Genomic DNA, 57,671 nt, shown 5'->3' on the forward strand with positions numbered 1-57,671 from the left:
CCCTTCCCCAGAGCGAGCGTGTCTCCCCCATCCCCGTGCGCCCCTCCATCCGGAGCAGCGCTCCCTCTGGCTCCGTGGAGGTCACCCTGGTGCTGCGCCACGGCGCGCCCCTCCCGACGGTGGAGCAGCTGTGCGCGGAGCCTCCGCGCCGCCCGCTCACGCACGAGGAGTTCGAGGAGAAGTACGGCACGTCGAAGAAGGACCTGGCCGCCGTGACGCGCTTCGCGAAGGCGCACGTGCTGCGCGTCACCTCCGTACAGCGCGACCGGGGCCACGTGCGGCTCGCGGGGACGGCCACCGCCATCCGGAAGGCCTTCGGCGTGGACCTGAAGCGCTACCAGCACGGCAAGGCGTCGTTTCTCAGCCACACGAAGCCCGTGTCGCTGCCGCGCTCCCTGCGCGACATCGTGGAGTGGGTGTTCGGCCTGGACACGCGCCCGCTCGTCACCCACAGCTCCGCGTCCCTGCCCGTGCCCGCGAAGCAGGCGGCGCGGGCGGGCCTGCGCTCGTACACGCCCGAGGAGGTGGCGCGCCTCTACCGCTACCCCGCGACGCAGGGCGAGGGCCAGTGCGTGGGCATCATCGAGCTGGCCGGGGGCTACAAGCCGTCGGACCTGGAGGCCTACCTCGCGAAGCTGGGCGTGAAGCGGGAGGCGCCTTTGAACGTGGGGCCCAACAAGCCGGGCTTCAGCGTCGCGTCCAACGCGGAGGTCACCATGGACGTGGAGCTGGTGTCCGCGACGGTTCCGAAGGCGCGCGTCGTCGTCTACAACGCGGGCTCGAAGGACTATTCGCTGAGCGACTACCACCGCGTCCTCGCCACGGCCATCAGCGACCGGGAGAACCGGCCGTCGGTGCTGACCACCAGCTGGTCCTTCTACGAGGGCTCGCTCATCCAGAAGGGCGAGGAGGCGGCCTTCGAGCGGCTCTTCCGCGAGGCGGCGCTCCTGGGCATCACCGTGTGCGCGGCCTCCGGGGACCTGGGCTCGCAGGTGCCCACCGAGGGCGGCTCACCCACCGGCGCCATCACGGTCGCGGCGACGAGCTATCCTGCCGCGAGCGCGCTGGTGCTGGGCTGCGGCGGCACGACGCTGGAAGGCGAGGGCGACACCCTCCGTCACGAGCGCGTGTGGAACCGCCTGGGCGAGGCCATGTCGATGAGCCCCCGGGGCCCGTCGGTGGCCGCCGGCGCGAGCAGCGGCGGGGTGAGCACCATGAACGCGCTGCCCCTGTACCAGCAGGGCATGAACGTGCCCGAGCAGGTGACGACGTCGTGGGAGGACGGCGTGTTCCAGGTGGTGTCGCGCACCCCCGGGCGCGGCGTGCCCGACGTCGCGGCCAACGCCGACCTGCACACCGGCTACCAGATCTACTTCGAGGGCCAGGACGGAGTCGCCGCGGGCACGAGCGCCGCCGCGCCCATGTGGGCCGCGCTCATCGTCCGCCTCAACGAGGCCCTGGGCCAGCGCGTGGGCTTCCTCCACCCCCGCCTCTACGCGCTGGTCAGCGAGGGCGCGCCCGTCGTCAACCGCATCACCCAGGGCGGCAACGGCGCGTGGTTCGCGAGCGAAGGCGCCCTGTGGAACGCGTGCACGGGCCTGGGCTCGCCGGACGGAGAGGCGCTGCTCGAGGGCCTGCGCCGGCTCCAGCGCCGCAAGCGCTGAAGCCGGCCCCAGCGCGCCTCAGAACGCGTCGTCGGTGATGCCCAGCTTCTGGCGCACGGTGTTGACCCGTGCGTCCAGCCGGGCCTGCTGCTCCGGCTTGAGGGCCTGCTTGCCCCGGCCCACGCCGCCCTTGAAGACGAAGCCCCGGCCCGGCGCCAGCGGCTCGTAGATGGTGAGCCGCGGGTCGAAGCGGAAGTCGTTCTGCTTCATGTGCTCGAAGCCCGTCTTCTCCATCAGGAGCGGCAGGTCCTCGTCCGCCACGGGGATGCCCAGGAACGCGCCGATGCGGCGCAGGCACGTCTCCCGGTCCGCGATGAGGTCCGCGTACCGGATGTGCAGCACGTTGGGGTCGTTGCGGTGCGGCCACCACGAGGCCAGGTGCTTGGCCCACTCGTTGTTGCCCACCTGCTCGCGGAAGAAGCCGTCGAAGTCCAGCTGCGAGCCGTGCATCAGGCAGTTGTGGTGGAAGCGGGACAGGATGCTGTCGGCGGCGGCGCGCGTGACGTAGATGATGCGGCTGTTCCTGGGCGGCCTGAGCGCGCCGTAGCGCAGGTGCGTCTTCAAGATGCGCGGCTCCGCAAGCCCGTCCAGCAGCCGCTCCCCATTGGGCATCAGCGCCAGCATGTCCACGAACGGCGCGACCTGGAGGATGTGCTCGTACTCCCCCCGGCCCCGCGTGAGCAGCTGGTAGACGATCTGCTGCATCCACGTCGTCCCCGCCTTGGGGAACGTGGAGATGTAGATGTCCGTCGGCCGGGGCTTCAGCCACACGTAGCGCAGCCGCAGCCAGCGGAACGTGTCGAGCAGCAGCAGCAGCAGACCTCGCTGCATGAGGAAGAACGCGACCGCGGCGTTCAGCACCGCTCTCAAGACGGGACGGGAGGTGGGGGGACGGGGAGCCATGGGGGCGCATCCATACCAAACCCCGACCTCCTGAATCACCGGTGCGCGGACGGCCCACCGGGTCACCCGCTACTCCAGGATGCGCTCCATCTGGAGGAAGGGCCGCGAGGCGGGAATGTTCCGGCCACGGCAGACCTCGATGAACTTGTTCGATTCGATCATCTGCGGCGCCGTCTCGTCGTACTGGAGCACCATGACGTGGCGCAGCCAGGGCTCCTGGCCCATCGCGTAGACGAAGGCCTCCTTCGGCTTCAGGTGGTTGAGGATCTCCGTGGCGCGCGCGGAGTCGGAGCCGTTGAGCCGCCGCGACTGGTCCATCTTGCGCGGCAGGGGCTGGCTGAGCAGCGGGCCGTACATCCAGCTCATCGGGCCGCCCTCGCACTCCATGCCCAGGTAGAGCGCGTCCAGGTTGCCCACGAGCTCCGTCAGGTGCTGGTACAGCCGGGGCTCCAGCGCGTTGGAGTCCGCGGCCATCAGCATGGCGCGGCCGCCCAGGCGCACGAGGTGCGCCGTCTTCGCCTGCACGCTCAGGTCGCTGTGCTCGCCGATGAAGGGGATGCCCATCAGCGACCCGCCGGGGATGCGGATCTCCTGCAGGTCGTCGATCTCCACCACGTTGCGGAAGCCCGTCTTCTCCAGCATCAGGCGCAGCGACGGATCCGCCAGCGAGAACGCGTTGGCGCGCGGCACGACGATGGTGCCGATGCGGTGACGCAGCTGCAGCAGCGTCTCCATCATCAGGTGGTCGGCGTGGCCGTGGGTGATGAGGACGTAGTCGATCTTCTCCGGCAGGTCGGCGTGCGTGAAGCGCGCCTGCTGCGTGGGGAACTCGTAGCTGATGACGGGGTCGGTGAGGATGGACACCTCGCGCGTCTCCATCAGCACGCACGCGTGGCCGAAGTAGCGCACGCGCACGCCCGGGCCGGTGTAGGGCTCCGGCTTGCGCGGGGCGACGTCCGTGAAGAGGTCCGCGAACGCGTCCGCCGCGGAGGCCGGCACGCCCAGCATCTCCGCCACCTGGCCGGGGCTGCCCGGCGTGTGGCGCATGCGGAAGAGCGCGTCCAGGCCCTCGTGGCGGAAGGGCACCTGGAGCCACAGGGGCGTGTCGCCTTCGAGCCGCGGGGTGCTGAAGACGTACTTGCGCGAGTCGCCGTTGACGCGCATCAGCGAGACGCTCTGCGACGACTCCTTGTAGAGGCTGCTGCGGTAGAGCAGGGGCTCCAGGATGCGGGCGTTGGCGCGGTGGGCCAGGTCGTACGTGAGCTCCACGTAGCCGCGCAGCATCTCCGGCACCTTCGCGTAGAGCGGCTCCAGGGACTCACCCTTGGAGCTGGCGAGCAGCTGCTCCAGGTCCGCCAGGGCCTTGGTGTAGGCCAGCATGTCCGCGTGGTCCCGGGTGGTGCGGTCGAGCAGCGCCTTCACGTCCGCCACGCGGGAGACGGGGTGGTTGATGAAGGGGCCGCCCATCAGCGCCGGGTTCTGGAGCGCGGCGACGTGCACGTCCGGGTTCGCGACGAACGACTGCATCAACTTCAGGTGCAGGCGCGAGACGAACAGGGGCGCCGTCGCGGGCGACAGCAGGTACCACCAGACGTACCACTGATTGAACAGCGGCTCGATGGCGACATCGGGCTTCAGGTACATGGGGCGCTCGAGCATGAGAGGGGGCGTGAATGCCAGCTGCCAATGTTGATGATTCGCCCGGTGACTTCAAGGCCGAATCAGAACTCGAGGCCTGGCAGGGGAGGGAGCGGGGCTCCGTCCAGTGCACGCTCCATCTCCCGGGCGTAGCGCCGCTGCGGCTCCAGCAGGGGCGAGTCCGCTTGCGCCCGCTCCGCTTCGGCGAGGATGCGCCGCAGGGTGGCGTGCGCGGCCTGCCGGTCCGCCGGATGCCGTGCGCACTGCCCCACCGCGCCCACCAGCCGCAGCAGCCGCAGCACCACCACGGGCTCCGCGGCGCCGTAGCGGGTGATCTGCTCCGTGGCGAGGTGCAGGTAGTCGCGCAGCTCGGGCGCGCGCAGGAAGACACGCGCCCGCCCGTCCCCATCCGCCAGCACGCGCGGGCCCAGCCGCAGGTGGGCCAGCCCGCACAGGACGAAGGTGAGCTGATCCAGGGACTCCACGGCCGTGTACGGATCGTTGATGCCCGGCGACAGCGCCTTGATCGCGATGTCCACGAGCTGCCGCAGGCCCAGGGCCACGTCCGCGTCCTGGTCCCTCCAGCGGTCCAGCGCGATCGCGCTCACGAGCGACTCGGGCTCGTCTGCCGGCCGCAGGAGCCCGACGCTCTCCGGCTCCACCCGCCCGATGGGGGCACCCCGCAGCACCGGCTCGCCAATGGCGACGTCCACGTGCACCACGAGCCTCCGCGCCTCCGCCCGCGCCAGCAGTGCCACCCCGTCCACGTCCACGACGAAGCCGTTCGCCGGGGCCCTCAACGGCAGGGCGTGCGTGGAGGGCGGCGGTGGCGCGACCGGGGGCGCGTCGGACATGCGGCGCCGGTGAAGCCCGCGCGCCGCGTGCAGCGTGATGTTCGCCACCGTCCGCACCAGGTTCTCCACGCGCATGAGCTGGAGCGTGTGCAGCACCTGGAACACCAGCGCCGCTCCACACGCGATGAGCAGGAAGATGGCCATGCTGGCCGCCGGGCGCGGCCGCTCCTGATCGCCGGGAACCAGGCCGAACCGCTGCACCGCCACCACGCAGTAGACGCAGGTGACGATGAACACCGGGATGACGATCCGGATGCCCGCGTCGCGCTGGTAGATGCGCAGCAGGCGTGGCGAGTACTGCGCACCCAGGTTCTGCGCCACCAGCATGGACAGCGACAGGATGATGCTCAGCGAGGTGATCGCGGTGCCCAGCACCGACGACAGGAGGGTCCGCGCCTCCCTGGGGGTGCCCCGCCACGCCAGGCCGCCGAGCGCCCACACCGAGCCGGGAGGCGGGTCCACCAGCATCACGCCCAGCACGCCCCCCAGCAGCGCCGCGAGCGCGGGCAGCAGCCAATCGCTCCTCACGACCCAGTCGCGGAGCCGGCGGGTCTCATGCCAACGCCTCGCCCGCTTCGGGGCGCCGCCTGGCCGCACCTGCTCGCGAGGCAGTGCCCCGGTGCCCGCCATCCGCCCCTCCCTCCACGGTTGAGTGCCTTCGCCAAGCGTGGCCATGGGCCCGGAGGGCTTCAACTCAACGCTCCCCCGGTCGCCGCGGCCGTGCGCAGGGAGCACGCCGCGGGCGCCATGCTCCCTGCTGGAGGCTCGCGCCGGTCCGCTAATGCATCATCGGGGGCTTGTATCCCTCGGCGAGGCTGTAGGCGCAGTTCACGAGCGCCAGGTGGCTGAACGCCTGGGGGAAGTTGCCGATCTGCCGGCGCTCCTTGGGCAGGTACTCCTCGGCGAGCAGGCCCACGTCGTTGCAGAGCCCCACCAGCTTGTCGAAGAGCCGCCGCGCGTCCTCCTGCCGCCCCATGAGCTGGTAGGTGTTCGCGAGCCAGAAGGAGCAGGCGAGGAAGGCGCCCTCTTCGCCGGAGAGCCCGTCGACGCTGTCCTCCGTCAGGTAGCGCAGCACCAGCCCCTCCGGCATCAGCTCCTGCTCGATGGCCCGCACCGTTCCGACGACGCGGGGATCATCCGCCGGGAGGAACCCGGAGAGCGGGATGAAGAGCAGGCTCGCATCCACGCCCTTCGAGCCGTAGTACTGCGTGAACGTGTTGCGTTTGGCGTCGAAGCCCTTGCTGCACACCTCGTCGAAGATGGCCTGCCGCAGCTTCACCCACGGCGCCTTGTCCTCCTTCAGGCCGTACAGCTCGATGGCTTGCACCCAGCGATCGATGGTGGTCCACGCCGCCACCTTGGAGGCGGTGAAGTCGTGCTTCGGACCCCGCATCTCCCAGATGCCATGGTCTTGCTGCGTCCAGACCTCGGACACCCGGGTCGCGAGGCGCTTGAGGACCTTCTGGCCGCGCTCTGGCAGCTTGCCAATCAGTTGCGCATGGATGAAGAGGACCGCGGCGAACTCGCCGAGGACGTCGAGCTGGAACTGCGTGTAGGCCCCGTTCCCGGTCCGCACGGGCCGAGCCCCTTCATAACCTTGCAGCCAGTCCAGCGTGATCTCGGTGAGGTGCCGCTTGCCCCGGATGCCATACATGATCTGCAGCTGGTCCGGGGCGCCTCCGACGGCGTTCTCCAGCCAGGTGCCGAACGCATCCGCCTCGTCCGTGAGGTCGGCGCGCATGAGCGCGTTCAACGTCAGGACCGAGTCGCGAATCCAGCAGAACCGGTAGTCCCAGTTGCGCTCCCCGCCCGGAGTCTCCGGGAGCCCGAAGGTGGGCGCGGCGACCAGCGCCCCCGACGGATGGAAGGTGCACGCCTTGAGGGTGAGCAGCGAGCGGAGGACCACGTCCTTGTACTCGGAGGGCAGGCGGAGCTTCGAGGCCCAGTCCTCCCAGAACGACTGCGTCTCACGCAGGGCGACCTCCGGGTCGAGCGGCTCGGGGATCTCCGCGTAGGGCCGGGCCCAGGAGAGCACGAAGGGAATCCGCTGGCCGGCTTGAACCTTGAACTCCGACTCGAACTCAGGTGGCGCCTCACCGACCGCGCCTCGCAGATAGAGGGCGTCCGGACCGGCGATGGCGGCGGAGGCATGGTCTGTCTTGCGCACCGCGGGGACGGTGGAGCCGTTGGCGAACCGGGGCCGCAGCTCGGAGCGCACCGTCACCGTGCCCTGGACTCCCTCCACCCACCGCACCAGGTGGGGGGTGCCCTTGCGAATGGGCATGAAGTCCACCAGGCGCACCGTGCCCTCGTCCGTCACGAACTCCGTTTCCACGATGAGGGTCTTGCCGCGGTAGCGCCGTTTCACGTCGCGCACGGTCGCCTTCGGAGCAATCTTCCACCGCCCGTTGTCGGCTGTTCCCAGCAGCGACGTGAAGCACGCGTCCGAGTCGAAATCCGGGAGGCAGAGAAAGTCGATGGACCCGTCCCGGGCCACGAGCGCTGCCGTATACAGATCTCCCAGGAGCGCGTGATCCTCGATGAGCACCCCCGGCTCCTTCCGGGTCTTGGTTCCCCAACCGGTCCTGGGTGATTCCTTCGTCTGCACGGTCTGTGTCGAAGCCATTCACCGCTCCTGGTTCGTAGGTCCCAGAAAACGTAGGCACCGCCATCCCTCCCGCAATTCGCGCGGGGGCGTACAAGCGGGCCCACCGCAACCCGGACGCACGGTGTCACCTGCCAGGCAGGACCCGGGGACGATCCAGAAATTCGTGGAAGGAACAATGAACTTCGGTACTCATAGGAGTGGCCGCCAACCCTCCCTTCACCGCAGGAGTCGCACATGGGTGTGCTCACCCGGAACAACGTCAAGGTGAAGGGGCAGGGCGCCCGGGCCATGGTCTTCTCCCATGGCTTCGGCTGCGATCAGAACATGTGGCGCTTCGTCGCCCCCGAGTTCGAGCGGGACTACCGCACCGTGCTCTTCGACCATGTGGGGGCTGGCGGGTCGGACATCACCGCCTATGATCGCACGAAGTACGCAACGCTGGCGGGCTACGCCCAGGACGTCCTGGAGCTCTGCCGCGAGCTGCGGCTGGAGAAGGTGGTCTTCGTCGGGCACTCCGTGAGCGCGATGGTCGGCGTGCTCGCGGCCATCCAGGAGCCGGAGCGCTTCGACAGGCTCGTGCTCGTTGGGCCGTCGCCCTGCTACATCGACGACGAGGGCTACGTCGGCGGCTTCTCGCGAGAGGACATCGAGCAGCTGCTGGAGTCGCTCGACGACAACTACCTGGGCTGGTCCAGCACGATGGCGCCCGTCATCATGGGCAACCCGGAGCGGCCGGAGCTGGGCTCGGAGCTCACGAACAGCTTCTGCCGCACGGACCCGGAGATCGCGAAGCACTTCGCGCACGTGACCTTCCTCTCCGACCACCGGGCCGACCTGCCGAAGGTCAAGACACCGTCCCTGGTGCTCCAGTGTTCGAATGACGTCATCGCGTCGGAGGTGGTGGGCGAGTACGTGTGCCGGCACCTGCCCGCCGCCGAGCTGGTGTACATGAAGGCCACCGGCCACTGCCCGAACCTGAGCGCTCCCGGGGAAACCGTCGCCGCCATGAAGGCCTATCTGAGTGCCTGAGCGCGACGATGCCGGATGACACGGAGGACACCGGATCCGCGGAGGCGCCGTTCGAGGAGTCGGCGGAGGACCTCTACGAGAACGCTCCGTGCGGCTACCTCTCGACGACCCCCGAGGGGATCATCGTCCGGGTCAACCAGACCTTCCTCACGTGGACGGGCCACTCGCGCGAGGCCCTCGTCGGCCACAAGCGGTTCCGGGATCTGCTCGCGGTCGCGGGCCGCATCTTCCATGAGACGCACTACGCGCCGCTCCTCCAGATGCAGGGGTTCGTCCGCGAGCTCTCCCTGGACCTGGTGTGCGCCAATGGCCGTCCGCTCCCGGCCCTGATCAACTCCGTGCAGATGCGGGATGCGCAGGGCAGGCCCCGCTCCGTCCGGACCACCGTCTTCAACATGACGGACCGCAAGCGCTACGAGCGGGAGCTGCTGCAGGCCCGCAGGCAGGCGGAGCAGCTGGCGCAGTCCAAGGCGAGCCTCCTGGCGACCCTCAGCCACGAGATCCGCAACCCGCTCAACGCCATCACCGCCGCCACCCGGCTGCTGGGGATGACGACGCTGACGGACAAGCAGGTGAAGTACCTGCGCATCCTCGGCTCGTCCTCCAGCAACCTGCTCGCGATGGTCAACGACATCCTCGACTGGAGCAAGATCGAGGCAGGCAAGCTCACCCTGGAGCAGCGCGAGTTCGATCCCCGCGAGCTCATCAGCGGCATCGTGAACGGCCAGGCCGCCCGGGCCGAGGAGAAGAAGCTCCTGCTCCAGGTGGAGCTCGACGAGCAGCTCCCCTCCTGTCTCGTGGGGGATCCGGTCAAGCTGGGGCAGATCCTCACGAACCTCGTGAGCAACGCCCTCAAGTTCACGGAGAAGGGCGGCGTCACGGTCTCCGTCGTCGTCCGCTCCCGGGACGGCGACGCGTGCGACCTGGGCTTCCAGGTGAGCGACACGGGGATTGGCATCTCCCAGGACCGCATCGCCGCCATCTTCGAGGAGTACACGCAGGCGAACTACGACATCGGGATGAAGTACGGAGGCACGGGCCTGGGCCTCTCCATCAGCCGCAAGTTGCTGGAGCTGCACGGCAGCAAGATGGTCGTCGCGAGCGAGGTGGGGAAGGGGACCCGCTTCTCCTTCGACCTGCGCCTGAAGGTCGGGGTGGAGGCCCCGGGCACGGCGTCTGGCCGCGCGTCGCCCGCGCAGGCGCTGCGGGGCCTGCGGGTGCTCGTGGTCGAGGACAGCGAGGTCAACACCTACGTCGTTGCCCGCTGGTTCGAGCTCTGGGGCGTCGTGTTCGACGCCGTCAAGAACGGGCAGCAGGCCGTGGAGCGCCTGCGCGAGCGCGTCTACGACCTCGTGCTGATGGACCTGCACATGCCGGAGCTGGGCGGCTTCGATGCGCTGAAGGTCATCCGGCAGTCCCCGGACGAGCGGCTGCGCAAGCTGCCCGTCATCGCCATCTCCGCCTCCGCGCGAGCCTGGCAGGAGAGCCGCATCCTGGAGTCTGGCTTCACCGACTTCATCGGCAAGCCCTTCGACGCGGAGGTCCTGTTCCAGAAGATGGCGCGGTGCACCTCGCGGGCGCCTGCCTAGGCCAGGCTGCCGCGCGCGCGCTCCTCCACCTGGGGGTGGCGCCCGGTGAGCGAGGCGAGGACGATGATCAGCTCCGCGGGCTCGATGGGCTTGGGCACGTGCATCTGGAAGCCCGCGAGCAGCGCGCGGGTGCGGTCCTCCATGCGCGCGAAGGCCGTGAGCGCGATGGCCGGCGTCTGCCCTCCCTGGTCCGGGGGCAGGGCGCGCAGCCTGCGGATGAGGGAGTAGCCGTCCTCGCCGGGCATCCCGATGTCGGAGAGGACGACCTGGGGACGGAAGAGGCGCAGCTTCTCCAGGCCCTCCCTGGCGCTGGCCGCGGTGAAGACCTGGGCGCCCCGGCTCTCCAGCACCACGGTGAGCAGCTCCCGGGCATCGGGTTCGTCGTCCACCACCAGCACTTGGAGCCCCTTGAGGACGGGCACCGGCAGCACGGGCGTCTCCAGGCGCGCCGTGGCCAGGAAGGGGGGCGGGCTCGCCTTGCCCTGCGCGTCCGTCGCCAGCGGCAGCTTCAGGCTGAAGCGCGTGCCGTGGCCCTCGCCCTCGCTGAAGGCCTCGATGGAGCCTCCGTGCAGCTCGGTGAGGTGCCGCACGATGGCCAGCCCCAGCCCCAGTCCCCCGTGCTTGCGGGTGGTGCTCCCGTCGACCTGCCAGAAGCGCTCGAAGATCTGCGACAGGTAGCTCCGGGCGATGCCCTGGCCGTTGTCCTCCACCTCGATGAGGACGCAGCCCTCCGCCCGCCGCAGGCGCACGACGACCTCTCCGCCCTTGGGCGTGAACTTGATGGCGTTGGAGAGCAGGTTCCAGACCATCTGCTGGAGCCGGTCCGCGTCGCCGTGGATGGGGTCCACGTCCGGGGCCAGCTCGGAGCGCAGCGTCACGCCCTTCGCGTCGGCCGCGTGGCGCACCGAGTCCAGCGCCGCCTCGATGCACTCGCCGGGATTCACCGAGCGGATCTCCAGCCGCAGCTTGCCGGTGATGATCCGCGACACGTCGAGCAGGTCCTCGATGAGCTGGGTCTGCACCTGGGTGTTGCGCTCCACCGCCTCCAGGGCGCGGGCGTGCTTCTCCGGGGGGAGCTGTCCCGAGCGCAGCATCCGCGTCCAGCCCAGCATGGCCATCAGCGGCGTGCGCAGCTCGTGCGACACCGCCGCGAGGAACTCGTCCTTGGCGCGGTTGGCCTGCTCCGCGACGAGGTGTTCGGCCTTGGCCATCTCGAACAGCCGCGCGTTGTCGATGGCGATCTCCGCCCGCCGCGCCAGCTCCTGCACGAGCTCCAGGTCGCGCGCGGTGTAGCGGCGGCCGGGCCGCAGGGTGCACACCTTCAGCGCCCCGAAGATTCGCCGCTGGGCCCACAGCGGAACGACGATCCACGACCCCGGCCGCAGCTGCGCGTCGCCCGGCTCCTCCAGGGGGCCCAGCGCCTCCTGCACCATCGCGTCGGTGAGCTCGGGCACCAGCTCCGCCTCGCCCGTGCGCAGCACGCGGGGGTAGCCGTGGAGGGCGGTGGAGGGCGGTGGGAAGGCGCGGTGCAGCTCGCGCAGCCGCGGCACCTGCGAGGGATCCGCGTGCGCGAACATCACCTGGCGGGCGGGCCCGTTGTCCTCCAGGAGGTAGACGGCGCACCAGTCTCCCAGCCGGGGGACGATGAGCGCGGAGAGCCGCTCCAGCGTGACGGACATCTCCAGCGAGGCGGTGAGCATGGTGCTCGCCTCCGACAGGAAGCTCAGCGTCTCCGACGCGCGCTTCTGATCATCGATGTCGGTGCACGTGCCCAGCCACTGGAGGATGCGGCCGTGCGCGTTGCGCAGCGGCAGCGCCTGGATGAGGTGCCAGCGGTACGCCCCGTCCGCGTGGCGCCGGATGCGGCCCTCGCACTCGAAGGGCGCACCCGCCTGGCGGCTCTCGCTCCAACGGCCGAGGCAGGCCGGGATGTCGTCGGAGTGGATCACGCCGCGCAGGAGCTGCTCCTCCCTCGCGCCTCCCTCCGGAGAGGGCCAGTGGGGCAGGCCGGTGTAGTCGTACCAGCGCCGGTTGAAGTAGTCGGGGCGTCCGTCGGGGCCGGCCGTCCAGACGATCTGGGGCAGGGCCTCGGCGAGCGCGCGGTGCTGCTGCTCCGCCAGGTGCAGCCGCAGGGCCTGACGCAGGCTCTGCTCCAGGCGCTCGGCGGACAGCTTCGCCTTGGAGATGTAGTCGGACGCGCCGGCCTTCATCAGCTCGACGGCCGTCTGCTCGCTCCCCTGGCCCGTGAGGACGATGATGGGGGAGCGCGGGGCCTTGGCTCCCAGCTCGCGCAGCACCTGGAACCCGTCCTCGCCCGGCAGCAGGAAGTCCAGGAGGATGGCGTCGAAGGACTGCGTCTCCAGGTGCCCCAGCGCCTCGCTGCCGCTGGTGGCCTCCACGACCTCCGCCGTGAGCCCGGCCGTGTGCAGCAGCCGCTGGACCCTGAGCCGGTCGACCTCGTCGTCATCGACGAGAAGCAGCTTGAGGGGCTCGTTCATGGTGGGGACTTCCCTGGGGGATGAAGGGACTGAAGGAACACTCACGCGAGGGAGGTCTCGGAGCGGGGCCACGTGAAATGGAAGGTCGCGCCCTCGTCCTCGGCGGACTCGACCCAGGCCTGGCCGCCCCGGCCTTCGACGAGCTTCTTCACCACGCACAGCCCCATGCCCGCGCCCTCCACCTTGTCGCGGGCGACGAGCGTCTGGAACGGGTTCCAGATCTTCTCGTGGTACCGGGCCGCGATGCCCGGGCCGTTGTCCGCGACGCGGAAGTGGTGGAAGCCCGGCGCGTCCTCCACCTCCACCCGCACCCGGACATCGTCGCGCTGCGCGTGCTTCAAGGCGTTGGACAGGAGGTTCACGAAGACCTGCTGGAGCGGGAGTCGCTCGGTGGTGAAGACCGGCATCCCGGAGGCGACCTCGATCCGCGCGGAGGCGCCGGGGGAGAGCTGCTCCAGCGCCTCGTGGATCAGCAGGTCGACCCGCACCTGTTCCGGCGTGTACCGGACGCGGCCCGCGCGGCTGTAGTCCAGGAGGCCGTCGAGCATGGCCTCCATCCGCTGCACGCGGCCGCGCAGCAGCACCAGCTGCCGGGCCGACTCCGGGCCCAGGTTCGGCCCCAGGTCCTCCTCCAGCCACTGCGACAGGTTGGAGATGCCGCGCAGGGGCGCCTTGAGGTCGTGGCTGGCCACATAGGCGAACTGATCCAGATCGGCGTGGTTCTGTTGCAGCGCCTTGCGCAGGCCCCGGACCTCATCGAGGAGCTCTTCCTTCGTCTTCTGGGCGTCGTCCATGGGAGGGGGCGGCGCGCCAGGGCGCCTCCATCGCCATACAGCCGCCATGCGAGGTGCCTCAAGACATTGGGTACGGCCGAGCGGCTGCCTGGAAGCGCGTGTCGGGAAGGAAACAGGCACGGGCAGGCCGATGCTATCAGCCCCAATGAGAACGCTAGAAGCGGGGGCGCTCGGGCTCCTTTCGAGACTCGATGCCACCCCGGCTCGAAAGGCTCCATGACCGCGGCCATGTCCGGCGACAAGTCATTGCACATCCTCCTCATCGAAGACGACGAGGTGGACGTGATGAACGTCCGCCGCGCCTTCCTGAAGAACCACATCGCCAACCCGCTCTATGTCGCCACCAACGGGCTGGAGGGGCTGGAGATGCTGCGCAACGGCGCGGTGCCCGAGGGGCGCCGGCTGGTGCTGCTGGACCTCAACCTGCCCAAGATGAACGGCATCGAGTTCCTGCGCGCGCTGCGCGCGGACCCCGAGCTGCGCACCATCTCCGTGGTGGTGCTCACGACATCCGCCAACGAGCGCGACAAGATCGACGCGTACAACCTGAACGTGGCGGGCTACCTGCTCAAGCCCGTGACCTTCATCAACTTCGTGGAGGTCATGGCCACCCTCAACAAGTATTGGACGCTCGTGGAGATGCCCTGACATGAGCATGAAACCCAACGCAATCGCTCGTCTCGGGACGACTTCCTCCGACGTGCCCTTCCTCGCGGGGGAAGGGGAGATGGCTCAGCGCATGCGGGAGTTCGACTGGGCCGGCTGCCCGGTGGGACCCGTGGAGCACTGGCCGCAGAGCCTGCGGACGGCGGTCAGCATCTGCCTGTCGTCGCGGCACCCCATCGAGATCTGGTGGGGGCCCGAATACGCGCGCCTCTACAACGACGCGTACCGGCCCATCCTCGGCGCGCACAAGCACCCGCAGTTCCTGGGACGTCCCGGGCGCGAGTGCTGGGGGGAGATCTGGGACGTCATCGGCCCGATGCTCGACAGCGTGCGCGACACGGGCAAGGCCACGTGGTCGGAGGACTTCCCGTTGATGCTGACGCGCAACGGCTACGTGGAGGAGACCTACTTCACGTTCTCGTATGCGCCGCTCTGGAGCGAGGATGGGAGCGTTGGGGGCATCTTCTGCGCCTGCGCGGAGACCACCGCGCGGTTGATCAGCGAGCGGAGGCTCCGGCTTCTGCGCGGCCTGGGGGCGCAGACGGCCGAGGCGCCCACGGCCACGGTGAAGGACGCGTGCGAGCAATCGCTGAAGACGCTCGCCGGGGGCCGCAAGGACGTGTCGTTCGCGCTGCTGTACCTGCTCTCGCCGGACGAACCGGAGGCTCACCTCGCGGCCACGCTGGGTCTCGATCCCGGGGGGCCGGCGAGCCCCGAGCGCATCAAGCTCCAGGAAGGGGGCGCGTGGCCCTTCGCCGAGGTCGCGCGGACGCACCAGCCCGCGCGCGTGCCCTGGTCCGAGCCGCTCGGCACCTGGCCCGGAGGGGAGTGGCCCGAGCCGTCGCGCGAGGCGGTCGTGCACCCGCTGTTCCGCTCGGGAGAGAACGCGCTCCAGGGGTTCCTGGTGATGGGGGTCAGCCCGCGCCGTGCGTTGGACGAGGCCTACCGGGACTTCTTCGACCTCGCGGCCGGCCACGTCGCGACGGCGATCTCCAGCGCGCGGGTCTACGAAGAGACCCGGTATGGCACCCGCCGCGCGCAGCTCGGGGCGGACGTGGGCGCGGCGCTGACCAGCTCCGCGTCGCTGCATGACCAGCTCCGGCGGTGCTGTGAGGCCATCGTGAGGCATCTGGACGCGGCGTTCGCGCGCATCTGGGTGCTGGACCCGACCCAGGACGTGCTCGAGCTGCGGGCGAGCGCCGGGCTGTACACCCACATCGACGGCGCGCACAGCCGGGTGCCCGTGGGGGCGCTGAAGATCGGCCTCATCGCCCAGACGCGCCAGCCGCACCTCACCAACGACGTGCTGAACGACTCACGCGTGGGGGACAAGGCCTGGGCGGCGCGCGAGGGGATGCGCTCGTTCGTGGGCTACCCGCTCATCGTGGACGGCAAGCTGTCGGGCGTGATGGCGCTGTTCTCCAGGAGTGTGCTCGACGCGGAGACGCTGCGCCTGCTGGCCTCCGTCGCCAACTCCATCGGGGTGGGCATCGAGCGCAAGCGCGTCGAGGACGAGCGGACGGAGCTGCTGGTGCGGGAGCAGGCGGCGCTCGCCGAGGCCGAGCGGCAGCGCTCCCGGCTGGAGACGCTCTTCCTGCAGGCCCCGGCGGGCATCTGCGTCCTGCGCGGGAGCGATCACGTCTTCGAGTTCGCGAACCCGCGCTACCTGCAGCTCATCGGGGATCGCGACGTCGTGGGCAAGCCCCTGCGGGAGGCGCTGCCGGAGCTGCAGGAGCTCATCGTGCCGCTGCTCGACCGGGTGTACTCCGGGGGCGAGCCGTTCTACGGGGATGAGCTCCGGGTGCCGCTCCTGCGCCAGGGCCGGTTGGAGGACTGCTACTTCAACTTCATCTACCAGCCCATCTACGACGCGACCCGGACGGTCGAGGGCATCGCGGTCATCGCCTTCGAGGTGAGCGAGCAGGTGCGTGCCCGCCAGCGCTCCGAGCGGCTCACGCAGGAGTTGGAGGCGACGAACCAGGACCTGGACCAGTTCGCCTACGTCGCGTCGCACGATCTCAAGGCGCCGCTGCGAGGCATCGCGAGCCTGTCGGAGTGGATCGAGGAGGGGCTCGCGGACAAGATGAACGACGAGACGCGCAACCAGATGCGGCTCCTGCGGGGGCGCGTGCACCGGCTGGAGGCGTTGATCAACGGCATCCTGAGCTACTCGCGGGCCAGCCGCATGCGGGAGAAGGTGGAGACGGTGGACGTGGGCGCGCTGCTCGCGGAGAGCCGGGACCTGCTCGCGCCGCCACCGGAGGCGAGCATCGTCATTGGAGGAGGCATGCCCACGCTCCAGGCGGAGCGGGTGCCGTTGCAGCAGGTGTTCCTGAACTTGATGAGCAACGCGCTCAAGCACGCGGGGAGGGCGGACGCGCGCATCGAGATTGCCTGCGCGGACGCGGGGGCGTTCCACGACTTCAGCCTGAAGGACAACGGGCCTGGAATCGACCCCAGGTTCCACGACCGCATCTGGGGCATCTTCCAGACGCTGGAGGCGCGCGACAAGGTGGAGGGGACGGGGATCGGCCTCTCCCTGGTGAAGAAGATCGTGGAGACCCGGGGAGGGCGCGTGGCCATCGAGTCCGAGCTGGGGGCCGGGGCGACCTTCCACGTCTTCTGGCCCAAGCAGCCCAAGGGGCCGGCGTAGCCCGGCGGACACCCCGCCGGCCGAGGAACCTCACGCGCGTTGCGCGCGTCCGGACGCCTGCTATAAAGCGCACCGTCCTGACCCCGTAGCTCAGTTGGATAGAGCGACGGTTTCCTAAACCGTAGGCCACAGGTTCGATTCCTGTCGGGGTCGCTGCCCTGTCTCCCAAGTCCGTGGAGACAGGGCATTTTTCTGTCCTCGGTGAGGGCGGAAGCCGGCCGCCGTTTCACGCATTCGCACCAGCGCGAGAAGAGCTCCACGCGGCCAGGATGCGCGGAGTGGACCCGAGGGGTGCGCTGCCCGCCTGGCGCGAGCGTCAGGCCGACCCGCTGCGCATGTTTCCTTCATCGGGCAGACCGACCCGCGACGCCGGAGGGAGGTGGCCGGAATGAAGGGTGACAGGGGTGCAGGGCCGGCGCCATGGGAGGGCCTTGCTCACTCGCGGGCCACGCCCACCTCCCGCCCTTCGCCGGTCGAGCTGCTGCTCCAGGTGGGGGCGAGCCTCCATGCCGCGCTGGTCGTGGACAGCCAGGAGCGGATTGTCTGGATGGACCCGGTGCTGGCCGGCGCCGCCGGGTGGCGGAGCGGCCCTCCCGTCGGCCACTCCGCGAAGGAGGTGCTCGGCGGCCTGCCCTGGCTCCGGCACGCGCTCGACGAGGCCCTCACCGGTAGGGATGGGGTGTGTGAGGACGGCGGGCAGGAGCAGCGGCTGAGCGCGGTGGTGGTGCCCGTCTTCGGCGAGGACGGGACGCAGCTCGGCGCCTGTGCCCGCCTCCGGAAGTCCGGGCAGCCCAGACCGGAGGCCGCGAGGGAGCCGCAGGCGTTCTGCCCGGGCGCCGCCGAGGAGCGCAGGGCGCGGGAGCACCTGGAGCACCAGACCTCGCTGCTGCGCGCCACGTTCGACTCGATCACCGACGGCGTCATCGTCGTGGACCTGGCCCGGCGAATCACCGCCTTCAACAAGCGTTTCCAGGAGATGTGGGGCCTCACGGACGCGATGATGGAGGAGCGGGACGCGGAGAAGGCACTCGCGAGCGTGGGGCCACGGCTGACGGCCCCCGAGCGGTTCATCGCCTTCATCCGCCAGGGCTTCGAGCCCTCCTTCGAGTACCGCAGCTACATCGTCGAGCTCACCGACGGCCGGGTGTTCGAGTGCAGGTCCATTCCGCAACTGCTGGGCGATGCCATCATCGGCCGCATCTGGAGCTACCGGGAGGTGACGGCCGAGCGCCAGGCACTGGCGGAACAGGGGCGGCTGTTCGCCGCCGAGCACGAAGCGCGTGAGCGGCTGGAGGAGTCCTTCGCCGTGCTCGACACCTTCCTCAATCACGCGCCCGTCGCCCTGGGCTTCATGGGGCGGGACCTGCGCTGCCTGCGCATCAACGACGCACTGGCCGCGCTCCACGGCCGGCGCCGCGAGGAGGAGCTTGGCAGGACGGTGTGGGAGATGACGCCCGATCTGGCGCCCATCATCGAGCCCCTGATGCGGCACGTCCTGGAAGAGGGAACCCCCGTCATCGGCTTCAACATGACGGGAGAGGTACCCTCCACCCCGGGCGAGCAGCGGCACTGGAACGTCAGCTACTACCCCGTGCGGACGGCAAGCGGCACCATCCTGGGCGTGGGTGCGGTGGTGGCCGAAATCACGGAGGAGTACCGCGCCCAGGCCGAGCGCGACCGCCTGCTGCGCGAGGCCGAGGAGGCCATCCGCATCCGGGATGACTTCATGTCCATCGCCGCCCACGAACTGAAGACGCCGCTGACCCCCCTCAAGCTGCATCTCCAGATGCTGAAGGGCCAGGCGGACGCCGGGCACGTCGTGGCCCCGCGCCACGTGGACAAGGCGCTCGCCCAGCTCGCGCGGCTGTCGTTGCTCGTCAATGATCTGCTCGACACCTCGCGAATCCAGGCCGGGAAGCTGGAGCTCACGACGGAGCCCATCCCGCTGCGGGAGTTCATCCGCGAGATCCTCTCGGACGTCCGCGGCACGAGCTCCCTCCACTCACTCCGGTTCGAGGCGCCCGACGAGCCGCTCGTCATCATGGGAGACCGCGCCCGGCTCGCGCAGGTGCTGATGAACCTGGTGGAGAACGCCTTCAAGTACAGCCCCACCGGCGGCACGGTCCGCGTCACGGCGCGGCGCATGGGTCCGGAGGCGTGCGTCTCCGTGAAGGACGAGGGCATCGGCATTCCGAAGGAGGAGCAGGCGCATCTCTTCGAGCGCTTCTTCCGCGCGAGGAACGCGCCCATCTCCGGCTTCGGAGGCCTGGGCCTGGGGCTCTACATCTGCCGCGACATCATCGAGCGCCACGGCGGCCGCATCTGGGTGGAGAGCGAAGTGGAGCACGGCTCGACGTTCCACTTCGCCCTGCCGTGCCTGTGACGACCGGTGATTCGGTCCGCTGCCCGTGCTTCAACGCCGCGCTCTGGCAGCGGCGACGATCCAGTTCCTGAACTCAACGGCGAGGTGCTGGCGGTGTTGCTCGAGGATGTGCTCTGGGCAGGCGGCAGGGAAGTAGCAGGTCAGGTTCGCGTTGAAGCCTTCATCGGTGTCGCCGAACTGGGTCAGCACCCGTCCAACCACCGTGCCGTCCGCCAGGTGCATGGCGCCGAGCCTGCGGAACGGATAGTCGGACTCGGGCAACAGTTCGTTGCGTACCTCCGTGGCCCAGCTCGGGGCCGTGTCGAAGCCTGGCAGCACGACACGGCAGACATGGGGGCCGAGATTCTCGACGATCGTCACCGTGGAATCCGGGTTGGGGGCGATCACGTAGTGTTCCGGTTCGCCCGCCAGGAGGACGTTCTCGTCACTGAAGCTGTTCTCGAGCCAATGCACGAACTGCGCTGCCTTGAGGCCTCGAACAGCCAGCACGGTGGTTCCGGAGGTGAACTTCCCGGCGGAGGCCTTGGCCCTTTCGCGGAGGAACGCGTTGCCTTCTTCGATGTCCTTGGCCAGGAGGTCCATCAGGCCCTGACGCCCGATGAGGGCCTTGAGCCGGGCGAGCGCCCGGCGAGCGAAGACGAGTTCGAAGTCATCGACCCCGCCCGCTGCGGTGGGCCCTGACACGAGTTCGACCGCAAAAGCCGTCGTCTCTCGTTGGGTCGCTTGTCCTTCGACTGCCATTGCTTGACGCCTCGCCTGGACGGGCAGCTGCAGGTAGGAGGCGTGCTTGCCGCCGGTGTGGACGACGTGCTGTCCGCTGTTGGCAGGGGTGTACTCGCGGATCGCGGGCATCATCGTTCCCAGAAGGCTCCTGCCGCTGATGACGAAGCGGAGCTGTTCGCCGGGGTGGAACGCGAGGCCGATCGGGAGCAGATCGATCTCGACCTCGACGACCTCCCCGGGTGAGAGCTTCTCGATCCTGTCGAAGCTGTGGGCGGGCACGGCATCGGTCGACAGCGTCTCGTCCAGGTGGCGCAGGGAGACGCGCAGGCGTCCGTCCGATCCCTTGTACCGCAGGATCGAGGCGCCGCGTTCGGTGACGTCCTGCACCAGCGCGCTCTGGTTGGGCACGGTGAACTGCTGCAGGGGCGTGCCGTACGCATCGAGCTTCTGGACGAGGACGAAGAGGTCCATGTCGTCCGAGCCGCGTGCTTCGACCCAGAGGTGCGCCTTCGGGTAGCCGACCAGGAGGGTCTCCTGGTCGAAGCGCGTGATGAACGACACCGCATCCGGGTTGGAGCTCACGTCGTAGACCGCCGTCGCTTCCTCGGTCGGTGCTGTCGTGGTCAAGGCGCGCGAGCGGCCGTCGAGGTAGTACTTCGTCGGCGTGACGTCCTTCGGGGGGAACTCGTCCGCACCGACCCGGACCTGGTCGCCGCCTTCGAGATCGAGCACGGAGTACCGGACGCGCGGCGTCTGCTCCCACCCGTTGTCCTCGCCCTTCAGGTAGCGGTCGAAGAAGCGGCGCAGCTCCTCCCTGTTCGCCTCGTCGTAGTAGTCGGGCCACTCCTGGGAGTTGTGGATGCGGAGCCACTTCTCCTTCGAGGCCATCCGGCGCCAGGCGCGGAACGTGCCTGCCGTGTGCAGGGTGTTCGAGTAGCTGGCCACGACGTAGGCCGGAACGGTGATCCGGTCGAAGCGCGGGATCTTGTCCTCCCACAGGTCGGCCATGAGGGGATACCGCTCGGCCTCCGCGAGGATGTCCTCCTTGCGCCCCTTGCCCCAGTAGCTGTGGTCCTGCAGCTGCCTCGCGAACCCGGTGTCGGGCATGCCGCCGCGCAGGACGAGGTCCCGGTAGACGTCGCTGACGCCCTCCCACGGGTTGATCGCCGCGAGGTGCGGGGGCTGTTCAGCGGCGGTGAACCACTGCGACACCGCGAGATAGGACGTCCCGCTCATCGCGACCTTGCCGGTGCACCACTCCTGGACGGCCAGCCACTCGATCAGGTCGTAACAGTCGCGTCCCTCCTGGCGATCCCAGATGACGCTGTCCCCGTCGCAGTCGCCCACCCCCCGGATGTCCGGATTGCAGATCGCGTAGCCCTGCGCGCACCAGTACGCCGGGTCCGGCCCCTCGAACTTCTCCAGACCCGACACGATCCCGTTGTCGAGCCCGACCATCTTGAAGATGCCCATCACGCTCGGGGAGGTCCCCTGGCCCTTCCCGTACGGGCTCCATGCCACGATGACCGGCACCTTCTGCGTTCCGGCAGGGCGAAGCACATCGACGTAGATCGTCACACCGTCCCTCAAGGTGACGGCAACGTCCTTCTCGAGGATGACTTCGACCGGCACCGACCGGAACGGGGGCGCGATCTGGAAGCCGGCCGGCAGGGTTCGGGTGCCTGGATCGAACCCACTCAAGACGCCGTACCTGGCGCCCGGCTTCAGCGGCTGGGACGGTACGAACACCTTCGGGTCATCGCTCATGACGATCTCCTCTTGTCGCTTCATCCAGGGGCCGGCTCCGTGTCGGTCCTCGTCCTTCGGGCTCCGAACAGGGATGTCCGCGCACCCGGCATCGCCAGCATACAGAACGTTCATTCTGTTTGGCAAGGGGGCCGTGTGTGTGACTAGTCTTCGGTCATGCCCAAGCTGAGCGAGGGTTCGAGGCAGCGGCGGCGCGAGAGCATCGCGGCGGCTGCCATGCGGTGCTTTGCTCGTCAGGGCTTCGCCAGCACCTCGATGGCGGACATCATCAGCGAGGCGGGCTCCTCCGCCGGCTCGGTCTACTCGCACTTCCCGAGCAAGGCCGCGCTCTTGCGCTTCGCGGCCTCGGCCGCTCTGAGCGAGGTGGTCGCAGCCCTGAGCGACGAGCTGCCCTCGGAGCGCACTCCTGCCAGCGTCCTCGCGCACTTGCTGCGGTCGAGGAGTGACAGGGTGCACGCGCAGACCCTCCTCCAGATATGGGCGGAGGGTCCTCGGGACGGTGAGCTTGAAGAGATCGCCCGGGACAGTGTGAACGAGTTGCGCGCACTCGTGCGGACAGCGTTGCTGCCCTGGTGTCAGGAGCCCGCGCGCGCAAGAACGAGGCCTCCGGACACTGCCGCGGACGAGATTTCCGACGCCGTCATCACGGCCGTTCAGGGCTACGTGGTCAGGGTCAGCATCGACCGTGACCTCGACAGTGAGCTCGTCGCGAGCCGCCTGATCGCCGTCTTCGAGAAGTTCTGAGCCCACGTCCGAGGAGCGCGGGACTGCCCCGACGTCCGGGTCGTCTGGTGGACCGAGCGGGAAGACGCGATGCGCTTTTTGACGTTCGATTCCTGATGGACGCTCTCGTGTTTGGAATTCATGCCATCCATGGCATCCTTCATTAACCATGAAGACGGGAGGGCATATGCGAGGATTTGTCGTCGCGGTGATGAGCGCTGGGATGCTGATGGGGTGCGGTGGTGTCGAAGTCGAGCAGGAGGGGCCCGAAGTCGAGGAGCCGCAGGACACGACGCAGCTCATGGCCTGCAGTCAGGACTACCTCATCGAGTACTACAAGAACTCCACCCGTACCCAGTTGGTCGGCACGCAGCAGTGCACGTGCAATGCGATGCCCACCTCGACAGGCACGACCGTGGGCTACAGGGTCGTCGTCTACCGGTACGAATGTTTCGGTGTTGCCGCGCAGTGACCCAAGGACTTGACGCACTGCCCAAAGCGGGGCGGGGCTCAGAAAGCCCGTAGAGGTCTCACCGGAAGGCATCTACGACGTAAGCGGCCGCGACAGAGCCTTCGAGGATGGCGGTGCCCGGCTTCGACTCGGGCTCCTTCCTCATCTGGTCCTCGCTGAGCCGGGCCACCGCGCAAATCGGCAGCTTTTCGCTGTCCGGAGGGTGGGCCTCGTACCAACGGATGACGACCTGCGGACCGCTCGTCCAGACCTGCCCATACAGGCGGGTCGTCGCTTCGAGCGTGCCGAAGTCGCTCTTCAGGATGCTCTCGACGGGCCCGTCGTAGAGCGTGATGCGACGCGACTTGATCTGGTTCGCGTCGAGCTCCACCAGCGCGGTATCTCCGACATGAAGCCGGAGGGCTCGCATGATCTGTTTCGCTTCCGCCGAACAGTCCTGCGGTCCCGGGGTGCCATCCGCGCGCAGTGCCACTCCGCCTGTCGCAGTGCAGCCGGAGGCCATGACGAGGATCGCGATCGCGCTGAACCCGAGGGTCTTGGTGATGGGCATGAGCGGGACTTCTACTGCCGTAGCAGTGTGTGATCCATCCTCACCAAGTCGGGTCACGGACACCTTTAGGTCAGGGCCTCACCGGAAGGCACCAAGCCCGCAGCCCCGGCCGGCCCCAGTACGCGCATGCGCTAATGTGGGCTACACTTGTAGGAAATTACTGACATCCCAGGATTCTGATGCAAGAGAAAGCCCTAACCGAGCCTACCTACATCCTCGATACATCGGCTATTCGGAGCCTAAGCAGCAAGTTGCTGGAGGCCGGAAAGACCAAAGGCGTTGATATTGCCGTTTCGCCAATCTCATTCAGTGAGCTGTTTCGTCACCTTGGAGGCGATGATGATAAGAAGATTGGTTTTGACAGTCTCGGACAAATCCTCAAACTAAAACACACGAGAGTCCTGTCCGACTCGTATTCAAGAACCGTCAAAACGTTTGACCCGGCGGCTGATGCGACGGATGCGGTGGCGCAATTCGTAGAATCAACGCTTGATATGCTTGGCTACGCAACGCTTCCGCCCGAGCATGCTGAACTTCAGGCGCGCGTGCGAAGCGGCCTTCTGTTGGCTGCAGGCAGGGCACGAGAACTCCACCGAGAGCAAAAGACTTCCTTCAGGCAGATGGTTCACCATATCGCCGACTATCTCTCGCACCTGTACCCGTCGGAAGGGCTAAGAGAACTTCCTGATGAACTTTTCGTGGCCGCATCTTCGGGCCCAATTCTCAGAGAATCATGGGAAATGGCTGGCCGAAACGAGCTGTCAGGCGACGCCGAGATTCGAACGTGGATTGGAAATACATACTTCTCAACATCGTACGTCATTTCCCGAACGCGAGATTACATGCTCAAGGCTGGCAAGCCAGGAGCTTCGCTCGCCATAGACTTAAACGACTCGGAGGATGCTGGCATTTGCGCCCACCTGTCGCTGACAGAAAAAAGCATCCTCGTCACTGGCGACCGTGGCACGGTGCGTGCTCTGCAGGAGGCATCGGAGCGGCTTGTCCGCCTTCTTGATACACACTCGCTGAGCCCAGGCCCAGTTTGGCTCGCAACGCGCGTCCGAACCACCGAGGAATTCATTGAGGACCTTAAGCGTCCCCAGAGCGTGTCCACAAAATAGGTTGAGGTTGCCCTTGGGGGTATGCACCGCGTGCGTACCCTTCGGCCGTCGGATGCAGCAGGTCCGCGCCGGGCGCCCCTTCTGTCCTGGCATAGACAGACGCACGGCAGGTGCCCGGTGAGGTGGGCGGAGCCGCGTGACGACGCGGAGCCTGCGGTGGTGAAGGCGCTGCAGCTCGCCGGCTGGCCGGCGGAGCGTGTCTCCGCGCCGGGCTTCCTGGACCTGCTTTGCTGTCGGCGCGGGCAGGCGGTACTGCTGAAAGTGAAGTCAAAGGGTGGGCGGATGAAGCCCGCCCAGGTGGAGCCCCACGCCCGCCTGCGCGCGGCTGGTGTCATCGTCGCCGCGTCGGCGGAGGCGCTGGCGCTTAGCGCGAGGCTGGGACGCCACCGAAGGCTCAACCGTCCGGTGTGCTCCCGCTCAGCCAGTAGGCGCGGTTGCCACTGCGCAGGGCCTTCTCCAGGAACTCACCGAAGGACGAGGCGATGCACGGTGCCTCCTCTGGGTACGTCTCGTGGAAGGCGTCGAGCAACGGGTAGCGGTCGTTCTCGCGCCTGGCCGCGTCCAGGATGACGAAGTTTGTGTCCTGCATGTCCACCAGCGTGAAGTGCGAAGCGGGGCCCGCGCTGTCCTGGTCTCTCCCACGGATGGCGACCCGGGCCCGCTCGATCTCGTCCAGCGACAGGATGCAGTACTTCACGTTCGGCTGCGGCTTGAAGAGGGTTCCGCCGTCGGCGTGCAGGTAGAAGGCGCGCAGGTCTGCGTCCAGCTTCCATCCCACACGCGCCTCGAAGGCGGCGAGCTGTGCGGGTGTCGCGGGTGCATTGGGAAAGTGGAGCCGGGAGAACTCCGCCAGCAGGCTGTCCATGGGCATGGCGGCGTCCTCAGTCCACGTAGGGGTGCTCAGGACCGGGCGTCAGCCACTTCCCGCCGGGCGCGTAACAGGCGGGGTATTCGTCGTTGAAGACCTTGTGCACGTCGCCAGGGACAGGCAGGACGTTGTCGGGCGCCACCGGCGGTCCCCCATGGGCCAGGTCGAAGATGTGGTGCCCCGGCCAGCTCTTCCCCTTGCTGGCTGGCCAGGTGCCGAACTCGGAGCCCCACGCATTCCGGAAGCGCTCGCGCGTGTTGTCCCACTTGTCGCGGCGCAACTGCAGATCCGTCACCTTCGGGTAGTCGCAGCAGCAGTGGGTGATGGCCAGTCGCCCGCCAGCCGCCGCGGGCATGAGCATGAATCGCCCCTGCCAGTCTCCCTTGAAGTCGGCCAGCCAGATGCAGCCCCTGAGGGCATGCCCCTGTGCCGCACATTTCGTCTCACAGCGGGACATGAAGGCGACGCTGCACTGCCAGGGCCCGTAGTAGATGGTGGTGCGTACCTGGCCGCCATCCGGGCTGGGGATGGTCGGGCCCACCCACTTCGCGGACGCAGGGCGGCCGACGGTGCCGGTGGTGGCCGAGCCGCAGCCTACGAAGGCGAGGACGAGGGTGGCGCTCGCGGCGCGCTGCAGGGGGCGGACGGCTATCACGCCAAAACGTGATAGCGCGGCCCGTGCGGCAAGTGAAGTCACCCGGAGCCTTCACCGGGGCGCGTTGGTAGGTCATGGCGGACAGCCTGACGCCGCGTCGCACGGGCACGCAGTCCGCGTTCCACGGGAACGCACGCCTGGGCTCCTGTCCGCACACGCCGGAGCCAGGGGCCTGGGGCGGCGGTCTGTCCTGAGGGCGGCATATCGGATGCACCAGCCAGGAGCATGCACGCGCGCCGCAGGCGGTCAGTGGATGCAGCTGGCTCGGTCATGACTCACCGGGCCTGGGGCATGTTGCTCTGTCTCGGCTTGCTCCTGTCCCCCCACGTGAGCGCGGCGGAGGCGCCGCCAGGGGCTGGGCCGCGCAAGGTCTACGTGAGCTTCGCCCTGTCGGGCTTGAGCAGCGTTGACGACGTCAACGAGACCTTCGACGCGGACTTCTACATGCGGCTGCGTTGGTACGACCCCACGCTCGTCGACACGCCGCTCGGGAACCTGGACGCGCCTCCCGCGTGGCGCCCGAACCTGGAGATCATCAACGCCAAGAGCGTCTCCAAGCAATTGGAGGAGGACACCTATCAACTGGTGGCGCCCGGCGTCGTGCAGACGGTGAACCGCTACCGGGTCACGCTCGCCAGCAACCTGGACTTGCGCCTGTTCCCCTTCGACGAACAGGACCTGCCCATCCTCATCGAGGACTTCCAGCACTCCAAGGAGGAGCTGGTGCTGGTCCATGAGCTCGTGCAGGGGCCACTCCAGCGGGCGGAGTCGCTCGCGGAGTGCAACGCCCCCCTTCATGGAGACGACGTCCTGGAGCTGGCCGCCAACGGTCCGTCGGAGTGGGAGCTCCACGGGGTCCGCGTCGGAACCGGGATGCATCGCTATACCTTCTTCGACGACGTCGGCTATTCGCGCTTCAACATCACCGTCCACGTCGAGCGGCGTCCCCAGTACTACGTCTTCAAGCTCATCCTGGTCCTGATGCTGCTCGTGCTGGCCCCCTGCGTGGTCTTCTTCCTGGACCCGGAGAGCCTGGGCGAGCGCAGCGGCATCTGCATCACCGCGCTGTTGGCGATCATCGCCCACAACTACATCGCCAGCACCATCCTGCCGCGCATCGCCTACCTGTGCGTGATGGACTACTTCATGTTCGGCGGCCAGGCGGTGCTGTTCCTCCTCGTCGTGGAGAGCCTCTGCGTGCACCAGTTGGTGAAGCGCTCCCAGGGCACGGCGTACGAAGCCCGCGCCCTGCGGCTCACCCGGGGGCTGGACCGTGTCTGTCTGTATTCCATTCCTCCCGCGCTGATCCTGGCGGGAGTGGCGATCTACACGCTGTATGCCTGAAGGAGAGCCCATGAACCCCCACGACAAGCCCTTGCAGCCCGTTGTCCAGGAGTTGAAGCAGCTCATCGCCCGGAACGGCTGGGAGGACCGGTTCGCCCAGGCCATCCAGGACGCCCGGCGCTACAATGTGCCCGCCCTCCGCCACATCGAGAACCTGGATGACTACCTCCAGTGGATGAGCGGCCTGCTGGAGTGGGTGCCCTCCGAGACGCATAACGGCCGGCACATCTACAATCACATCTGCGAGTTCTACTTCTTCCTGGACCAGAAGCCGGTGCGCGAGCTCCAGAACCGCATCCTCCCGGGCCAGCAGGCGCCGGAGTTGACGGAGCTCTCCCGGTGGATGGTGGCCTACGCCAACGCCTGGGGGCGCTTCCTGGACACGCCCGAGTCGCTCACGCCGGAGTCGCTGCGCTCGTTCTACGACGCCCCGGCCTACAACATGACCGAGTACATGCCGGCCCCCAGCGGCTGGAAGACCTTCAACCAGTTCTTCGCCCGCAACTACAAGCCGGGGATGCGGCCCATCGCGTCCATCGGGGATGACCGGGTGATTGTCTCGCCAGCGGACTCCACCTTCGTGGGGTGGTGGCAGATCAACGAGGCGTCCACCATCACGGTGAAGAGCCTCACCTGGTCCGTCATGGAGCTGCTGGAGGGCAGCCCCTACCGCGAGCGGTTCAAGGGCGGCGTCTTCATGCACAGCTTCCTCAACACGACGGACTACCACCGCCTGCACGTGCCGCTGCCCGGCAGGGTGCTGGAGTCGCGCGTGATTCACGGCCAGGTGTACCTGGACGTCGTGGCGGCGCCGGACGCGGACGGGACGCACCGGCTCCACGCGTTGCGCCAGATGGATGCCGAGGACGGCACGGGCTACCAGTTCGCGCAGGCGCGCGGCCTGCTGGTGCTGGACACGCCCGCGGGTCTGGTGGCGGTGCTGCCCATTGGAATGGCGCAGGTGTCCTCCGTGGTGATGACCGCGGAGGTGGGCAAGAAGCTGCACAAGGGCGAGGAGTTCGCCTACTTCCAGTTCGGAGGCTCGGACATCGTCGTGCTGTTCGAGGCCGCGAGCAGCGTCGGGCTGATGGCCCGACCCAACGTGCACTACAACCAGGGCAGTTGGATCGGTCAGGCCTTCCCCTGAGCCCCGGTCTGGAAGTGACCCGGGGAGCTGAAGGCATCCGCATATTCCGGAAGCATGAACCCGGTGGCCGCGTGGGTGACGAGCTTCTCGAACACGCGCTCCAGCGGCTTCGTGGTGAGGAGTCCATAGATGTGATTGCGCAGGAACAGACCGGCCCGTGTGCGGGGCGCGAAGAACCCGCCCACGTGGCTCGCACCGCCCTGGCACTTCGTCGCATAGGGCCGCAGCCGGGCCTCGAAGCGCGCGAACGCCTGGGCGTGCGCACCCGGATTCGCGAGCAGCTCCCCCGCGAGCACGTAGGCACCCACCATCGCCAGGGGTGTGCCCTGTCCTCCCAGGGTGCCGCCCCACGCCGCGTCTCCCAGCAGGACCACGCGCCCGTGTGAGTAGCGCGGGAGGCGGACGGAGCTGATGGCATCGAAGTAGAGGTCCTCCGCCCCGCGCAGCGCCTCCAGAAGCTGCGCGGTCCTCCAGCCCGCGCCCGCGAAGGCCTTGGACACCGCTTCGCGCGCCGCGTCCGGGGAATGCTCGTGGGGCCGGAGGGGCGCGCCGGTGAACACGAACAGCGCGCGGGCTTCGTCCTCGGCACGGGCGCTGGTGACGCACACCCCACGGCCGGGCTCGCTGTAGATGACGCCTCGCTGCCGCAGGCCGAGCACGTTCGGCAGCGTGCAGCCCACGACGCGGAAACCGTGGTGCCTCAGGTGGCGTTCATTCACACCGAAGACGCGTGAGCGCACATTCGAGCGCAGGCCATCCGCGCCCACCACCAGGTCAAAGCGCTCCGCAGCGTGCTGCTCGAATTCGACCTCCACTGCCTGGGGCGTTTCGTGGAGCGCGGTGGGGCTGTCCCCGAAGCGGTACTCCACCTGCTCGCGGGTGCGCTCGAAGAGCAGTTGGCAGAGGTCCCCGCGTTGGAGCTCCACGTCCCCGCTCATCATCAGCGCGGGCAGCTCTGCCACCGTCCGGCCCGTGGTATCGACGAGGGCCTGGGCCCCCAGCCGCGTGCGCCGTTCATGGATGGCCTCCCACAGCCCCATGCGCTCCAGCACGGCGCGGTGCACGGGACCCCGGAAGTCGACGGCCTGCCCGCCGGTGCGCAGAGCGCGGGCGCGTTCGACGACGGTGACCCGCCAGCCTTGCCGGGAGAGCCACCCTGCGAGTGACGGGCCTGCGATTCCTGCTCCAACGACAAGGACGTGGGGATGGGTCATGGTGCGTACGGTGTACGCAGACGCCTTCCTCCACAACGGGACCCCGGAGGATGTCGCCGGGTGTACTAGCTCAGGCGGGATGCGTGGGGCAGGGGCTGCGCCCACGGACCCGCTGTACTAGTACAAGAGACCATGGCCATGGCTCCGTACCAGCGCATCGTCGACGACGTGAAGCGGCAGCTGCGCACCGGGGCGTTGCAGCCCGGTGACCGGCTGCCCTCCACGCGGGAGCTTGCCCGGCGGTGGAAGGTCGCGCTCGCGACGGCGGCGCATGCCCTGCGGACGCTGGCCCAGGAGGGCGTGGTGAAGACCGTGCCGCGCATCGGGACGGTCGTCGCCGGAGGGCCGTCCCGGTCCGGTGCGGCGCGGGGCTCGGCGGACGTGACGCGTGAGCGCATCGTGCGCGCGGCGATCGCCATCGCGGATGACGAGGGATTGCCGGCGCTGTCCATTCGCGGGGTCGCGTCGAAGCTCGGCCAGCCGGTGATGTCGCTCTACCGCTACGTGGCGAGCAAGGATGTGCTGCTCTTCATGATGGCGGAACTCGCCTTCGCGGAGGAGCCGCTGCCGGCGAAGCCTCCGGCCGGGTGGCGCGCGCAGCTGGAGCTGGCCGCCCGGCTGGAGTGGCGCGTCTTCAAGCGCCATCCCTGGCTCGCGCGCGTGGTGAACCTCACGCGGCCCCAGCCGCAGGAGAACGCGCTCGCGTTCGCGGACTGGGTCATGCGGGCGTTGGAGGAGACGCGGCTGCCGGCGCAGGAGGCGATGCGCGTCCACGTGTTGCTCCATGCGTTCGTGCAGGGCATCGCGGTCAACCTCGAGTCCGAGGCCGACGCCGTTGCTCAGTCCGGCATGAACGACGAGGAGTTCATGCGGCGCAACGAGGCGAACTTCTTCCGTGTCGCGACGTCGGGGCGCTTCCCTCACTTCGAGAAGGTGCTGACCGGCCTGCGCACGGGGTTCGACCTCGACTTCGATGAGCTGTTCGAGCTGGGCCTGGGCGTGTGGCTCGACGGGTTGGAGGCGCGGCTCGCGAGGAGGCCCGGCCTCGCGAAGCCACGCTGAACCGGAGGCTCACGGCTCGTGGCGCTCCGGCTCCGGAGGTCATTGGACGGAGGCCGGTGTGGACCCGACGAAGACCTGCGTCAGCCATTGCGTGGTGTTCCCCGCCGCGTCCGTCGCGCTGATCAGCAATGCGACCTGGCCCCAGTTCACCAGGTCCACCGTATGGGTGACCGTGCCCGTGCCGCTCTCGATCCGGCTGGACTCCACCCACTGCGTCAGCACCGTCGTCGGCGAGGCATCCTGGACGGAGGACCGCACGGCGACCACGGGGCTCGCGAGGACTTCGTCCGGCAGGGGGGAGAGGAGGGTGAGCACGGGCGGCGTGAGGTCCACCGTCACCGTCGTCTGCCGCTGGAGGATGGCGCCGCGCGTGTCGATGGCGGTCAGCTCCACGGAATGAGTGCCCTCGGCCAGGTCCAGCCAGGTGATGACGAAGCCTCCGCTGAGGTCCGGCGTCACGGGGATGGGCGCGCCTCCGTCCACCCGGAAGAATGCGGTGGCGATGGGCGCGTTGCCCGGCACGGGCGTGGTCCAGCCGCAGGCCATGAGGTTCGTCTCACGCGTGTAGCGCGGCAGGTTGCACATCGTGACGTTCGGGGGACTGCCCAGCTCCGGGTCCGTGACGTGGAGAGTGGACACGCACGAGGCCTGGTTTCCGCCCAGGTCCGTGGCGGTGTACGTCACGGCCGTGGTGCCGACCGGGTAGACGCCGGCCGCGGGGCCGGAGACCTGGGGCGGAGCGCAGGTGTCGCTCGCGGTGGCCATGCCAGGGACCACCGTGGCGCCCTCCGGGCCCGTGCGTCCGACGATGACGGGGGCAGGGCAGACGAGCGTGGGCGGCTGCGTGTCCCGCACCGTCACCGGGACCGTACACTGGGAGCGCAGGCCCGCGCCGTCCGTGGCCGTGCAGGTCGCGATGGTGGTGCCCGGCGGGAAGAGGCCACCGGAAGCCGGCGTGCAGTCCGGGGTCACCGCGCTGCAGTTGTCCGTGGCCGTCGCCGTGAAGCTCGCGGTCGCGCCGCCGCCGCCACACTCCAGTTCCGGCACGGCGCCGCACACGACCGCGGGCGGGGTCTCATCCCGGACCGTCACCGTGGCCTCGCACGAGGCGCTCAGGCCCGCGCTGTCCGTGCACGTCAGCGTCGCCCGGTGCGAGCCCAACGGGTACGGGCAGGCCGGCGTCTGCACGCAGCTCACGGTGTCGCCCGGGTCCGGATCATACGAGCCGTCATCCACCGAGCCACAGCCACTGCACGCACCGCCCGCCGGGACCGTCACGCTCCGGCAGCGGGCCACGGGCGGCCGGTTGACGCAGGAGCCGGCCCCGCATGACGGGCCATCCACCGGGTCGTCCCAGACGCGCTGCTCGAGGGCGGTGGCCGGCTCGGCCATGCCTTCGCTGAAGGCGAAGACCTGGATGGCGTTGTCACAGGCCTGCAAAGGCGCGTGGAAGGAGAAGCGCGGGTCGGTGCCGCAGTTCGTGCAGAGCGTGACCTCCGGACCGCCGTTGAGCCGGTACCAGATGCGGTCCACCTGCGCGGGCAGGCTCCTCACCTGTCCGGAGACCGTCCCAGAAGCAGAGGTGGCACAACCCGGCGCCCCGTCCAGACTCACGGCCAGCGGCGGCACCAGCTTGAGCCGTTGCCCGCAGCCCAGCGTCACGCCCAGGGGCGCGAAGGTGGCGGTGTTCACCGTGCCTGAATCACTCACCATGGAGGCCCCGGGGCGGAGGGTGAACCCGCCCTGGGGCAGCGCCAGGGAGATCTGTCCCTGGGTTTCCGCGTACTGGGCGGGGTTCGGGACGTTCACGGCGGCGGGGGTTCCCTGAAAGAGGCCGCTCGCCACATAGGCCGCGGGCTGGCCGCGCCAATCCTTGCCCGTGAACTGTCCGGACACCTCCACCGTGGGGTTGAAGAAGCGCCCCTGCGCGGAGGTGTATTGCAATTGCACCTCGTTGAAGCAGTACTCGTGGTCGATGCGGAAGCGCTCCCCGGGGCCCAGGTCGGCGGTGTAGCCACTCGTGGGCTGGGTGCGGAGCGAGAGCGAGCCGTACCGGTAGCGCTCTGGCTCATACAGCCCCGGCCGCGTGGTGAAGGGAGTGCTGCCCGCGGGCTCGGACCAGAAGCGCAGGTACATCGCGCCCTGGAACCAGCGGTACGTCAAATCATGGGGGCCCGGCAGCACGTGCTCATACGTGGAAGCCAGCTCGCCACGCGCCGCATCGAACGTTCCGGGAAAGGAGGTCCGACTGGAGCCTCCGGGCGCCTCCGCCACGAAGGACGTCCCCCGGTTTCCGATACTCACGACATCCGGGGTGCCATCCCCGTTGGTATCGATGTCCGCCTCGAAGAAGAGGGACTGGAGGGTGCTCCGGGCGCCGGGATGCGCTGGAGTGAAAGGATCCGCCAATCGGACGGCACCATAGAAATAGGCCGGGTGCATGTCGAAAGCGTGACGCGTCACCCCGTCCACCTGCCGTGTCATGGGGGTGGTCTGCCCCGCCACGACGGAGAAGGGCTCCAGGTTGGGCGTGTAGGCCTCCGTGAAGGCCCGGCCCGAGCGCAGATACACAATGGCATTCATCGAATAGGCGTCCACGGGCAGGCCGGACAGCGTCCACCAGGTTGACGGGGCGCTCACGGGACGCCAGGGGCCGTGCAGCACCAGGTTCCGGGAGTTGGGTCCCGGAATCAGGAGCCGTACCGAGGACTGGGCGGGGTGGATGGGTTCACCGTGGAGTTCGAAGGGGCCTGTCAATGAGCCCACGGCCTGAGGCTCCGGGGGCGCCACGGGGATGCACATCCGGACGACCTCGTCGCATGCAGCGCCGACCTGCACGGGGATCGTCCTCGTGACCGTGCCCGTGGAACTGGAGAGGGCATAGGTGAGCGTGGTGGCCTGGGGCGTGCCCGCGTTGACATAGGCCGTGTAGGGCCCCGTGCCGTGGAAGGGGAAGTTCCGGATGTTGAGCGCGGCGAGGGGCACGCGCGTCAGGCAGGTTTCATCCGTTCCGAACCGGAACTGGACCAGGCCCATGCAGCTCTGGACGGTGACGTCCGTGGGCTCGGGCTGCACCGCGACGGGGCGGACCGTCACGCCGGACAGGCTCGGGTGGGCATAGCCTCCCCGCGTGGCGGAGACGCTGTAGACAACGCCCGCGTCTCCCCCGGCGCCTGCCTCCACCAACATCTCGAAGCGGTATTCCAGCGGGCTGATGCGTTCCGAAGGGCTGGCGGTGGCCCGGAACCCTTCGGGCGCCGTGCTCGTCGCGGTGACGATGCCCGCGTCCTGGACCCAGGGGTCCGCCGCCAGCACCGCCAACACCTCTGGATTCTGGTTGGTGAGCCGCACCGTGCCCTTCAGCACGTTCGACCGCAGCTCCACGCTCCCTCCGTCGAGCGCGGCCTCCACCTGGGTGAGGGACTCGCCGCCCTCCACTTCCGGAGCCCTGCCGGCGTCACATGCGACAAGCCCCGTCAGACACACGAGGACCACGGCAAGCCTTCCGCTGCTCACTGTCAAAGCGCCACCCGGTTTTCACTGAAAGTGATTCCTGAAAAACCGGGCAGCCTATACAGAGCGAGCGGATTGAATGTCAAACACGCGCGTTCCTGAAGACATTCAGGTCCATGACAACCCAGGGTCGTTCCACTCCCAGTCCGTCACCGGGACCGCTGCCGTTCCCCGGCTCAGCGCGCCTTCTTCTTCTCGGGCGGGAGGACCCGAAACTTTGAATGGGAATACTCGAGGATGCCCAGTTCAGTGCCATAGACGGAGTCTGGCTCATCCACGAAGGCCGTGAGGCGGACGACCCGGCCCTGGCGGGGCAGGTGGTAGGCCACGATGGAGCCGCCCCAGTCCCGGAGGGTCTTCTGGCTCAGCCCGGGTTTGCCTTTGGGGGCGATGAGCCCCGCGTTGGCGTAGAGCTGGATGGCCGTCCCGAGGGGGACCTCGAGGGCGTCCTTCTCGAGCTTGAGGCCTGACTTGTCACACCGGTAGGCGGCGGTATTGACCACCGAGTCCCCGGTGGCCACGAGCGCCAGGTGATAGCCCTCCGGGTTCTTGAAGAGGGCGGCCTCGTAGGTCGTGCCTGCTTCGCCCACCGTGGACATGTAGCCGTTGGGCACGTCGCGAATCTTCCAGGTCAGCCCCATGAACTCCTCGGCGAGGGGCGGCCCGGATTCATCGTCTGGATCCACTTCCTTCTCGGGCTTCGCGGTCGCCTTGAGGTGGGCCTCCAGGTGCTTGAGCGCGGTCTCGATGTTGGTGGTGGCACAGCCAGCACTGGCCGCCGGCTTCGCGGGAGGTGCCGAAGCGAGGGCCAGGACAACGACAGCCTTCAGAAGCAACACGGCGGATTCCTTTCAGCCGGGCGGCGGGAAGGAATCCGCCCGGAGTCGACGGACTCTACCGTCTTCCCCCTGACGTTGTCGGCGCCAGAGGCAGCGCGTATCCACCGTCGACGCGCTGGCGCGCTCACGCGTAGGGGCTGCCGTGGGCCGCCGGTCACCCGGCCGGAATGACCGTTCCGCCTCAGGCCGTGACCGCTGGCCATCCGGTCGGCCTGGGAACACGGGGACGTGGTGACGTCTCCGCGCATGTCCGAAGCCTCCTCTTCCTTCCGCGGCCCGCGGGCGCTGCTCCCGCTCCTGGTGCTGTCCTTCTGCCTCCCGGTTGCTGCCCGCGCGGAAGGCACGCCGACCGACGGAGGCACCACCGCGCCCCTTCCCTCGCCGGAGCCCACGACAGCCGCCCTTCCCAGGGACTCGTTGGCTGCGCTGGAGCAGCGAATCCTCGGCAAGGGCTGCGAGCCGAAGCTGCTCGGTGACGCGGGCCGCAGCTTCATCGAGGCGCAGCTCCTCTGCGATGCGCACCTGTCGTTCATCCTCATCCAGGCCGCGCTGGACGGGCACCCGGTTCCGGACACGCAGCGCCGACTGAAGGCCCTTCTCGCGGATGCGCTCGGACGGGCCCGACACCCCTTCAATGCACAGAAGGGGACGCACGTCGCGGGGCACACGCTCCCGCCCAGCGTCCTCTACCGGGGCTACGTGCTGCTGATGCTCGCGGGCATGGAGCGCGCCGGGCTCGCGGACGCGGAGTCCACCGCCCTCTTCGACGCACTGGCCGCACAGCTCGTGGAGGCGCTCTCGCGACAGCTCCTGCTGCCCAGCTTCGGGCGCACCATCTGGCCCTGCGACAGCGCTCCGGCCGCGGCGGGGCTGCTGCTGCACGGGCGGCTCCGGGGCAACGCGGACTCGCGGGCCGCGGGTGAGCGACTCGTCGCGCGCCTCATCGAACTGGCGGACCTGCCCACCGGCTTCCCCGCGAAGGTGGACGCGAAGGGGCGCCTCGTGGAGCCCACGCAACGCGGCACCACGCTGGCGTGGACGGGTGCCTTCCTGGCCATGGCCTCGCACCCGGCGGCACGGCGCTTCACGGCCACGCTGGTGGACGGCTACTGCGACCATCCCGCCGGCAACGCCGTGCCCCTCGCCGCCTGCCGCGAGTGGCCGCGCGGGGTGAAGGGCCCGGAGGACTCCGCCAGCGGCCCGCTCGTCTTCGGCGGCTACTCCCTGGGCGCGAGCGCGCTGGCCATCGCCGCCACCCGGCTGTCCGGCGAGCACGTGCAGTGGCACCTCCACCTGCTCAATGCCGCGAAGGAGATGGGCATCCGCACCACCCTGGAACACCCCTGGAAACGCCCCCTGGAAGCCTCGCTCCATGGGTGGGGCACCACCGTGCGCCCGTGGTAGCGCACGGCGGAGATACGGGCCCACCGCCCCGTCACTCCAAGAGTCATCCCGGATGACCTAGGGTGAGGCCGTGCTCCCCACTCCGGAGCCGAAGCCTTCCCACGCTCGAAAGCGTCAGCCCCATGCCCCACGTCGAATCCTCCGAAGCTCCCTCGCGTGCCTCCTCCGAGCCGCGATGCCGGCCTCACCGTGCGAAGTCCCTCACCCCGCTCAACGTGGCGCTCATGCTGGCGCTCACCGCCTGCGGGCCCGACCTGGCACGGGAGGGACCGTGGGGGCAGGGCGCCGCGGCGGCGCTCACCTCCACGGCGACCCTGTCCTCGGTGCGAGACAACCACACGGCGACGTTGCTGCCTGACGGCCGGGTGCTCGTGGTGGGAGGACTTGTCTCCAGCATCAACGCCCTCGCCAGCGCGGAGCTGTATGACCCGGCCACCGGCACCTGGTCCGTGACCGGCTCGCTGGCTCAAGGCCGCTTCAACCATGCGGCGACGCTGCTCCCCGACGGCCGGGTGCTCGTGACGGGAGGGCGGGGGAGCGGTGAGGTCGGCGCCCTCGCCAGCGCGGAGTTGTATGACCCGGCCACGGGAACGTGGTCCTCCACGGGCGCGCTCTCGGTGGCTCGCTACTTCCACTCGGTGACGCTGCTGAACAACGGCAAGGTGCTGGTGGCGGGGGGCCTTGGCGTCGGCGTCACGGGGTCCAACATCCTCGCCAGCGCGGAGCTGTATGATCCGGCCACCGGCACCTGGGCGACCACCGGCTCGATGCCGAACGTCCGCTACGCGCACCAGGTGACGGCGCTGCTCAATGGCAAGGTGCTCCTCGTGGGCGGGCGTGCCGCGGCCGGCGCCTACTACTCCTCGTGCCTGCTCTACAATCCGGCGACCGGTACCTGGGCGACGACGGGCGCGCTTCCCGTGTACCGCGCCTATGCCGGACAGACGCTGCTGCCCGATGGCCGGGTGCTCGTGACCGGGGGAAGCAACGCGAACGTCAGCCTCGCCACGGCCGTGGCGTACAACCCGGCCACGGGCACCTGGGCCGCCACGGCCGCGATGGCGGAGGGTCTTTCCTTTCACTCCGCGACCCTGCTGGCCCAGGGCAGGGTGCTCCTCGCGGGCGGAGGCAAGACGGTCCAGGTGTATGACCCCGCGACCGGTTCCTCCACGGTGGGCCGTCTCACGCAGCCCCGCACCAGCCACACGGCGACGACGCTGCTCGATGGCCGGGTGCTCGTGGTGGGCGGCGTCGGTAGCAACGGCGCGCTCGCGACCTCCGAGGTGTTCGACCCGACCACGGGCTCGTGGGCTCCGACTCCGACCCTGGCCGAGGCCCGCCAGCTCCACACCGCGACGCCGCTGGACGACGGCCGGGTGCTCGTCGTGGGCGGGCTGGGCGCCAACGGTCCCCTCTCCAGTGCCGAGCTCGCGGACCCCACCACGGGCACCGTGTCCGTCACCGGCCCGCTGGCCCAGGCCCGCGACAGCCACACGGCCACGCGGCTGACGGATGGCAGGGTGCTCGTCACCGGCGGAAAGGACGCCAGCGGCGCGCTCGCCACCTGCGAACTGCTGGATCCGGCCACCGGCACCTGGACGACGACAGGCTCGCTCGCGCAGGCCCGAAGCCTCCACACGGCGACGCTGCTGTCCGATGGCAGGGTGCTCGTCACCGGCGGTCTGGGGGCCAGCGCCCCCCTCGCGACCAGCGAGGTGTTCGACCCTGCCACCGATTCCTGGACGACGACGGGCTCCCTGGCGGTGGCGCGCTCCCTCCACACCGCGACGCTGCTGAACAACGGCAAGGTGCTCGTCGCGGGCGGCAGGAGCGCCACCGCGGCCCTGGCCACGGCCCAACTGTATGACCCGGCCACCGGCGCGTGGACCGCGACGGGTGCACTGACGGCGCGTTCCGCTCACACGGCGACGCTGCTGGACAGTGGCAAGGTGCTGGTGGCCGGCGGAGATGGCGCCACCGCGGCCCTGGCCACGGCCCAACTGTATGACCCGGCCACCGGCGCGTGGACCGCGGCGGGCTCGATGGCGGTGGGGCGCTCCAGCCACACAGCGACGCTGCTGCCGGATGGCCAGGTGCTGATGACGGGCGGCAAGGTCGCCACCGGCTTTCTCTCCAGCACCGAACTCTTCGAGCCGGTGCTTGGCGCCTGGCACACCTCCGCTCCGCTCACGACGAGCCGCGCCTGGCACACCGCGACCGCGCTGCCCGGCGGGAAGGTGCTCGTCATGGCGGGGCTCGGCCCCAGCGGCACCCTGCGCGGCTTCGAGCTGCATGACCCGGCCGTCGAAACCTGGAAGCCGACCGGGCCGCTCGCGCAGGCCCGCCGCTACCACACGGCGACGCTGCTGCCGGACGGCCGGGTGCTCGTGGTGGGAGGGCAGGGGCCCGCCGGCGCGCTGGCGAGCGCGGAGCTGTATGACCCGGCCACCGGCATCTGGGCCCCCACGGGCGCACTCACCGGGGCCCGCTACTTCCACACCGCGACGCTGCTGAGCAACGGCCAGGTGCTGGTGGTGGGAGGCTTTGGCACTGCGGCCCTCGCCACGGCGCAGCTGTATGATCCGGCGACGGGCCTCTGGACCTCCACGGGCTCGCTGGCCCAGGCCCGGTACTCCCATACCGCGACGCTGCTGCCGGATGGCCGGGTGCTCGTGGTGGGAGGCTTTGGCACCGCGGCTCTCGCCACGGCGCAACTGTATGATCCGGCGACGGGCCTCTGGACCTCCACGGGCTCGCTGCCAGCGGTCCGCTTCAACCACACGGCGACGTTGCTGCCCGCGATGTTCCAGATGACGCCGGGGCAGGTCCTCGTGGTGGGCGGCCAGAGCACCACCGCCATCACCTCGGCCCTCGCCACGGCCGCGCAATACAACCCGACGACCGGCACCTGGAGCGCGGTGAGCGCGCTGACCCTCGCCCAGGCCCGTGCCTGGCACACCGCGACGCTGCTGAATGACGGCAAGCTGGTCGTGACGGGGGGGACGGGCACCAGCGCCTCCCTCACCACGACCGAGCTGGTCGATCCGTTCTTCAAGGCCCCCTCCGTGACCGCCAAGGGGGCACTCATTCAAGCCCGCGCGCGCTTCACGGCGACGTCGCTGCAAGATGGCCGAGTGCTCGTGGCGGGCGGGACGGGCACCACGGCCATCCTCGGCAGCGTCGAGGTGTATGCCTCCGGCACGTGGTCGAACACCAGCACGCTCATCCAGGCTCGCCGGGCGCACACCGCGACACGGCTCTCCAACGGCCGGGTGCTCGTGGTGGGCGGAGAGAACAGCACGAGCCTCCCGTACCTCGCGACTGCCGAGCTGTACTGACCCGCAGGCCGTGCAGGGGCGTCGCCTCGCGGATCGTGCGAAGCGACGCCCCGCGACAGACGTTGGCGGGGCAGCGGGTGCCGGCCCGGCGTGGCGTCCACCTTCATTGGCGCGACGCACCTGCGGGACCGCGTGTTCCGCGCCGCGCTCCCGGCCTTCAGCTGTGTCGTGTAGCGGACCTGACCGGAATGACTGGGAATCCACGCCCATGTTAGGAAAGAGGGGCGTCCTTCCCGGGAGAGCCATGACGTCCATTGGCGGCACGAAACGCCTCAACCAGAAGCTCCAGACCGTAATGAAGGACGGTCGCGTCACGAACGGGGAAGCCAAGGCCCTGGTCAAGACGGCGAGGAAGGAAGGGGTGACCGCGGACGAGCGGAACCTCTTGAAGCGCAAGCTGACGCACCAGAACGACCTGTTCGAGCCCGCGGCGCAGAAGACGCTGTCGAAGGTGGCCCACTTCAAGCCCCGCAACACCGAGTCCAACTCACCGGCGCAGGTCCGCGCCGAGGTCCACCGGGCGCGCTTCGATGGAAAGGTGACCCTGGCGGAAGCCGAGCGCCTCACGGGCCGCGTCCAGAAGAACGGCACCACGGAGGCCGAGCGCCAGATGCTGCAGCGGCAGCTCGGTCGTTACGAGTCGGCCTTCACGAAGTCCGCGAAGGAGCACGTGTCGCTCCTGCTTCGCGACAAGGAACCGCTCGCGCCCAACCAGACCTTCCAGTCCGGAGGCATGGAGGTCCGCGCGAATGGCGTCCGTCAGAGCGCCATCAACGAGGCCTCGCGAGTGACCCGGGAGCTGACCGCGGCCCGGCCCGACATCGCGGATCGGTTGCGCGCCGCGGGCCATGTGGTGGTCATCATTCCACAGGGGACGAAGCTGACGGACCTGCCGGAGTTCCAATCGCTCCGGGGGCAGACGACGTTTGATGGCCGGCCCTGGGACGACGTGCGCGGCGCCTCGGGCGTGTCCCTGCCGGATGGCAGGCTCGCGACGGCCATTCCCGAGGAGAACCTGTCCGAGCTGAGCTCGGACCTGTACCCTGGCAATCACAGCGTCGGCATCCACGAGCTGGCCCACGCCATCCACTCGCAGGGCGTGACGGACGCGGAGCGCCAGGCCATCCGGGAGGCCTTCGACGCCCAGGTGGCCCGGGGCGGCGCGTTCACGGATACCTACGCCCGCTCCAATGATCACGAGTACTTCGCCCAGCTCTCCGCCGCCTACTTCGGGCGGAACAAGGGGCAGGGGGCGAATGGCGCCCAATGGGTCCAGGCGAATGACCCTCAGGCCTACGCGCTCCTCCAGCAGATCTACGGCCCACCCCGCCAGCTCTAGCCCGACCTCGCCATGACCCCGCGCTATGACGTCACCCGCGACGGCGCCACCGTCCTCACCTTCACCTCGGAGCCCGGCATCATCCAGAGCACGGCCCGCCCTGCTCCAGGAATGAAGCCGCTGACACACCCCTTCCTCAACGCCCGCGCGCTGGATGCGCGGCACGAGCACCAGCTTGGAACCCTGCTGCGCGCCTCAACCAGTGCGGACGACTTCATCCGGCGGCTGCGTGAGGCGGGCTACGAGGTTCGCCGCGAAACCAGCGCACGCTGAGCCCACGCACAACCGCGCCAGGCGGGGTGGGTGCGGGGCGGAGGACTGCACGTGCACCCCATCGTCATTGCCTTGAGGGCTGGCTACCGCGAAGCCGTGATCCCGGTGAGGATGAGGTCGATGCCGGCGAGGAACTCGGCGCGGTCGTCGTGCTCGCGCAGTTGGGCCGCGACGTTCCGGGTGAACGGATACTCCTGGGCGTCGAGCTCCTTCCACTGGGCCGACACCGTCTCGAGAAAGTCAGCGCGGTCCACGGGCGGATCGAGCAGGCGGCCGTTCGCGGCATTCTGGACGCTCACGCCGATGATGTAGCTCACCAGCGCCGACGCCGCCGTGAACCGGGCGCCGCCTGGAACCCCCAGCGCCTGGACCTGGCGCCCGATGCGCTCGAAGATCTGCAGCATCGCGGTCCGCCAGGGAGCGACAGAGAGCTGCGCGCCCACCCACGGATGCGCATCGATCGCCTCGAACACGACGACGGCGATCCTGCGGATCTCTTCGTGCGGCTTGGCGAAGGCGAGGACTTCGCCCAACGCGCGGGCCACGACGGCGTCACTGGCGGCGACGAGCAGCTCGCTCTTGTTCGCGATGTGCCAATAGATCGCGCCGGGTCCAGTCGCCAGCCGCGTGGCAAGCGCGCGGAAGGTCAACCCGTTCTCGCCCTCGTCGTCGAGCAGCTCGATCGCCGCGTCGACGATCCGCTCGCGTGAAAGCGCCTCCTCACGTCGTTCCGACCCGCGCGTTGCCTTTGCCATGGCTCCATCTTGACAGTTCTGGAACAGCGTTCCAATATGGTCTCTGGAACGCCGTTCCAGAGTCCGCCAGCGGCGTCGCCGAGCGGCCTCCCACTCGAAAGGAAGCACGATGGCTCCGATCACGATCATTGGCGCCGGCCTCGGTGGGCTGACGCTCGCTCGCGTCCTGCACGTCCACGGCATCGCCGCCACCGTCTACGAAGCCGATGCGTCCGCGGAGGCGCGCACGCAGGGCGGAATGCTCGACATCCATGACCACAACGGACAGCTCGCGCTGAAGGCGGCCGGACTGTTCGACGAGTTCCGCCGGATCATCCATGAAGGCGGCGAGGCCACGCGGGTGCTCGACCCGCACGGCACGGTCCTTTTCGACGAGCCCGACGACGGCAATGGCGGTCGCCCCGAGGTGCATCGCGGTGAGCTGCGGCGCATCCTGCTCGACTCGCTGCCCGATGGAACCGTCCAGTGGGGCCGCAAGGTCACCCAGGTCCACCCGCTCGGCGACGGGCGTCATGCGCTGACCTTCGCGGACGGGTCGACTGTCACGACGAGCCTCCTGGTCGGCGCGGACGGCGCCTGGTCGAGGATCCGGCCGCTGCTGTCCGACGCGAAGCCCGAGTACGTCGGCATCTCGTTCATCGAGACCTACCTGTTCAACGCCGACGCGCGCCACGCGGCCAGCGCAAAGGCAGTCGGAGGCGGGGCCATGCTGGCCCTCGCGCCCGGCAAGGGCATCCAAGCCCACCGCGAAACCAACGGCGTCCTGCACACCTACGTCGCGCTCACCAGGCCGCAGGAGTGGATCGCGGGCATCGACTTCGCCAACCCGAAGGAGGCGAAGGCTCGAGTCGTGGCGGAGTTCGACGGCTGGGCGCCAGCGCTCACCGCGCTGATCACCGACGGCGAGACAGACCTCGTCCCCCGAAAGCTCCATGCGCTCCCGGCGGGACATCGGTGGGAGCGCGTGCCCGGTGTGACGCTTCTCGGCGACGCCGCGCATCTGATGCCGCCGTCCGGTGAGGGCGCCAACCTCGCGATGTACGACGGCGCCGAGCTCGGCAAGGCCATTGCCGCGCACCGAGGCGACCTCGAAGCCGCGCTCGCCGGGTACGAGGAACCCATGTTCGTCCGGAGCGCGAACGAGGCCGTCGAGGCCGCGAGCCTCCTCCGGCACTGCTTCGGCGACAACGCTCCGTACGGGCTGATCGACTTCTTCACCGGCTCAGAATCGACCGCGGCGCCGCCCACCGCGGAGCAAGGCCGTCCTGCCCCCGACAGCAGATAAAGACGCCCCCTGCGAGCAGTCCTGAGCCACGACAGGCATGGACGCGGCAGGCATCGTCGAGGCCGTGGGTCCTGCCCTCCCAGCAACCGGACTCCATGTCAGAACTGTATTATATGACATCCCCGTGAATCGGTTCCATGGGGAATGGAGTGTCCTCGCGGGCCCTGCTCACGTCCCTCGTCACTCGAACTGGAGCAATCCCATGCCGAAGACCTCTTCTCCCTCCCTGCGCCCGCTGCGTGGCGCGCTGGCGGGCCTGGCCCTGGTGGCCCTGGCCCCCGCCGCCGGAGCGACTCCACGGGCCCTGGCACCGCGCGCCGCCGTGGTGAAGCACACCGGGCACGAGCTGGCCGCCGGCACTCCCGTGGAGCGCCTGGTGGTGAAGTTCCACGAGGGCAGCCGCGTTCGCCTGCGTGACAATGCCCTGGTGGCCCTCGTCTCCGAGCGCTCCTCTTCTGAACGCAGCCTGTTCTTCGGCCGCGGGATGTCCGAAGCCCGGCTCACGGAGGACCTGCGCTCCGTGGAGGCCCTGCTGGACCGCGCGCCGCGGACCCGGGGCCCGCAGCGGTTGCTCCAGGAAGACGAGGCCGCGCTGGAGGCGCGCAAGACCTCCGGTGAGGCGCTGAGCGGTGAGCAACTGGCGGACCTCAACCTGTACTTCCAGGTGCCGCTGCTGCCGGGCACCACTTCCGAGCGAGTGGCGGACGTCGTCGCCGCGCTCAACGCGCTGGACACCGTGGAGGTGGCCTACGCCGAACCTCCTGTCGAGGATGCCGCGGTGAACACGGGCCTGGACGCGGCGCTGCGGGGCGTGCTGGCCGCCGCCGACCTCCCGCCCACCACGCCGCTGTACACGGCCAACCAGGGCTACCTCAACGTGGCCCCGGGCGGCATCGATGCGAACTACGCGTGGACGGTGGCCGGCGGCACCGGCACGAACGTGCGCATCGTGGACGTGGAGACGGGCTGGAACCGGTCGCACGAGGACATGCCGACCCTCTTCTATGTGGGCGCTGCGGGGACCGTCAGCGACCACGGCACCGCCGTGCTCGGAGAGCTGGTGGCGGCGAACAACGCCTACGGAATGAAGGGCATCGCCTACGGGGCCCAGATGGGCGTTGAATCCCATACTCCGCAGGGCCTGACGAGTGCCCTCTCCAAGGCCGTCACCGCAGCGGGCCCGGGAGGCATCGTGCTCGTCGAGGTCCACCGCCTGGGCCCCAATGACGGCACGGCGTGCACGTGCAACACCAGCCAGTGCCACTACATCGCCGTGGAGTACTGGCAAGCCGAATACGACATCATCCGCAACGCCACCGCCAACGGCGTCATCGTCGTGGAGGCGGCCGGCAACGGCAGCGCCAACCTGGATGCCGCTGCCTACGCGGGGCTCTTCAACCGCGCCACGCGCGACTCGGGCGCCATCATCGTCGGCGCGAGCACGGCCACCACGCGCGCGCCCATGTGCTGGACCAACTTCGGCGGCCGCGTGGACGTCCACGGTTGGGGTGAGCGCGTGGCCTCGATGGGCTACGGCGACCTGTTCGGCTCCACCTATGGCGTCAACCAGTACTACACGGCCACCTTCAGCGGAACCTCCAGCGCCTCGCCCATCGTCACGGGCGCGGCCGCCAGCGCACAGGGGGTGGCGCGCGCCAATGGCCGGCTCCTGACGTCCGTGCAGATGCGCGGCCTGCTGCGTAACAACGGCACCGCCCAGGCTGCGGACACCCGGCAGATTGGCCCGCTGCCCGACCTGCGCAAGATGCTGCCCAAGGTCATCTCCGGCAACTACTGACAGCAGGCTTCAGCAGGGTAGGGCAACCGCTCGCCGCAGGCTGAAAACGAGCCTGTGGCGAGCGCACCCTCGAAGCGGTGGGGGGAGACCGCCTGCGGAAGGTTCAGTAGACAGAGGGCACCTTCCGCGCCTCCCGACTCTCGAAGGGGAAAGGCGGCGTGGCAGGGGCGTCCTTCTCCCGCGGGCACCATCCGTTCTGACCACGCCCGGATTGTAGCTGGCGAAGCGTTGAAGCTGTCAGGACTCGCGGGGGCGGCGCGGGTCGAAGTTGGGGGCTGCCGCTCGCAACTCCGCTCGTAACGATTCGGGAACTGACTGCCAGGATGTGGCGGGGAGCAAGCTTCCGAAGAGTGTTGCATCGAAGGTGTGCTGCCGTTGTCGTACGAGATCCCACTGGAATGCGTCGTAGGTCCCTTCGAGCATGACCTGTCGAACCTCAATGAGCGGCATGGGGCCACTCATCGCGCTCCGCTTCCATTGGTCGTACATGTGCCACCAGCGACTGTTGAGCCGATCCACACGGCCGACCTGCTGCTCGAGGCTCGCGGGGTTCCACTCCGCGTGGAACTGCACGACGACCCTGCAGGCCAAATGCAGGTTCAACCCTTCGCGCCCGACCTGGCTCTGTGCGATCAGGACCTGCGGGCAACCGCTTTGCCGGTTGAAGCCAGCCTGCAACGAGCGCCGCGTCGGCCATTTCGTATCGCCATTCATCAATCGGCAGAAGCCGGTTTGCCGGCCCTGTACTTCGTTCCACTCGAGGTCGATCCATTCGACGAATTGCTTGTATTTGCTTTCGTCATGCTCGCCTTCCTCGACGTCGGAGTCGGTCGCAATGGCCGGCTCTACATGGTCGTGCCAGATACGGGTGATCAGCGTGCCCAGCAGTTCCTCCGAAGGGGGATCAGAACGACCCCCTACCAGCCAATCGTCCAGAAGTAGCGTACGGATGATCTCGCGCAGGCGCTCGCGATCATTCGCGCCCAGCATTGCGAATCGTTCCTGCACCAGTGCGTCGGTGTGCTTGCGGACGTGCCTGGAGATGTCGTCGCGAATCTTCCGGTACCGACTGTGTGCCTCAAGCGCCAAACGTTTGAACTCCGCCAGGGTCCATGTCTTCCCTGCAAGCCTCCCCGTCAGACTCTTCTCGCGCTGCATGCTCTCCATGTTTCGGAAGGCCACTGCGAGCAGGGGCTCATCTTCATGGAGAGAGAAAGCGATGGGCGCACCGCCGTCGAGGCTCCGGACGCAGTGTCTGGCGTTGAGGACATCGCGGAGCCGCCGCATGGGCAAGGTGAAGACTCCGAACACGAGCACCTTCTCGGACTCCTTGAGCCCCGTCCAGGCCTCGATGGCTTCTACGACGCTCAGGATCCGCGGGTGCTCCGAGTCGGGATGGTAGCCGGTGATTCCAGATTCCAGGGCGCTCCTATTGAGTTCCTGCCGGGAGTCCCGGAACTTCTTGCGCCAGTACGCAAGACGCTCCAGTTTTGCCGCAGTCCTTGGGTCCACGGGCGACGGAGTGCTCTGAAGCCAGTCATCGTCCTCGAGCTCGTCGGCACTCACCAGCCCGTTTGCAAGCTTGGTGTAGAGCACCTTGGCTCGGGTACCGACAATGGACTCATCCAAACCCCGTGCCGCATGAGAATAGCCCTCCAGCGCAGTCAGCATCGGACGCCACGCATCGCTCTGCCCGGCGGCCAGTCTTTTCAGCGGAACGAGGTGGCGCTCGGTCCGCCGATGAGGGTGTGCCAGTTCCCGCGCCTCGGGGCGATGGGCGCGGAGATCCTCGAGCTGCGCCTGGTCGAGCAGCCGGCGGCGGGTGACAAATGGCTCCAGTTGCTGCTGGAAGCACTCAGCCGCCGAGATGAGATCTTTGATCGTAGAGGGCTGGTCCGGGGTGCTCTTGGCTGCTTTGAGACAGCGGTGCAGCGCGTCGATGGCCCGCAGGATCGGCCCACGCGGCGCATGGATCTGTGCGCGGGCGAGCAGATCTCCCCAGTCGTGAGGCGCCAGCTCCATGGGCGTGGCTGTCAGACAGATCCGTCGGCTGCGATGTCCCTGTCCGAGCATCTGCAACAACGAGGGCAGCTGCTTCCAGGCCCTACGGGTGGATTTCTCCTCACCGTCCTCGAATGTCTCCTCGCGGCTCTTGTGGGCTTCGTCGATTACGATGAGATCGAATCTTCCAAGCCAGAGGCCCAGTAGCTCACTCACGACGGAGTGCGCCTCCTTGCCTTGGCAGAGGCTCTCGCAGAGTTCCCGGTTGTCCTTCTCAGGCTTCAGGAGTGGCAGTGCTTCGAGGCGCTGCAGCAGCGGCTGGCGGTCATGAACCAGGGGCGCTACACGTTCGGCCATCCTCAACAGGTTGCGCCACCACGCATGGTCCTTGGCATGTTTCCGGGCATGGTTGGAGATGTGACCAACGGAGGTGCGGCCATCGGCGACAATGTTCGGAGGCTCCAGGAAGAGGCGAACCAAGGAGGGGAACGCGATTTTACTGCCATGACTCCGGTGCGTCACTCGCGGATACCTGAACCCGTGTGAGATGAGCCACCACTCGGGCCCATCGGTGGGAGAGGGGCTCTCGTCTTCCTCCAGCCACTGAGGCAGGGTGGTGAGTTCTCGGGGGCCCTGCGCGTCCGGGAACAGCGCCCGGTACTCGGCGCGCCACTGGTGGATCAATCCACGTGGCACGAGGACCGCGGCCCGTCCCCCTTCGGCAAGGACCGCCTTGATGACCGCACAGGCAATGGTTGTCTTTCCAGTGCCCACCTCATCGGCGACAATCAATCCATGGCGGGGCAGCCGGGTCGCGACAAAGGACAACGTGGCGCGCTGATCCTCCCGGAGCGTGCGGCCCTTGTTTCCCCGGCCGGTGGCGTGTTCGCGCGCAAGCTCCTCCAGCCGGGCCGCGACCCGGTCCCAGTCCACGCTCATACCCGGAGTCCCCAGCTTTGGACGGAGTGTTCGATGATGCTCCGGTAGCGCCGGGCCTGCGGAGAAGTCATCCCAGGGGGCCGGAAACCCGGAGCCAGGAGTGTCTCCATCAGGTCCAGTCCCAAACCCTTCCATCCAGATGTCTGTCCTGGAGTGAAGGTGGCCGGCAGCAGTGTCTCCAGATGCAAGAGCCAATCCTCCAGTTGGTCGAGAAGAAGCCCACTCTGGTGTGTTCCCAATCCCTCGAGAAACTCCATCACTGTGTGAAGGGGATATTGGCGGGGCTCGGTCGAGCCTTCGATATGGCGGCGCGGCGGGCCGTCTGTCGAGGGCTCTTCTGGGTCGATCGGGTCGCTTCCTTCTGGCGTGTCGGTGTCCTCATCTCCTTCCGAATCAATTGGGAACTCCAGCAGCGCGGCCAGGGCCTCTTCGAAAGATCGCGGTGATGGGGGAGGAAGACAGTAATGGCCTAGCTCGGACTCTACCGGGATGGTCCACACGGGCCCAGTACCCTGTTCGTTCGAGATATCCAGGGTGGCTGGGAAGTGCGCAGTCGCGAACGGGAGGTACGCGCTGGGTTGGAGTTCGACACACGCGTCAGTCGCGTCGGGCTCACCCGAGGCCCAGCGGATGCGGACGGTGGTGCCGGGCTCCAGGTCATCACGCCATGCCAGTTCCAAGCGGGGGCCTCCTCCTGGCGCGTCAGAACGAGCCCAGGCTCTCAAGATCGGTGGCACGGAGATGAGAGAGTCGAGGTCGATGCTCTCTTCGGGAGAGGGGTTTCTTTCTGAGAGTTCGTTCGTCGGGGCAGGGTCGCTGGAAAGGAACAACGTGGACATGAGAAGGAAGTCCTCAACCGGACCCGGGACGTCGAGGACGACGCCGGTCTCGATGTTCCCCTGCGTCGCCGCCGACAGCAGCAGCCCTCGGCGGCTGAGATTCCCGGAGCCCAGGTAGAGCCACCCGTTGCTGCAGCTCGCCTCACGTCGGTAGCCCACGTAGATGAACTTGGCGTGCAAGTCGCGGGAAGCTCTTGATGCCGCATCCAGGGGAAGTACGAGGTGCCAGCCATCGGTTTCGGTCTGTGCCTGCCACCAGGGGGCAACAGCCCCGGCGGTCTTGGGATTGGCTGTCAGGACCCGCATGGCGCTCGAAGATACCAGCGTTTCGAGTTGCCTCAGGACGTCGGGCTTGCGCCCATGCACAAGGGCTGCTGGTTCTTCAAAGAATCCAGAGCCGCACATGAGCAGGTTCTTCCGCGGCTGCGAAGCGTGCCGGGTCTGCAACTGGGACAGCAGCGACTCATCCCACGAGGCCATGAAGCGCGGGCGCGTGGATCGTGGTGCGACTTCGTCCACCTTGTCGAGAAGGTCATGATACCGGCGGGCGAGCAATGAGCGGCTCTGCCCCCTCCGGGGAACATGATACCGCTCCGCGAGAGTCTGGATGAAAGCCCGGGCGGCGGCCAGATCCGAGAGGTCCTCCTCGGATGTCTCCTCGCTGTCTCTGTCGAGATGGACATCGATCATCCACAGCAATTCCAGTTGGTGCCTTGCGGAGCGCTCGGTCCAATTGGCGGTGGTGACTGCCAGCCGCAGTATGCTGGGCCGGGTATGCCGCCCAGGCCCGAAGGCGAGGAGCGCCAGCTTCGCGTGGAGGAGGTTCTTACCTGCGGACACCCTGGGCTGGAATTCGTGGAGCCCCGGGATCGTGAGCGGACCATAGGTCTTCTGGCGTTGAGTGGTCGGGTGGGCGTCGAGGAACAGGTAGGCAAACGGACAGCCAGAGTGGGTGCGGCGATTGCGGCCTAGCCCGGTGAACCGATGCATGGCGGACCGCAGGAATCCCTCCGTTCCGCTCATGGAGACCAGGATGGCGGTCTGCCCCATGAGCCCGGAGGGTGGGCTGAAGGGGTCGAGCAGGGTCGTGCGCAGGCTCATGGCACGGCGTCCATTCCGCAATCCTTCACAAGCGAGAAGAGGTTGACCAGGCGGAAGGTTCGCCCATCGTCGGTGCGCGCATCCAGATCGGTGGTTCCGTCCTGGTCAGTGGCGTCCTCTTCGTTGTCGAGCACACGGAAGAGCGAGCCTGGGTGGAGCTCTCCATCGCTCAACTGCAGGATCTGGCCGTCGAGCGACACGAGCCAGGACAGCAGCTCCCCACCAGAACGCGCTTGGACTCCGAGCGCGAACCGGAGAGCGTCCGCGTGGCCAACAGCTGGAAGCTTCTCGTGTTGCTTGTGGTACTTCTGCGCACTTTCGCTGAGCTGCTCCATGGCTCGGCGGATCTCCTTCCGCGCGGCAGCATCCGCAGGAAGTACGGCTCCCACCTGCTCGATGAGCCTGGTCAGGTGGGCGAGCACCCGCAGTGCGGCGGTGAAGAGCGCTCCGAAGCTCCGAGCCAGGGCGATCCCGGATGCCTGCAGGGCCTCCTTCTTGCCTTGCTCGCGCAGTGCGGGGAGGAGTGATTTCTCGATGTCCGGGAACGTTTCCTCCTGCAGGAAGATCTTGGCGAGTGCACGTCGCTTCTCACTACCCGGGGTATCGACTCCGGCCAGCCGCTTCCAGATGATTTCACGCTCGTCGTCGGACGCGTGCTCTGGAGAGAGCGCCAGCCTCACGCTGGGTCCACGGTATCCGTCGGCTCCGGCGATCCACCGCAACAACCAGTTCTTCAGGGGCGGCTTGCCTGCGGATTGCGAGAGATATGCCTGGGCCAACTGCTCCCCGGGGCCGGTGAGGACCATCGAGGAGTATCGGCTGCCACTGGCAAGCCCCAACCCCGCGTGTTCACCCAGTGCACGAACGGCGGCTTGTCGGTAGGTATTCTGGACATAGTGGGCCCGAGTCCGGAGCGAGTCATAATCCCAGATGGACGCTCCGTTCTGCCCCTGATCCCGGGTGAACGCTCGCACTCCGATGATTCGTTTGGAATCAGAGCCCTCGCCTTCGATGAACTCCAGCTTGCACGCAAGGGCTTCAATGCCGCTGGCGATGTCCGCAGCTGTCCGGCCTGGGCGGCCATCCGGTGGCAAGTCGGGGCGCAGTGCGAGCGCCGCCACAGGCCAGCAGAGCTGGCGAAGGAACCAAACCCGGCCAATCCCCGGGACGACCTGCTCCCGGAAGTGAAGGTCGGCGCTCCTTAATCCAAGCGTGATGGTGGCTCGATCAGACGTCGCGTCGGTGGCCGCGAGGGGAAACCAGGGAAAGGCGTGTTCGTGTTCGGCCATACAGCCCAACATCTAGCGCATCTCCATCGAGCTGTGGTGGGGCGTGCCGACCTGGTGGATGGACAGGCCCCCGATGAGGGCCTTGGCCTCGGAGGGGGCCGTGGGCGTGGTCCACTCGGCGAAGGTGTAGCTGGTGTGCGCGGGCAAGAGGGGGCTCTGGGCCCAGTAGGTTCACGCGCCCGCGCTGTTCCGGTCGTGATGCCCCAACAGGCCTTCCACCCTTCCTCTCCTCCGCTTCGGGCCCAGTTCCGCTGTGCTCCGGACACTTGCTCCGTGCCAAGCTCCTCCCGTGATGAACCTGCGCCAGGATCCGGTGGCTTCGCTGTCCGCGTTGTCCTCCGTGCTCGACCTCGCCAATGGGCTGGAGGGGGAGAAGAGCCTGCTGACCGGCCTGTTCGCGCTGGAGCTGGCTTTGGAAGGCGGCCTGTCCCGGGCTGACGCGCGGTCCGCGTTCTACGTGGGCCTGCTGCGCCACCTGGGCTGCACCGCCTACGCCGCCGAGGAGTCGCGGCTGGGCAACGACGTGCACCTGCGCCGCAACCTGCTGCGCGGGGATGCGGGCCGTCCCCAACATGTCGTGCGCTCGGTCCTGGACGCCAATTCCAGCCTGCCCCGCCGCGCCGCCGGACTGGCGCGCCTGCTGACGTCCTCGCGGCGGCTGCGCTCGGAATGGTTCGCGGAGGCGTGTGGCGCGGCGCGGCTGCTCGCCTCCGGCCTGGGGCTGGACGCGCGGGTCCTCCAGGGACTCGATGAGGTGTACGAGCGCTGGGACGGCGCGGGCGGCCCCCGACTGCTGGGCGGCACGGACCTGCTCGAAGTCGGTCGCGTCGCGCAGGCGGCGCATGTGGCCGTCGTCTTCTTCGTCGGCTCGGGCGTGGCCGTGGCGCAGGAAGCCCTGGCGCTGCAAGCCGGGACGACGCTGGACCCGGCGTGGGCGAAGCGGGCCCTGGCCGCGATCGCCTCGCTCCAGACCTTGTCGGAGGCGCGCATCGAGGCGGCGGAAGCGTGCCTGCTCGAAGTGCCACCCACCCTCGACGCTGCCGCGCTGGCGACGACCTTCGGGGACTTCGCGGACCTGCAGAGCCCCTTCACCCGCGGACACTCACGGCGCGTGGCGGAGGCGTGCGCCTGCGCCGCGCCCCGCCTGGGCCTGGACGCGGCGGAGCAGGCCACGCTTCAGCTCGCGGCGTACCTGCATGACCTGGGACACGTGACCCTGCCCACCGGCCTGTGGCTGCAACCCGACTGGTCCCCCTCGGACCGGGAGACGTCCCGGGCCCATGCCCACGCCACCGAGCAGCTGCTCACCGCCACGCCCATGCTGCGGGACGCGGCGCGGCTCGCGGGCGCGCATCACGAGCGACTGGATGGCGGAGGCTATCCCCGGGGCCTCGCGCCCGCGGGCCTGTCCCGCGCCGCGCGACTGCTCGCGGTGGCCGACGTCTGGGTCGCGCTCCAGGAGGAGCGGCCCCACCGTCCCGCGCGCGCCGTGGCCCTGGCGAAGCAGGTCCTGGAGGTCGAGGTGAAGGCGGGCCGGCTTGATGCGGATTGCGTCGCGGTGCTGGCCGGGACGAAGGAGCTCCGGCGCGCCCCCGAGCCCGGCCCCACGTCCGCGCTGACGCCTCGTGAGGTGGACGTGCTGCGCCTGCTGGCGGGCGGAGCGACGAACAAGGAGATCGCCGGGAAGCTCGGGGTGTCGGACCGCACGGTGCAGCACCACACCATCCACATCTACGAAAAGCTGGGCGTGAGCACCCGCGCGGGCGCCTCACTGGTGGCCGCGCGCGCCGGCATCGTGTGATCCGCCATCTGGCCGATGTGGGGCTGGGCACCGCATGGTGCATTGGGCCCCATGAACAAGCCCTTCCCCGTCGTCCCCTTGCTCAGCACCCTGGCCGCGCTCGTCCTGTTGCAGGGTTGCGCCGCCGCGACCGCGTGCCGGACCCGGCCCTCCACGTCCCCCGGCTTCGAACGGACCGCCTCCGACGGCATGTGCCTGAGCAGCGTCCGGTGGGAGCCCCCGAAGCCGCCCGTGCGTGGCGTGGTGGTCCTCATCCACGGCCTGCGGGACTACTCCGACCGCTACGGCCGGCTCGCGCAAGCGCTTCAGGCCCAGGGCTTCGCCGTCGTCGCGCAGGACCACCGGGGCCACGGCCATTCCGGCGGTGACCGCCAGCGCATGGAGTCGATGCAGCAACTCGTGGATGACGTGGACGGCGTCGTCCAGGAGGCCCGCGCGCGACACCCAGGCGTGCCGGTGATGGTCTTCGGCCACAGCATGGGCGGGCTCATCGCCACGCACTACGTGCTCCAGCACGCCTCCGAGGTGTCCGGGCTCATCTTGAGCGGCGCGGGCATCGTGCTGCCGCCGGGGGTGTCTGGCTTCGACACGCGCCTGGCGAAGATCTTCGGCACGATCCTCCCGGGGCTGCCCGCGCAGGACCTGGACAGTCAGATGTTCCTGCACGACGGTCCGGAGAAGGAGCAGTTCCTCGCCGATCCGCTCATCACCCACGAGAAGCTGCCCGCGCGTTCCGCCAAGGCGCTCATCGCTGGCATTGAAGCGCTGGATGGGAAGTTCCAGGACCTGAAGCTCCCACTGCTGGTGGTGCATGGCGGCGAGGACGTCATCACCTCCATCGATGGCAGCCGAGCCCTGGTGGCGCAGGCCACGAGCCCCGACAAGCGACTCATCATCTACGAGGGCCAGCGCCATGACCTCGCGCACGAGCCCGATGCGGCGAAGGTCGTCGGAGACATCGTGGGCTGGGTCGAAGCCCACGTCCCTCCAAGCGCCGCCGCGACCTCCGTTCCCTGACGCCAGGGCGTCCCTCGCGGCGAGTTCAACCCAGCCAGGAGGCAACTCACGCCGGAGCACGGCGACAATCCAATGGGTTGCCTCGATTTGGGGCAGGTCCTGGAGCCAATGTAAGTCTGATTTTTCTCGAATCCTGTTGAAGGGGGCCTGGCCGGATGAAGATTCAATCGAAGGCGCCACTGCCGGAGCCTCGCAAGGCGCTCGCGGCAGGCGAGCCGGCTCCGGCGAAGAGTCCCGGAGCGGCCCCCGCGGAGACGTCCGGTGCGACGGCACGCAAGGCGGGCTTCTCTCAGGACAGTGAGTTCAGCCGCAAACAGCCCGACGTGGCATCCACGTTCCGGCGGGAGTTTGGCGCGCTGGCTTCGGACAAGCAGCAGTTCCACGACACGATGCGGACCGTGTACGGCGAGGGCTACAACGCCATCCAGGCTGAACAGTTCCGGCAGAAGGCCCAGGGAGGCGACTTCGGCTGGCTTCCCAAGGTCAAGCTCGTGCCTCCCGAGACGTTGGAGGGGGCCTGCGGCGCCTATGACGCCGCTTCGGGGACGGTGCTGATCAACGATTCGCTGGACCCCACCCTGGCCGCCTCCACCTTCGTGGAGGAAGCGGGCCACCACCTGGACACGAAGCTCAACACCCAGGACACGGTCGGTGACGAAGGGGAGCTGTTCCGCCGCGTGCTCTCCGGCGAGAAGCTGTCGCCCGGACAGGTGTCGGAGCTCCGCGCGGAGAACGACAAGGGCACGCTCCAGATTGACGGCAAGGCCACGGAGGTCGAGTTCCGCAAGAAGGGCCTCTTCAAGCGCGCCGCCAACTTCCTCGGCGGTACGGCGAAGGCGGTGGGCAACGCCTTCAAGGACGCAGGGGAGTTCGTGGGCGGGCTGGTCGACGGCGGGGCCAAGGCCGTGGGCAAGGCGGCCACGGCGGTCTGGAAGGGGGTGCAGACGATGGCCCCCCGCGTGGGTGACGCGACGCGCAGTCTCCTGACAGGCGTGAAGAGCACCCTGGTGGGGCAGGCGCGCAACCTTTCGGAAGGCGTTGGCACCTTCTTTGGCGGCGTGGGCAAGCTCTTCCAGGGCAAGGGCGGTGAGGGCCTCAAGCAGATGGGGCTGGGACTGGTGAAGGTGTTCGTGCAGTCACCCGTCGACGTCCTGTTGATGTCGGGGGGACGCACCATCAGCGCGGTGCAGACCCTGATTGGCGTGGAGCCGCTGGGCCGCAAGCCCACCGCGGAGGAGATCGCCACCCTCCGCCAAGTCTACGGGGACAGCATCGACTACTCCGCCATGCGCATCAAGGAAGGCAAGGCCGGGCTGTTCAGCGGAACCCAACGTGCCTTCACCCACGGCGACACCATCTACATCCCGCCGGAGGACATGCCGATGACGTCGGACCTCCTGGTGCACGAGTCGGCGCACGTCTGGCAACACCAGAACGGCGGGACGGACTACATGAGCGAGGCGCTCTGGGCCCAGCACTTTGGTGCAGCCTACGAGTTCGCGGGCGCGTTGGACGCGGGCAAGACCTGGAGCGAGCTGGATCCGGAGCAGCAGGGACAATTCCTGTCGGAAGCCCAGCGCCTGGGCTACTTCAACGAGCCCGCCGGAGCCCGTCCCTTCATCGCCGAGAATGGCACGGACTACACGGCCGTCCTGGTCGATGCGCTCGCGCAGGTGCGGGCCGGCAAGGGAGCCCCCTAGCCCATGAAGTCGCCGCGCTTCGCCAGCCCGCTGTCAGCCTCCGTCCTGCTGCTGCTGCTGTTGCTGCTCTGCGCCTGCCGCCCGCGCATCCAGGTGATGCTGGTGGCGGACGCGGCGCGGCTTCCAGCCCCTCACTTCGAGGTGGAGGATCCCGAGCACCCCGACCGCCCCCGCTACGACACCGTCAAGGTGATGGACAGGTCCGGGGGGCTGCTCTGGCACCTGCGGGCCGCGCCGTTTGGCGACAGCAACAGCGTCCGAGCCCTCACCTACGGAGAGACCCCCGGAGGCTTTGAGGTGGTGGAGGGCCCCCAGGCGCTCCAGCCAGGAGGGCGCTACGCGCTCTTCGTCATCGGTGGAAATCGGGGCTCCCTCCACTTCGACGTGGACGCGGAAGGCCACGTCGTCGCCGTTCCACCGTGACGGCGGCCCGGGTCTGACTCAGGCGATGATGGGGTCATGCAACCGGAGCACTACGAAACCCTGGATGGCTCGACGCCAGACGTCACCCCGCTGGCGGCGGAGGTGGGACGCCAGCAGCCGCTGAGCGCCTTCACCCTCCTGGCGGGAGGTGACGTCTTCGAGGCGCGCGGCGGCCGCCCTCCCTCCGAGGGACCCGCCCGGGCCCGCGCCTATGTGAAGGCCCGCCTGGAGTTCAAGACGTACGGCGCCCCCGCCGCGCAGGTGCAGCGGGTGCAGGAGGAAATCGCGCGGCAGCTCTCCGGCAACCTCCAGCTCATCGCCCGGCTGGAGGCCGCCCGGCCCCTCCTGCTCGAGCTGATTCCGCCCGGCCAATCCCTGGCGAAGTATGGCTATCCCAAGGCGGTGTCACCGAGGGCCGCGGGGCTGTTCTGGGACCACCCGGATTGGCCCCGGGCACGCATCGCGCTGCGGCAGGACCAGTTGGAGTCGGAGCAGTACCTTGTCTTCCACGAGATGGCGCACGCCATCCAGGGGCTGGCCTTCACCCGGGAGGAAAGCGAACTCATCTACCGCACCGTGCTGCGCACCTACCGCAGCCGCGCGGCGGTCGACGAGGTGTTCGCCATCTACAGCGAGCGGGAGTTCGTCACCGGCGTATCCGCCCATGACCTGCGCGCCCCCGGCGTGTATGGCATGGCCCGCCAACGGTGGAACGAGGAGCACCTGTTCACCCGCTTCGTGCGCAACCTCTACTTCCCCTACAAGCCGCTTGCCGGCGGCAACGCCGGAACGGCCCCCTCCAGCTTCGGATGAGGCCGTGGCGGTTCAGAGATCGCGGAATGGGTACATTGGCGCTGCCAGCCTGAAGCCCGGGTCCTGCATGGCGCGGTCCTGGACGCCTCCCTGGGCCTTGCTCCCTGGGCCTTGGTGCCCACCCGGGCTTGCTGACCGGCCGCGCGAGCACCTCGCGGGGTGATTCCCTGAAGGAGTAGCAGGGAGCGCTAGGACGTCTGTGCAAAAGCCTCTTGCACGAGGGGCCCGGCTTGCTCGCGGATGTGCGTGGACAATCGCTCATCACTCCCGGCATCCAAT

42 protein-coding genes and 1 tRNA gene (1 of these 43 running past the window's edge) are annotated in these 57,671 nt (G+C 68.6%); 24 read left to right on the forward strand and 19 right to left on the reverse strand.

Going from position 1 to position 57,671, the window contains the following annotated elements:
• A partial coding sequence (locus D7V93_RS00705) for a S53 family peptidase (protein ID WP_120641472.1) occupies nt 1–1,664 on the forward strand: 1,664 nt, incomplete at its 5' end.
• A gap of 18 nt (nt 1,665–1,682) precedes the next feature.
• Here the strand turns inward: D7V93_RS00705 and D7V93_RS00710 are convergent.
• The 4 genes from D7V93_RS00710 to D7V93_RS00725 all read right to left on the reverse strand — a co-directional run bounded on the left by D7V93_RS00710 (nt 1,683) and on the right by D7V93_RS00725 (nt 7,685).
• Entirely contained in the window at nt 1,683–2,567 is an 885-nt protein-coding gene (locus tag D7V93_RS00710) for a sulfotransferase domain-containing protein (RefSeq protein WP_120641473.1), read from the reverse strand.
• A 69-nt stretch (nt 2,568–2,636) separates the two neighbouring features.
• A complete protein-coding gene (locus D7V93_RS00715) occupies nt 2,637–4,226 on the reverse strand; it encodes an MBL fold metallo-hydrolase (RefSeq protein WP_120641474.1) in 1,590 nt (529 codons plus the stop codon).
• A gap of 62 nt (nt 4,227–4,288) precedes the next feature.
• Nucleotides 4,289–5,587: a DUF2254 domain-containing protein gene (locus D7V93_RS00720; RefSeq protein ID WP_158623599.1), complete on the reverse strand. Its 1,299-nt coding sequence runs from the start codon at nt 5,585–5,587 to the stop codon at nt 4,289–4,291.
• 250 nt (nt 5,588–5,837) lie between these two features.
• On the reverse strand, nt 5,838–7,685 hold the full coding sequence (locus tag D7V93_RS00725; RefSeq protein ID WP_120641476.1) for a glycoside hydrolase family 15 protein: 1,848 nt from the start codon (nt 7,683–7,685) through the stop codon (nt 5,838–5,840).
• Between the two features lie 216 nt (nt 7,686–7,901).
• Between D7V93_RS00725 and D7V93_RS00730 the strand changes: the two genes are divergently transcribed.
• Nucleotides 7,902–8,696, forward strand: coding sequence for an alpha/beta fold hydrolase (locus D7V93_RS00730; RefSeq protein ID WP_120641477.1), 795 nt, complete (start codon nt 7,902–7,904; stop codon nt 8,694–8,696).
• Nucleotides 8,697–8,704: 8 nt separating this feature from the next.
• Complete coding sequence (locus tag D7V93_RS00735) at nt 8,705–10,285, forward strand: PAS domain-containing hybrid sensor histidine kinase/response regulator (protein ID WP_120641478.1); 1,581 nt, start codon at nt 8,705–8,707, stop codon at nt 10,283–10,285.
• Here D7V93_RS00735 and D7V93_RS00740 read toward each other — a convergent pair.
• Nucleotides 10,282–12,783, reverse strand: a complete 2,502-nt coding sequence (locus D7V93_RS00740; RefSeq protein ID WP_120641479.1) for a response regulator — start codon at nt 12,781–12,783, stop codon at nt 10,282–10,284. The two genes, D7V93_RS00735 and D7V93_RS00740, sit on opposite strands and share 4 nt — an antisense overlap.
• A gap of 41 nt (nt 12,784–12,824) precedes the next feature.
• A complete protein-coding gene (locus D7V93_RS00745) occupies nt 12,825–13,577 on the reverse strand; it encodes a sensor histidine kinase (protein ID WP_158623600.1) in 753 nt (250 codons plus the stop codon).
• A gap of 216 nt (nt 13,578–13,793) precedes the next feature.
• On the opposite strand from D7V93_RS00745, the gene D7V93_RS00750 reads away from it, so the two are divergent.
• From D7V93_RS00750 to D7V93_RS00765, 4 genes are all read left to right on the forward strand, one after another.
• Nucleotides 13,794–14,225: a response regulator gene (locus tag D7V93_RS00750; RefSeq protein ID WP_244237038.1), complete on the forward strand. Its 432-nt coding sequence runs from the start codon at nt 13,794–13,796 to the stop codon at nt 14,223–14,225.
• Between the two features lie 79 nt (nt 14,226–14,304).
• Nucleotides 14,305–16,896: a GAF domain-containing protein gene (locus tag D7V93_RS00755; protein WP_158623601.1), complete on the forward strand. Its 2,592-nt coding sequence runs from the start codon at nt 14,305–14,307 to the stop codon at nt 16,894–16,896.
• 79 nt (nt 16,897–16,975) lie between these two features.
• Nucleotides 16,976–17,049 (forward strand) — tRNA-Arg (locus D7V93_RS00760).
• Between the two features lie 235 nt (nt 17,050–17,284).
• Nucleotides 17,285–19,279, forward strand: coding sequence for an ATP-binding protein (locus D7V93_RS00765; protein WP_244237039.1), 1,995 nt, complete (start codon nt 17,285–17,287; stop codon nt 19,277–19,279).
• A gap of 30 nt (nt 19,280–19,309) precedes the next feature.
• Here the strand turns inward: D7V93_RS00765 and D7V93_RS00770 are convergent, their stop codons facing one another.
• Nucleotides 19,310–21,769 (reverse strand): CocE/NonD family hydrolase, encoded by a 2,460-nt coding sequence (locus tag D7V93_RS00770; RefSeq protein WP_208722882.1) that lies wholly within the window; start codon nt 21,767–21,769, stop codon nt 19,310–19,312.
• Between the two features lie 156 nt (nt 21,770–21,925).
• Here D7V93_RS00770 and D7V93_RS00775 point away from each other — a divergent pair, with 156 nt between their 5' ends.
• Nucleotides 21,926–22,513: a TetR/AcrR family transcriptional regulator gene (locus tag D7V93_RS00775; RefSeq protein WP_120641482.1), complete on the forward strand. Its 588-nt coding sequence runs from the start codon at nt 21,926–21,928 to the stop codon at nt 22,511–22,513.
• Between the two features lie 166 nt (nt 22,514–22,679).
• Nucleotides 22,680–22,964 carry a hypothetical protein gene (locus tag D7V93_RS00780; RefSeq protein WP_120641483.1) on the forward strand — a complete coding sequence of 95 codons (285 nt, stop codon included), beginning with the start codon at nt 22,680–22,682 and terminating at the stop codon, nt 22,962–22,964.
• A gap of 58 nt (nt 22,965–23,022) precedes the next feature.
• On the opposite strand, the gene D7V93_RS00785 is transcribed toward D7V93_RS00780, so the two are convergent.
• Complete coding sequence (locus tag D7V93_RS00785) at nt 23,023–23,514, reverse strand: serine/threonine protein kinase (RefSeq protein WP_120641484.1); 492 nt, start codon at nt 23,512–23,514, stop codon at nt 23,023–23,025.
• 179 nt (nt 23,515–23,693) lie between these two features.
• Here D7V93_RS00785 and D7V93_RS44345 point away from each other — a divergent pair, with 179 nt between their 5' ends.
• Nucleotides 23,694–24,635, forward strand: a complete 942-nt coding sequence (locus D7V93_RS44345; RefSeq protein WP_147450983.1) for a hypothetical protein — start codon at nt 23,694–23,696, stop codon at nt 24,633–24,635.
• A 394-nt stretch (nt 24,636–25,029) separates the two neighbouring features.
• On the opposite strand, the gene D7V93_RS00790 is transcribed toward D7V93_RS44345, so the two are convergent.
• Nucleotides 25,030–25,506, reverse strand: a complete 477-nt coding sequence (locus D7V93_RS00790) for an SMI1/KNR4 family protein (protein WP_120641485.1) — start codon at nt 25,504–25,506, stop codon at nt 25,030–25,032.
• 10 nt (nt 25,507–25,516) lie between these two features.
• The gene (locus D7V93_RS00795) at nt 25,517–26,158 is read right to left on the reverse strand and encodes a hypothetical protein (protein ID WP_120641486.1); all 642 of its coding nucleotides are present in this window, start codon (nt 26,156–26,158) and stop codon (nt 25,517–25,519) included.
• A gap of 270 nt (nt 26,159–26,428) precedes the next feature.
• Here D7V93_RS00795 and D7V93_RS00800 point away from each other — a divergent pair, with 270 nt between their 5' ends.
• Together D7V93_RS00800 and D7V93_RS00805 are read left to right on the forward strand one after the other, a co-directional pair.
• Nucleotides 26,429–27,502 carry a ligand-gated ion channel gene (locus D7V93_RS00800; protein ID WP_158623602.1) on the forward strand — a complete coding sequence of 358 codons (1,074 nt, stop codon included), beginning with the start codon at nt 26,429–26,431 and terminating at the stop codon, nt 27,500–27,502.
• Between the two features lie 10 nt (nt 27,503–27,512).
• Entirely contained in the window at nt 27,513–28,649 is a 1,137-nt protein-coding gene (locus D7V93_RS00805; RefSeq protein ID WP_208722883.1) for a phosphatidylserine decarboxylase, read from the forward strand.
• Here D7V93_RS00805 and D7V93_RS00810 read toward each other — a convergent pair.
• Nucleotides 28,634–29,863, reverse strand: coding sequence for an FAD-dependent monooxygenase (locus D7V93_RS00810; protein ID WP_120641488.1), 1,230 nt, complete (start codon nt 29,861–29,863; stop codon nt 28,634–28,636). The two genes, D7V93_RS00805 and D7V93_RS00810, sit on opposite strands and share 16 nt — an antisense overlap.
• 132 nt (nt 29,864–29,995) lie before the next feature.
• Between D7V93_RS00810 and D7V93_RS00815 the strand changes: the two genes are divergently transcribed.
• Nucleotides 29,996–30,925, forward strand: coding sequence for a TetR/AcrR family transcriptional regulator C-terminal domain-containing protein (locus D7V93_RS00815; protein ID WP_120641489.1), 930 nt, complete (start codon nt 29,996–29,998; stop codon nt 30,923–30,925).
• Nucleotides 30,926–30,964: 39 nt separating this feature from the next.
• Here D7V93_RS00815 and D7V93_RS00820 read toward each other — a convergent pair whose 3' ends face one another.
• Complete coding sequence (locus D7V93_RS00820) at nt 30,965–34,420, reverse strand: HYR domain-containing protein (protein ID WP_147450984.1); 3,456 nt, start codon at nt 34,418–34,420, stop codon at nt 30,965–30,967.
• 194 nt (nt 34,421–34,614) lie between these two features.
• Entirely contained in the window at nt 34,615–35,277 is a 663-nt protein-coding gene (locus D7V93_RS00825) for a hypothetical protein (protein WP_147450985.1), read from the reverse strand.
• A gap of 246 nt (nt 35,278–35,523) precedes the next feature.
• Here D7V93_RS00825 and D7V93_RS00830 point away from each other — a divergent pair, with 246 nt between their 5' ends.
• From D7V93_RS00830 to D7V93_RS00845, 4 genes are all read left to right on the forward strand, one after another.
• The gene (locus D7V93_RS00830) at nt 35,524–36,681 is read left to right on the forward strand and encodes a hypothetical protein (protein WP_244237040.1); all 1,158 of its coding nucleotides are present in this window, start codon (nt 35,524–35,526) and stop codon (nt 36,679–36,681) included.
• Nucleotides 36,682–36,905: 224 nt separating this feature from the next.
• Nucleotides 36,906–40,019 carry a Kelch repeat-containing protein gene (locus D7V93_RS00835; RefSeq protein WP_158623603.1) on the forward strand — a complete coding sequence of 1,038 codons (3,114 nt, stop codon included), beginning with the start codon at nt 36,906–36,908 and terminating at the stop codon, nt 40,017–40,019.
• Nucleotides 40,020–40,263: 244 nt separating this feature from the next.
• Complete coding sequence (locus D7V93_RS00840; RefSeq protein ID WP_120641493.1) at nt 40,264–41,358, forward strand: hypothetical protein; 1,095 nt, start codon at nt 40,264–40,266, stop codon at nt 41,356–41,358.
• Nucleotides 41,359–41,370: 12 nt separating this feature from the next.
• Nucleotides 41,371–41,631 (forward strand): hypothetical protein, encoded by a 261-nt coding sequence (locus tag D7V93_RS00845; protein WP_120641494.1) that lies wholly within the window; start codon nt 41,371–41,373, stop codon nt 41,629–41,631.
• Nucleotides 41,632–41,714: 83 nt separating this feature from the next.
• Here D7V93_RS00845 and D7V93_RS00850 read toward each other — a convergent pair whose 3' ends face one another.
• Nucleotides 41,715–42,386 carry a TetR/AcrR family transcriptional regulator gene (locus tag D7V93_RS00850; RefSeq protein WP_120641495.1) on the reverse strand — a complete coding sequence of 224 codons (672 nt, stop codon included), beginning with the start codon at nt 42,384–42,386 and terminating at the stop codon, nt 41,715–41,717.
• A gap of 109 nt (nt 42,387–42,495) precedes the next feature.
• Here D7V93_RS00850 and D7V93_RS00855 point away from each other — a divergent pair, with 109 nt between their 5' ends.
• Nucleotides 42,496–43,671: an FAD-dependent oxidoreductase gene (locus tag D7V93_RS00855; protein ID WP_120641496.1), complete on the forward strand. Its 1,176-nt coding sequence runs from the start codon at nt 42,496–42,498 to the stop codon at nt 43,669–43,671.
• Between the two features lie 202 nt (nt 43,672–43,873).
• Nucleotides 43,874–45,469, forward strand: a complete 1,596-nt coding sequence (locus D7V93_RS00860; RefSeq protein WP_120641497.1) for a S8 family peptidase — start codon at nt 43,874–43,876, stop codon at nt 45,467–45,469.
• Nucleotides 45,470–45,706: 237 nt separating this feature from the next.
• On the opposite strand, the gene D7V93_RS00865 is transcribed toward D7V93_RS00860, so the two are convergent.
• Genes D7V93_RS00865 through D7V93_RS47240 form a run of 4 tightly spaced genes read right to left on the reverse strand, consistent with a single transcriptional unit; the run spans nt 45,707 to nt 51,785 of the window.
• Nucleotides 45,707–48,409 (reverse strand): DEAD/DEAH box helicase family protein, encoded by a 2,703-nt coding sequence (locus tag D7V93_RS00865; protein WP_244237041.1) that lies wholly within the window; start codon nt 48,407–48,409, stop codon nt 45,707–45,709.
• Nucleotides 48,406–50,349, reverse strand: a complete 1,944-nt coding sequence (locus tag D7V93_RS46360; RefSeq protein WP_244237042.1) for a phospholipase D-like domain-containing protein — start codon at nt 50,347–50,349, stop codon at nt 48,406–48,408. Before D7V93_RS46360 ends, D7V93_RS00865 begins: the two co-directional genes overlap by 4 nt.
• Nucleotides 50,346–51,638: a hypothetical protein gene (locus D7V93_RS00870; protein ID WP_147450986.1), complete on the reverse strand. Its 1,293-nt coding sequence runs from the start codon at nt 51,636–51,638 to the stop codon at nt 50,346–50,348. The genes D7V93_RS46360 and D7V93_RS00870 overlap by 4 nt, the downstream gene beginning before the upstream one ends.
• 12 nt (nt 51,639–51,650) lie before the next feature.
• Complete coding sequence (locus tag D7V93_RS47240) at nt 51,651–51,785, reverse strand: hypothetical protein (protein WP_279636839.1); 135 nt, start codon at nt 51,783–51,785, stop codon at nt 51,651–51,653.
• 145 nt (nt 51,786–51,930) lie between these two features.
• Here D7V93_RS47240 and D7V93_RS00875 point away from each other — a divergent pair, with 145 nt between their 5' ends.
• The 5 genes from D7V93_RS00875 (at nt 51,931) to D7V93_RS00895 (ending at nt 57,392) form a co-directional block, all read left to right on the forward strand.
• Nucleotides 51,931–53,439 (forward strand): HD domain-containing phosphohydrolase, encoded by a 1,509-nt coding sequence (locus D7V93_RS00875; protein ID WP_120641500.1) that lies wholly within the window; start codon nt 51,931–51,933, stop codon nt 53,437–53,439.
• Nucleotides 53,440–53,490: 51 nt separating this feature from the next.
• Complete coding sequence (locus tag D7V93_RS00880) at nt 53,491–54,456, forward strand: alpha/beta hydrolase (protein ID WP_120641501.1); 966 nt, start codon at nt 53,491–53,493, stop codon at nt 54,454–54,456.
• A gap of 155 nt (nt 54,457–54,611) precedes the next feature.
• Nucleotides 54,612–56,156 carry a hypothetical protein gene (locus tag D7V93_RS00885; RefSeq protein ID WP_120641502.1) on the forward strand — a complete coding sequence of 515 codons (1,545 nt, stop codon included), beginning with the start codon at nt 54,612–54,614 and terminating at the stop codon, nt 56,154–56,156.
• A 3-nt stretch (nt 56,157–56,159) separates the two neighbouring features.
• A complete protein-coding gene (locus tag D7V93_RS00890) occupies nt 56,160–56,579 on the forward strand; it encodes a hypothetical protein (protein ID WP_120641503.1) in 420 nt (139 codons plus the stop codon).
• 36 nt (nt 56,580–56,615) lie between these two features.
• A complete protein-coding gene (locus tag D7V93_RS00895) occupies nt 56,616–57,392 on the forward strand; it encodes a hypothetical protein (RefSeq protein ID WP_120641504.1) in 777 nt (258 codons plus the stop codon).
• A gap of 188 nt (nt 57,393–57,580) precedes the next feature.
• Here D7V93_RS00895 and D7V93_RS00900 read toward each other — a convergent pair whose 3' ends face one another.
• On the reverse strand, nt 57,581–57,671 hold the 3' portion of the coding sequence (locus D7V93_RS00900) for an RNA ligase family protein (RefSeq protein ID WP_120641505.1). Its footprint extends 881 nt past the window's final position; the window shows 91 of its 972 coding nt (coding positions 882–972); its start codon lies beyond the right edge, outside the window — the gene reads right to left on this strand; its stop codon occupies nt 57,581–57,583.

This window comes from Corallococcus llansteffanensis, assembly GCF_003612055.1.
GTDB lineage: Bacteria > Myxococcota > Myxococcia > Myxococcales > Myxococcaceae > Corallococcus > Corallococcus llansteffanensis.

Coding starts and splice junctions, on each gene's coding strand:
- D7V93_RS00710 (WP_120641473.1), bottom strand. CDS start 2,567: ATGGCTCCCCGTCCCCCCACCTCCCGTCCCGTCTTGAGAGCGGTGCTG.
- D7V93_RS00715 (WP_120641474.1), bottom strand. CDS start 4,226: ATGCTCGAGCGCCCCATGTACCTGAAGCCCGATGTCGCCATCGAGCCG.
- D7V93_RS00725 (WP_120641476.1), bottom strand. CDS start 7,685: ATGGCTTCGACACAGACCGTGCAGACGAAGGAATCACCCAGGACCGGT.
- D7V93_RS00730 (WP_120641477.1), top strand. CDS start 7,902: ATGGGTGTGCTCACCCGGAACAACGTCAAGGTGAAGGGGCAGGGCGCC.
- D7V93_RS00735 (WP_120641478.1), top strand. CDS start 8,705: ATGCCGGATGACACGGAGGACACCGGATCCGCGGAGGCGCCGTTCGAG.
- D7V93_RS00740 (WP_120641479.1), bottom strand. CDS start 12,783: ATGAACGAGCCCCTCAAGCTGCTTCTCGTCGATGACGACGAGGTCGAC.
- D7V93_RS00745 (WP_158623600.1), bottom strand. CDS start 13,577: ATGGACGACGCCCAGAAGACGAAGGAAGAGCTCCTCGATGAGGTCCGG.
- D7V93_RS00750 (WP_244237038.1), top strand. CDS start 13,794: ATGACCGCGGCCATGTCCGGCGACAAGTCATTGCACATCCTCCTCATC.
- D7V93_RS00755 (WP_158623601.1), top strand. CDS start 14,305: ATGGCTCAGCGCATGCGGGAGTTCGACTGGGCCGGCTGCCCGGTGGGA.
- D7V93_RS00765 (WP_244237039.1), top strand. CDS start 17,285: ATGAAGGGTGACAGGGGTGCAGGGCCGGCGCCATGGGAGGGCCTTGCT.
- D7V93_RS00770 (WP_208722882.1), bottom strand. CDS start 21,769: ATGAGCGATGACCCGAAGGTGTTCGTACCGTCCCAGCCGCTGAAGCCG.
- D7V93_RS00775 (WP_120641482.1), top strand. CDS start 21,926: ATGCCCAAGCTGAGCGAGGGTTCGAGGCAGCGGCGGCGCGAGAGCATC.
- D7V93_RS00780 (WP_120641483.1), top strand. CDS start 22,680: ATGCGAGGATTTGTCGTCGCGGTGATGAGCGCTGGGATGCTGATGGGG.
- D7V93_RS00785 (WP_120641484.1), bottom strand. CDS start 23,514: ATGCCCATCACCAAGACCCTCGGGTTCAGCGCGATCGCGATCCTCGTC.
- D7V93_RS44345 (WP_147450983.1), top strand. CDS start 23,694: ATGCAAGAGAAAGCCCTAACCGAGCCTACCTACATCCTCGATACATCG.
- D7V93_RS00790 (WP_120641485.1), bottom strand. CDS start 25,506: ATGCCCATGGACAGCCTGCTGGCGGAGTTCTCCCGGCTCCACTTTCCC.
- D7V93_RS00800 (WP_158623602.1), top strand. CDS start 26,429: ATGACTCACCGGGCCTGGGGCATGTTGCTCTGTCTCGGCTTGCTCCTG.
- D7V93_RS00805 (WP_208722883.1), top strand. CDS start 27,513: ATGAACCCCCACGACAAGCCCTTGCAGCCCGTTGTCCAGGAGTTGAAG.
- D7V93_RS00810 (WP_120641488.1), bottom strand. CDS start 29,863: ATGACCCATCCCCACGTCCTTGTCGTTGGAGCAGGAATCGCAGGCCCG.
- D7V93_RS00815 (WP_120641489.1), top strand. CDS start 29,996: ATGGCCATGGCTCCGTACCAGCGCATCGTCGACGACGTGAAGCGGCAG.
- D7V93_RS00830 (WP_244237040.1), top strand. CDS start 35,524: ATGTCCGAAGCCTCCTCTTCCTTCCGCGGCCCGCGGGCGCTGCTCCCG.
- D7V93_RS00835 (WP_158623603.1), top strand. CDS start 36,906: ATGCTGGCGCTCACCGCCTGCGGGCCCGACCTGGCACGGGAGGGACCG.
- D7V93_RS00840 (WP_120641493.1), top strand. CDS start 40,264: ATGACGTCCATTGGCGGCACGAAACGCCTCAACCAGAAGCTCCAGACC.
- D7V93_RS00845 (WP_120641494.1), top strand. CDS start 41,371: ATGACCCCGCGCTATGACGTCACCCGCGACGGCGCCACCGTCCTCACC.
- D7V93_RS00850 (WP_120641495.1), bottom strand. CDS start 42,386: ATGGCAAAGGCAACGCGCGGGTCGGAACGACGTGAGGAGGCGCTTTCA.
- D7V93_RS00855 (WP_120641496.1), top strand. CDS start 42,496: ATGGCTCCGATCACGATCATTGGCGCCGGCCTCGGTGGGCTGACGCTC.
- D7V93_RS00860 (WP_120641497.1), top strand. CDS start 43,874: ATGCCGAAGACCTCTTCTCCCTCCCTGCGCCCGCTGCGTGGCGCGCTG.
- D7V93_RS00865 (WP_244237041.1), bottom strand. CDS start 48,409: ATGAGCGTGGACTGGGACCGGGTCGCGGCCCGGCTGGAGGAGCTTGCG.
- D7V93_RS46360 (WP_244237042.1), bottom strand. CDS start 50,349: ATGAGCCTGCGCACGACCCTGCTCGACCCCTTCAGCCCACCCTCCGGG.
- D7V93_RS00870 (WP_147450986.1), bottom strand. CDS start 51,638: ATGGCCGAACACGAACACGCCTTTCCCTGGTTTCCCCTCGCGGCCACC.
- D7V93_RS00875 (WP_120641500.1), top strand. CDS start 51,931: ATGAACCTGCGCCAGGATCCGGTGGCTTCGCTGTCCGCGTTGTCCTCC.
- D7V93_RS00880 (WP_120641501.1), top strand. CDS start 53,491: ATGAACAAGCCCTTCCCCGTCGTCCCCTTGCTCAGCACCCTGGCCGCG.
- D7V93_RS00885 (WP_120641502.1), top strand. CDS start 54,612: ATGAAGATTCAATCGAAGGCGCCACTGCCGGAGCCTCGCAAGGCGCTC.
- D7V93_RS00890 (WP_120641503.1), top strand. CDS start 56,160: ATGAAGTCGCCGCGCTTCGCCAGCCCGCTGTCAGCCTCCGTCCTGCTG.
- D7V93_RS00895 (WP_120641504.1), top strand. CDS start 56,616: ATGCAACCGGAGCACTACGAAACCCTGGATGGCTCGACGCCAGACGTC.